The sequence below is a fragment of the Klebsiella sp. GN_Kp190 genome (genome assembly GCF_040061795.1).
GTDB classification, from domain to species: domain Bacteria; phylum Pseudomonadota; class Gammaproteobacteria; order Enterobacterales; family Enterobacteriaceae; genus Klebsiella; species Klebsiella michiganensis.
This window is the reverse complement of sequence record NZ_JBEAFN010000034.1, coordinates 1-55,919: the sequence shown is the minus strand read 5'-3', so window position 1 is coordinate 55,919 and position 55,919 is coordinate 1. Positions and strand designations below refer to the sequence as shown.

The following is a 55,919-nucleotide window of genomic DNA, read 5'->3' as shown; positions in this document are numbered from 1 at the left end:
GTTTATTACCCACCGTATGCCGCTGGATCAAATCAACGAAGCGTTTGATCTGATGCATGAAGGTAAATCCATTCGTACCGTCATTCATTTCGGCGAGAATTGATTTTCCTGGTGAAAAATAACCCGGGCATGCCCGGGTTATCGTTTAAGAGGGATTACTCCCGCCGCAGGTTTTCATAACCATTCTGCCATCGCCGCTGTTCCCGCCGCTCCCGTTCACGCTGAATATCCGATTTCTCATCTTCCCAGACCGCGCAGTGCGGGCCGCTGAACACCTCGCAGGGCTGTGGGCTGGCGGTGAGCGGAGACGCCGCTTTCTCTTCCCAAATCGTCGGATCGCGCAGGTCCACTTCCGGGGCTTTTAACGCCTGAGCCGAGGCGGCGGCTAACATGAAGGTGCCTGCGAGCAGGCGGCAGGGTGAACTTTTCATCCATTATCCTTGTTCAGTTGTTATTATTGATAACCATTCGCAATAGTAACATAGCTGAATGAAAATGGCTTGCTTAGGGGGCTGAAGATGATTTTGCTTTCACGCCAGCCGCCACCGGGCGGTTCCCGGGCCGCAAAAAGGGCCCCGTTTGGGGCCCTGGTGGTTACTTCTGCTGCGGAAGCGCGTAGGCGATAATATAATCGCCGCGGTCCGGCGACTGGCGAGCGCCGCCCGCGTTGATGATGATGTACTGCTTGCCGGTTTTCGGCGATACGTAGGTCATCGGGCCGGACTGGCTGCCGACCGGCAGACGCGATTTCCAGATCTCTTTCCCGTTGGCGGTATCAAACGCGCGCAGGTAGAAGTCCTGGGTGCCCGCGAAGAACAGCAGGCCGGACTGGGTTGATAACGAGGCGCCCAGCGTCGGCATACCGATAGGGATTGGCATATGCATGCGGATCCCCAGCGGGCCGGTGTCCTCAACGGTGCCCACCGGAACCTGCCACACCAGTTTGCCGGTTTTCAGATCGACCGCTGACATAGTGCCGAACGGTGGTTTCTGGCACGGAATGCCCAGCGGCGACAGAAAGCGTTCGCGCATGGCGCCGAACGGCGTGCCCTCCATCGGCACAATCCCCATTTCGATACCGCTGGCGTCCTTAGCCACTTTGGCGCGCGGCACCATATAGTTGGCGAGGCCAAGGCGCATATCATTGACGAACATCAGGCTGTTGTTCGGGTCAACCGACACGCTGCCCCAGTTCATCCCGCCCAGCGAGCCGGGATACTGCAGCGAACGATCCTCGCCCGGCGGGGTGAAGACGCCCTGGTGACGCATCTCTTTAAACTGGATGCGGCACAGCAGCAGGTCGACAGGCGTCGCGCCCCACATATCCGACTCGGTCAGCGTCTCGTTGCCGATCATTGGCATGCCGACGGAGTAGGGCTGGGTCGGCGAGTAGCGCTCGCCCTTGACGTTGCCCGCCGGGACTGGACGTTCCTCAACCTTGGCGACCGGTTCACCGGTGGCGCGGTTCAGCATAAAGATCATGCCCTGCTTGCTGGTTTGCACCAGCACCGGCGTGGTGCCGCCTTTACCGTCAGGCAGATCGTACAGCAGCGGCTGGGAAGGCAGGTCGAAATCCCAGAGATCGTGATGGGTGGTCTGATAATGCCAGCGTACCTGGCCGGTCGTGGCGTCAACGGCCACGATGGAGGAACTGTATTTATCGTCCAGCGCGGTACGTTCGCCGCCAAAGAAGTCCGGCGTCGCGTTACCGGTCGGCAGATAAATCAGATTCAGCTTCGCGTCATAGGACATGGCCGACCAGACGTTCGGCGTACCGCGGGTGTAGGTCTGTCCGGCCGGCGGTTCGCCGGTCAGGTTCGGGTTGCCCGGATCCCATGCCCACGCCAGTTTGCCGGTATGAACATCATAGGCGCGAACGACGCCCGGGGGCTCGCCGGTGGAGAAGTTATCCGCCACGCGACCGCCAACCACGACCACGTTACCCGCCACCAGCGGCGTGGAGGTCTGCTGGTAGTAACCCGCTTTGATTTCCCCCATGCCAACGCTCAGGTCCACAATACCGTGGTCGCCGAAGGCGTCGCACAGTTTACCGTTATCGGCATCAATAGCGATCAGACGGGCGTCGGTGGTTGGCAGGAACAGGCGGCGGGAGCAGGCGGCCGGCTGCGCGTCGACGGCAGGGGAAACCTGGGCCTGGCTCTCTTCGTAATAGCCTAAGCCGCGGCAGCGCTGCCAGTTCGGCGCGGTGGCTTTTGAATCATAGCGCCATTTCTCTTTACCGCTATCGACATCCAGCGCCAGCACCTTGCTGTAGGGCGTACAGACGTAAAGCGTATCGCCAATTTGCAGCGGCGTATTCTGGTCTTCCGCGCCGGAGCCGTTGCTCTGCGGGATATCCCCGGTGTGGGCGACCCAGGCAACCTGCAGCTGGTCAACGTTCTGTTTGTTAATCTGGTCGAGGGCGGCGAAACGGTCGCCGTGGGTGGTGTTGCCCCAGTGCGCCCAGTTTTTCTGCTGCTCGCCCGCGGCGACCGGTTTAACCGGCACCGCCTCGCTGGCGCTGACCAGCGGCTGGGATTTAAACATCCAGCCGAAACTAACCAACAGTACCACCGCCAGCACCGCTGCCAGGCCAAACGCCGGCCCTTTTTTCGCCGGCTGCCGGGACAGATACGGCCAGACCAGCGCGGCAAGGAAGGCCAGTACGCCGAGCGCGAACAGGCGCGAGAACAGCGGCCAGTAGGTCCAGCCGGCATCGCTAATGGCCCAGACGATCGAGGCGATAAACGCTATCGCGTACAGTATGATACCGCCGCGACGGCTGCGGAAAATGAGCACCGCGGCGATAACCATCACCAGGCCCATAATCGCAAAATAGAAGGTCCCGCCAACGGAGGCGAGCTTTGCACCAAGAATACCTATAGCCAGGCCGATGATCAGCATCAGCCCGGCGAGAAGCCACTGCAGGACCCGGGGGAATCCTCGCGACGCGTTGCCAGTTGCCATTTTTTCTCCTTAACCACCCCTGAACAGGCGTGAACCAGATGAATCAATTTCTCAAGTGAAGGCTTTTGAATGAAGCGATATTGACCTTCATAAAAGCAGGTTTTTTACTGTTATTGATTTCGAGTGAACCATTTGGTGAAATCGTGGCTATGATAGATCTGTTAAAGAAATTTACGCAATTGTTAATGAATGATTTCGCACTAATTGATTATTGTGGTGAATATGGTGGGTGCGAAAAGGAAATCAGGCGGTCAGATCTCCCCGACGCGGATAACGGTCGGGGAGAGGGCGATCAGACGGGCATCGATTTACGAATGGCGCTCAGCAGGGTTTGTGTTCCCGCGGTGAGCGTGGCGTCCACCCGGGTGAGAATACCTATCGGTTCGCCCGCGCCCTGGGTGGGCACCGGCAGCGCGGCCAGCAGCCCACGGCGCAGGTCGTCTTTGACCGCACCGGAGGGGACAAACCAGACGTAGTCGTAATCGACGGTGAGCTGGCGCGACAGGGAAGCCGACAGCGTCTCGATGCAGCCAGACGGAATTTTGCAGCCCTGGCTTTGCAGCAGGGTTTCGGCGTTCTGTCGCGGCAGCGTACCTTTGGGCGAAACCACCACCGGCCACTCCATGACCCGACTCAGCGTAACCGTTTCCTGCAGCAGCGGATGCCCCGGACGAACCACCAGCTTCAGGGATTCGAGAAACAGCAGTTCATAGTTCAACCCGCTCATCAACTCCGGATCGGACATCCGTCCGATACCGATATCGATTTCTCCCGATTTTAGTCCGGCCAGCAGCATGGTGTTATTCATGGTCGCCACCTGCAGGGTGATATCTTTTTGCTGCTGATGGAACTGGCCGATCACCGAGGGCAGGATCCCCAGTGCGGCGGTGGGGAGCGCCCCGATGCGCACGATATCGCTGTTGAGGCCTTCTTTACGGTTTAGCGCCTGTCCCGCGGTATTGAGCGCGTCAAGCACTTTAACCGCGTGGGTGAGAAACTGTTCGCCGACCAGCGTGAGCTGCGCGCCGAGGCGTCCACGCTCAAACAGCCGGGTACCGGTCAGCTGCTCCAGTTCGTTTAGCGTTTTGGATAAGGCCGGTTGACTCAGATTTAAGGTTTCAGCCGCGCGCCCAAGAGTTCCCTGTTGAGCGACGGCCACGAAAGTATGTAGATGGCGCAAGCGAATGCGCTGACTGAAAAGACCATTTTTTTGCATAATCAATGTTAAAAACAGAGGCGTCCCAGTGACAAGTAAGGGCGATTAAAATTGTTAACTTCATAGCAAAATATTATTAACATTTTATATTATTATTTTACAAGTTGATTTTATTGAGTTTGCCATATAGCGTCGCCCCTGACCGGCAGGGGCGGAAAAAGGAAGAAAAAACTCAGATATCGAAGAAGACGGTTTCGTTTTCGCCCTGCAGGTGAATATCGAAGCGATACACGATCTCCGCGCCGCGAACCTCGCGCTGCGCGATGAGGGTCTGGCGACGCACTTCCCACTCAATCAGATTCAGCACCGGGTCGACCTGGTTGGCATCCTGCTCGTCGGAAAAGTACATCCGCGTGTTGAGGCCAATATTAATCCCGCGGGCGACCACCCACAGATTGACGTGCGGCGCCATGGTGCGCCCGTCGCGACCTACCACGGCCCCGGGTTTAATGGTTTCGAAGCGCCAGACGCCGCTGGTGAAGTCCGAGCAGCTGCGTCCCCAGCCGCGAAACGCCGCATCCAGCTTCTTGCCCTGCTGTCGGTCGTCGGGATGGTTATAGCGCCCGGCGGCGTTGGCCTGCCAGATTTCCAGCAGCACATCGCGCACCGGCGTGCCGGAGCCGTCGATGACTCTGCCTTCGATAGTAATACGTTCGCCCTCGGTGTCTGCCGTTGTCAGCGTCGGGCCAAAATTTTTCTCAAAGATATGGAAACCGGCGGCGTCCGGCGCGAGGCCGATATGCACATAAGGGCCGGCGGTTTGTGACGCGGTTTCAGGTAAATAATCTTTCATCGGGCGGCCCCCTGCGTGCGGTTTTCAAACAGCGTTGCGCGATGGCCGCGCAGCACGAGATCAAAACGGTAAGCCAGAGAGTCCAGCGGTACGGCGGCATGGGTATCCAGCTCGGCGATTAATGTCCTGATGGCATCATCGTTATTGATGGTTTTGACAATAGGACACTGTTTAATCAGCGGATCGCCTTCGAAATACATCTGCGTGATCAGGCGCTGTGCCCAGGCGTCGCCGGAGAGCGAAAAGTGAATATGCGCCGGACGCCAGTCGCTTACCTGGTTGCGCCACGGATAGGGGCCGGGCTTGATGGTGCGGAAACAATAGTAGCCGTTTTCGTCGGTCAGCACCCGTCCGCAGCCGCCAAAGTTCGGGTCGATAGGCGCCAGGTATTGATCTTTCTTATGCCGGTAGCGTCCGCCCGCGTTGGCCTGCCAGACTTCGACCAGCGTATTTTTCATTGGTCGGCCAAATCCATCGCGAACGTAGCCGTGGACGATTATCCTTTCGCCAATCGGCAGGCCGTCTTTGGCGTAGTTGAGGATCAGGTCGTTATCGAGCGCGCCGAGATCGTCGCTGCTGAACACCGGTCCGGTTATTTCTGATAGGGAATTCTGCAGGGAAATGAGCGCATTGCGCGGCGAGCGCAGCACGCTGGTTTTATAGCCCGGGGCGTAAGCGGGAGGATGGCTGCTGTAGTCGCGGTGCAGGACCTCGCGCGGTGACCATTTTTCGTTCATGAGGGTACTCCATATTATCGGTAGAGAGGCATGTTGTTGTAATGTCGCCACTCGCAGTGTGTGTAAATGTTTTGTTAATTTAAAGTGAAATTAAAGGGTGTTTAACATAACTGGCGGTTATGAAGTGAGCGGGTGAAAATAAACCGGCCAGCTACCGGCATCACAGTTTGTAAATTCTTCCCGCCGTCTGCAGAGAGCTTTCCTACACTCCAGGGAGAATTCACTGGAGGTAAGACATCATGGCGAACACCATCACGGCTGATGAGATTCGGGAAAGCTTTTCGCAGGCGATGTCGGCGATGTACCAGCAGGAAGTTCCGCAGTACGGGACGCTACTGGAGCTGGTGGCCGACGTTAACCTGGCCATACTGGAGAATAACCCGACGCTGCACGAACAACTGGCCAACGCCGATGAACTGGCGCGGCTGAACGTTGAACGCCACGGCGCGATCCGCGTCGGTACGGCGGAGGAACTGGCGACCTTGCGTCGCATGTTTGCCATTATGGGAATGTATCCCGTCAGCTATTACGATCTGTCGCAGGCCGGCGTACCGGTTCACTCCACCGCGTTTCGCCCCATTGATGACGCCGCGCTGGCGCGCAATCCGTTTCGCGTTTTTACCTCGCTTCTGCGACTTGAACTTATCGCCAATGAAGCTTTGCGTCAGCGGGCGGCGGATATCCTTTCCCGACGGGATATCTTCACGCCGCGCTGTCGTGAACTGATCGCGTTACATGAACAGAAAGGGGAGTTTACCGCCGCAGAGGCGCGCGAGTTTGTGCAACAGGCGCTGGAAACCTTTCGCTGGCATCGACACGCCACCGTCGATGAGGAAACCTATCACGCGCTGCATGAAGAGCACCGGCTGATTGCCGATGTGGTCTGTTTCCCCGGCTGCCACATTAATCATCTGACGCCGCGCACCCTGGATATTGACCGGGTGCAGGCGTTAATGCCCGAGTGCGGTATCGCGCCAAAAGCGTTGATAGAAGGGCCGCCGCGCCGCGATGTGCCCATTTTACTGCGCCAGACCAGCTTTAAGGCCCTTGAGGAGCCGGTGATGTTTGCCGGAGAGCATAGAGGCACGCATACGGCTCGCTTTGGCGAAATCGAGCAGCGCGGTATCGCCTTAACGCCGAAGGGCCGCGCCCTGTACGACCGACTGCTTGGCGAGGCGGGGGTGGGCAAAGATAATCTCACCCATCAGCGTCATCTGCAGGAGGTGTTTAGCCCGTTCCCGGACAGCGAATTCCTGCTGCGTCAGCAGGGGCTGGCGTACTTTCGCTATCGCCTGACGCCCGCCGGCGAAGCGCACCGTCAGGCGTTTCGTCCGGGTGACGATCCGCAGCCGCTGATTGAACGCGGCTGGGTCATCGCACAACCGATTATTTATGAAGACTTTTTGCCGGTCAGCGCCGCCGGGATTTTTCAGTCTAACCTGGGCAACGAGATACAGACCCGCAGCCACGGCAACGCCAGCCGCCAGGCCTTTGAGGAGGCGCTGGGCTGTCCGGTCTATGATGAGTTTGCCCTTTATCAACAGGCGGAAGAGCGCAGTAAACGACGTTGCGGTCTGCTGTAAAATCAGTACTCTGCTGGCATGAGTCGTTAAAGGAAGCAGGTCATGCAGAATCCGTCTACCCCGCTGGTGAAAACCCGGCAGGGCACCCTATCCGGCACCGCTGAAGAGAACATGCATATCTGGCGCGGTATACCCTATGCCGCGCCGCCCGTCGGCGATCTCCGCTGGCGCGCGCCGCAGCCTGCCGCCCGCTGGCAGGGCGTGCGCAGGGCGGAGAATTTCTCGGCCTCCAGCTGGCAGGATATTGAGTACTGTCGTGAGCTCGGCGGCGGCGATCCCGGCCGCTTTTCCGAGGATTGCCTGTACCTTAACGTCTGGTCACCCGCTTCGCGCGCGCAGCCGCTGCCGGTGATGGTCTGGCTACACGGCGGCGGCTATACCATCGGCGCGGGAAGCTTACCGCCCTATGACGGTAAAGCCTTAGCGTCCCGTGACGTGGTGGTAGTCACGGTTAACTACCGGCTGGGGCATCTGGGCTTTTTTGCCCATCCGGCGCTGGAGAAAGAAGAGGGGGAGCGCATCTATAATTTCGCGCTGCTCGATCAGATCGCCGCCCTGCAGTGGGTTCAGGAGAACATTCATGCCTTCGGCGGCGATGCGGCCAACGTGACGCTGTTCGGCGAGTCCGCCGGGGCGCGCAGCGTGCTGTCGCTCATGGTTTCGCCAAAATCCAGAGGGCTGTTCCATAAGGCGATTATTCAGAGCGGCTATACCTTGCCGGATCTGCCGCGGGAAAAGGCGCTGGCCAAAGGGCAGCTCATCGCGGAGCACTTCTCTTTACCGCAGGCCAGCGCCGAACAGCTGCGGGCGATTCCGGCGGACGCGTTCTGGTCTCTGACCGCGCCGCTTACCATCGGCCCGGCGCCCATTGTTGGCGATGCCGTACTGCCGCAGCCGATGCTGGAGACTTTTTTTAGCGGGCGTCAGCACCCGCTGCCGGTGATGATCGGCTCGAACAGCGATGAGGCCAGCGTCATGGCGGTGTTTGGCGTCGATATCGCCGGGCAGATCCAGAAGCTTCGCCGCGAACGCCGTTTTGGTCTCGGTTTGATTAAGCTGCTCTATCCCGGCGTCAAGGGCGATGAGGCATTAGGGCGTGAAGTCTGCCGCGATATGGCCTTTACCACCCTGGGTTACGTGGTGATGCAGGCGCAGCAGCGGGTAGGGCAACCGTGCTGGCGCTACTGGTTTGACTACGTTGCCGAGGCGGAACACCAAACCTATCCGCACGGCGCGTGGCACGGTAATGAAGTGGCGTATGTTTTTGACAACCTCGACCTTGCCGAGCCGGTACGACAGTATGCGAACGAGCGCGACCGGACCTTTGCCGCCCGGGTTGCCGACTATTGGGCTAGCTTTGCCCGTGTAGCGGGTAACGGCTGCCACGAGCTCTCCGGACCGGTGCGCTGGCCCGCCAGCGTGCGCGGACGAGACCGTCTGTTGCGTATCGGTTTGCACAAGCGGGCCGGTTTTAAAGTGGAAAACCGTTTTATGCGCGCGCGTCTGGCGCTGTTTCGGCGGGTGATGAAGCACCATGTGACGCTGGATTAACGCTGTCCGGAAGATCTCCGTTTGCCGCGGTACGTTCTGCAAATGGAACAATGCGTCCCACTTTAGGCGGCTAATCCTCAGTCAGCGATTACACTAAGATCGGCTCTGTTAACCCTGCATCCGCAGAACCTGCGTTCTGACGGAAGATCTGACGTTAAAATGAGGAAGAAACCATGGCCAAACCGTATGTTCGTCTGGATAAAAGTGATGCCGCCGTGCTGCTGGTCGATCACCAGACCGGATTACTCTCTCTGGTACGCGATATCGATCCCGATAAATTCAAGAACAACGTCCTTGCCCTTGGCGACCTGGCGAAGTACTTCGGTCTGCCGACTATCTTAACCACCAGCTTTGAGAACGGCCCCAATGGCCCGCTGGTGCCGGAGCTGAAAGCGCAATTCCCCGATGCGCCCTATATCGCGCGCCCGGGTAATATTAACGCCTGGGATAACGAAGATTTTGTTAAGGCAGTCAAAGCGACGGGCAAAAAGCAGCTGATTATTGCCGGGGTGGTGACGGAAGTTTGCGTGGCCTTTCCGGCGCTTTCGGCCATTGAAGAGGGGTTTGAGGTGTTTGTGGTGACCGACGCTTCCGGTACCTTTAACCCGATTACCCGCGATGCCGCCTGGGATCGTATGTCGCAGGCCGGGGTACAGCTGATGTCGTGGTTTGGCGTTGCCTGCGAACTACACCGCGACTGGCGTAATGATATCGAAGGGCTGGGAACGCTGTTCTCCAACCATATTCCGGATTATCGCAACCTGATGACCAGTTTTAACCTTCTGCAGCAAAAATAATCGCCTGCGCGGCCAGCGTTCGTCTGGCCGCTTCCTGATTCAGCATGAAACGCCGCCGGTTGGCGAAATCATCGCCGCCCCCCGGATATCGGTAATTCGGTCTGGTCCGGTGGACATATTTTTTTCACGCATTTCTGCCGTCAACAATTGGATTATCAATCATTTTTGTCTAGAGTGAGCGACATTCACGACGCATGGGTTTGTTACGTCGCGTCTCAATTCACATATGAAGAAGGATGCTCTCTCAGGCATGAACCGCAGACGTTTTCTCAAATCTTCCATGGCTGTTGCCGCCGTATGCGGAACGTCAGGAGTTGCCTCTCTATTCTCGAAAGCGGCCTTCGCCGAGGACTCGGGAATTGCCGACGGCCAGACCCGTCGCTTTGACTATTCCGTACTTCAGTCGATGGCCCACGATCTTGCGCGTCAGCCCTGGGGCGGCGCGCCGCGCGATCTGCCGCCAACCCTGGCAAACCTGACCCCGCAGGCCTACAACAGCATTCAGTATGATGCTGCGCACTCCCTGTGGAGTAATATCGAAGAGCGCAAGCTGGATATTCAGTTCTTCCACGTCGGGATGGGGTTCCGCCGCCGCGTACGGATGTTCTCCCTTGATTCACAAACCCAGCAGGCGCGGGAAATTCACTTCCGTCCCGAGCTGTTTAAATATAATGACGCCGGCGTCGACACCAAACAGCTGGAAGGCCAGAGCGATCTCGGCTTTGCCGGGTTCCGCGTGTTTAAGGCGCCGGAGCTGGCGCGCCGCGATATCGTCGCCTTCCTCGGCGCGAGCTACTTCCGCGCGGTAGACAGCACTTACCAGTACGGTCTTTCCGCCCGCGGCCTGGCGATCGATACCTTTACCGATACGCCGGAAGAGTTTCCTGACTTCACCTCTTTCTGGTTTGAGACCGTTAAACCGGGGGCGACGGTCTTTACCGTCTATGCGCTGCTCGACAGCCCAAGCGTCACCGGCGCCTATAAGTTCGTGGTTAACTGTCAGGAGACGCAGGTGATTATGGATGTGGAAAACCACATCTACGCGCGTAAAGACATCAAACAGCTGGGCATCGCGCCGATGACCAGTATGTTCAGCTGCGGCAATAACGAACGGCGGATGTGCGACACTATCCATCCGCAGATCCACGACTCCGACCGCCTGTCGATGTGGCTGGGCAACGGCGAGTGGGTGTGCCGCCCGCTGAACAACCCGCAGAAGCTGCAGTTCAACGCTTTCCAGGATAAAAATCCGCGCGGTTTTGGCCTGCTGCAGCTGGATCGCGACTTCTCCCACTATCAGGACATCATGGGCTGGTACAACAAGCGCCCGAGCCTGTGGGTAGAGCCGCGCAACCAGTGGGGTAAAGGGGCCGTCAACCTGATGGAGATCCCGACGACCGGTGAAACGCTGGACAATATCGTTTGCTTCTGGCAGCCCGAGAAGCCGGTGAAAGCCGGGGATGAGCTGGACTTCCGCTATCGACTCTACTGGAGCGCGCAGCCGCCGGTCCGTTCGCCGCTGGCGCGGGTATTGGCCACGCGTACCGGAATGGGCGGTTTCCCGGAAGGCTGGGCGCCGGGTGAGCACTACCCGGATAAATGGACCCGTCGTTTTGCTATCGATTTTGTCGGCGGCGACCTGAAGGCCGCGGCGCCAAGAGGCATTGAGCCGGTGATTACCCTGTCGAGCGGCGAAGCGAAGCAGATAGAAATTCTCTACGTGGAACCGTTTGATGGCTATCGCATCCAGTTTGACTGGTACCCGACCTCGGATTCGACCGACCCGGTCGAAATGCGCATGTTCCTGCGCTGCCAGGGGGAAGCGATCAGCGAAACCTGGCTCTATCAGTACTTCCCGCCAGCGCCAGACAAGCGTAACTATGTTGACGATCGGGTAATGAAATAATTGCCCTTTATTCCGCCCGTTAAGGTAACTTAGCGGGCGTTTGTTTTTTAATCAGACTATTAATCAGAGTCCATTATGACTGACGAAAACGCGCCTGCGAGAGAAACTATCCCCGTCACCGAGTCGCTTTCTCTGCGCTCTGTGGATGAAAGCCACGTCGCTGAGCTGCATCAGCTGGTGATCAAGAACCAGCGCTGGCTCCAGCAATCGCTGAGCTGGCCCGCTGACGTCAGTCACGAAGACGAAACTCGCCGCCACGTGCAGGGCAACGTGATGCTGCATCAGCGTGGTTACGCCAAAATGTTTTTGCTCTTTCTGCGAGAAGATATCGTCGGCGTGCTGTCGTTTAACCAGATTGAGCCGATCAATAAGACCGCATACATCGGCTACTGGATTGATGAAAGCCACCAGGGGCAGGGGCTGCTTTCTCAGGCGTTGCAGGCGCTGATGGACGCTTTTGCCCGCAGCGGGACGGTTCGCCGCTTCGTGATTAAATGTCGGGTAGCAAACCAGAGAAGCAATCAGGTCGCCCTGCGTAACGGTTTCACCCTCGAAGGGTGCCTGAAGCAGGCCGAGTATCTGAACGGTTCGTACGATGACCAGAATATCTACGGGCGCATTATTGATTGTGACACCGGGCAATTCCCGGCTCGCGGCTGACTACGGGCCGCGCTGAGATGTAGCCCGGGGAACAGCGCGCAGGGGCCTGAAGCTGATAAACCACGCGGTCGGGAGCAAAGGTTATAGAAAGCCGACAATGGGCGTGCGGGTAAAAAGTTCGTCGCCGTTTATCACTTTCTCCCCTCTGATAGAAATGGCGTCGCCCGCGCTGGCTTCAATTCGCGCTCTATCGCCGATCGTCACCTGATGTTCAATCACCACATCGCCGCAAATCACCGCATGCCCTTCAATTAACACGCTATCGTCCAGCAGAATCGGCCCGCCGCGCAGGTGCGCATGCCCGCCGACCATCACCCGATGCTTCAGCAGGCAGTTGCCTTCGACCACCGCGTGCTCCGCCACCTGCGAGCTGTAGCGCAGGGTGGGGATGGCGTCCTCTTCCCGCCCGGCGATAATCCTCGCGTGGCCATAAACTCGCGCGTTATCGCAGACCCAGACGTCGTTTTCGTCGTTACCCTCCAGCCGCGCGCAATCGAAGATTTCCGCCCGATGCTCAACAAACGCGTGTTCGACAAACGCGTCGCCGTAAACTTGCGCCTGGTGAACGATGCGCGAAGCGCTGACCGTTGCCCGCTGATAAATGCGCAGGATTTTGTCGCTGTCGGCGGTCAGACCCTGGGCGGCGATAATAAGCGAGTGGGGGAGGATCTGCGCATTGTCGGCCAGGTGACAATAACCCCGAATCTGCGAATGCGAAACGGTGACGTTGTCACTTATTCGCGCGCAGTGGCTTGCCTGCACGCTGTCCAGTCGCGCGTTATCGCTGACGATGGCGCCATGGCTGATAATGCACTCGCCGGTTAAGCGGGCATTGCCCTCGATTTTCGCACCGGCAAACACCGCGCTATTCGGGTCATAAATCCAGCACTCGCCTTCGTGGCTCAGGGCTGCTTCATTGTCCAGCCAGCCGCCTTCATCGCCGCGCTTCACGTCAGCGAAATCGCGTAAGGCGACAATTTGCCGCAGATTGACGCTATGTTTGTTTCCGTCGGCGTCATAGTGAAACTGGCGAACCTTCTCGCTGAGGTAATATTTGCGCATCTGCCTTTCTCATTACGTATGGTTAACATAAACATAGCAAAAAACGCCGTAGCGCGTTTTTGAAGGTTCCTTTAGAATGCAACTTAAGATAAATTGAAAATTTAAACAAAATGAATAAAAAGCTGGGCACAAGCCGGGTGCTGAATCTCCCGGCGGGCTATTTTGGTATGGTTCTGGGCATTATCGGCATGGGCTTCGCCTGGCGCTACGCCAGCACGATCTGGCCGGTGAGCCGGATCGTCGGCGACGGTCTGGTGGTCACGGCGACGGTCATCTGGGCGCTGCTGGCGCTGGCGTTTATCAGCCGGGCGGTCCGTTTCCCGCACAGCGTACTGCAGGAGATGCGCCATCCGGTGGCCAGCAGTTTTGTCAGCCTGTTTCCGGCGACGACCATGCTGGTGGCCATCGGCTTTGTTCCCTGGCTGCGGCCGCTCTCGCTGGTGTTATTCGCGATTGGCGTAGTGCTGCAGCTAAGCTATGCGGCCTGGCAGAGCGCCGGGCTATGGCGGGGGAAGCATCCCAATGAGGCGACCACCCCGGGTCTCTATCTGCCGGCGGTGGCGAATAACTTTATCAGCGCCATGGCCTGCGGCGCGCTGGGCTTTACCGACGCCGGTCTGGTGTTTCTTGGCGCCGGCTTATTCTCCTGGCTTAGCCTTGAACCGGTGATTCTGCAGCGCCTGCGCAGCGACGGCGAACTGCCGATGGCCATGCGCACCGCCCTCGGCATTCAGCTGGCGCCGGCGCTGGTGGCGTGCAGCGCCTGGCTGAGCGTGAACGGCGGCGAGGCGGATACCTTCGCTAAGCTGCTGTTCGGCTATGGTCTGCTGCAGCTGCTGTTTATGCTGCGCCTGATGCCGTGGTACCTGCGCCAGCCGTTTAACGCCTCGTTCTGGAGCTTCTCGTTCGGCATCTCCGCGCTGGCGACCACCGGCCTGCATCTCGGTCATCAGCATCCGGACGGCTTTTTCCATACTCTCGCGCTCCCGCTGTTTCTCTTCACCAATCTGATCGTCGGGCTGCTGCTGATTCGTACCTTCCTGCTGCTGATGCGCGGTAAACTGCTGATTCGCGTTGAGCGCGACACATTATTAAAAAATAAGGATTAACCATGACGCTTCGTGACGAAAATTACTTCACCGATAAATACGGGATGACCCGCACCCACTCTGAGGTGCTGCACGCCGCCACCCTGATCGCGCCGGGCAAGGCGCTGGATCTGGGCTGCGGCAACGGGCGCAATAGCCTCTACCTCGCGGCCAACGGGTTTGATGTCACCGCGTGGGATAAAAATCCGGCCAGCATCGGAAATCTTGAGCGCATTCGTCAGGCGGAAGGGCTGGAGAATCTGCGGACGGCGATTAAGGACCTTAACGCCCTCAGCTTTGACGGCGAGTATGACTTTATTCTTTCGACCGTGGTGATGATGTTCCTCGACGCGAAGACCATCCCGGGTCTGATTGCTAACATGCAGCGCTGCACCAGACCCGGCGGCTACAATCTGATTGTTGCGGCTATGGATACCGACGATTATCCGTGCAGCGTCGGCTTCCCGTTCGCGTTTAAACCGGGAGAGCTGCGCAATAATTATGAAGGCTGGACGTTACTCAAATATAACGAAGACGTCGGTGAACTCCACCGCACCGACGCCAGCGGGAACCGGATTAAGCTGCGTTTCGCCACGATGCTGGCGCGCAAACCGGCTTAACGCGCCGCTAACAGGCAGAGCTGTAATGCGGTCTGATAAGAGGCCTCAAAGGCGCGCAGCGGCAGAAACTCAAATTTCGAGTGGAAGTTGTGCGCGCCGGTAAAGAAGTTGGGCGTTAATACGCCTTTTGCCGACAGGGCCGCGCCGTCGGTGCCGCCGCGCATCGGCGTCGGTTTCGGCGTAATGCCTAAGCTTTCCATCGCTTCGAACATCAGATCAACGGCGCGGCGGTCTTCGCCGATGGCATTGCTGATGTTGCTATAGGTATCGCTGATGTGAAATTCCACCTTTCCGGTCGGATACTGCGCGGCGATTTTCTGCGCCACCTCGCTAATTTGCTGCTTACGGCGATGAAAACTTTCGAGGTCGAAATCGCGAATGCTGGCCTGCAGCAGGGTGCTGTTCTGATCGCCCTGGATACCGTTGAACCAAACGTAGCCCTCGCGTCCGGCGGTATGCTCCGGCGTTTGCTGGCGATCGAAATGGCTCATGTAATCCGTGGCCATCAGCAGCGGGTTCACCAGCACCCCCTTTGACGACATAGGGTGAGCGGTCACGCCGGTAAAGCGAATCTCCGCCGCGGCGGCGTTAAAGTTCTCATAGACGATTTCGCCGAGCTCGCAGCAGTCGATGGTCCAGGCAAAATCGACGGCAAAGCGCGCGAGATCCAGCGCCTTCGCGCCGCGCAGGCCCACTTCTTCATCCGGCACAAACGCGACCACGATGTCGCCGTGGCGGTGTTCCGCCGTCAGGTTTTCCAGCACCGTCATCACCACCGTAACGGCGGACTTGTTATCCGCCCCGAGCACGCTGGTGCCGTCGCTGAAAATAATCTCTTCATTGGGATAAGCGAGGATTTCCGGATGTTCCGCAACGCGCAGCCAGATATCTTTATCCCTGTTCAAACAGAGATCTTCACCAGTAAAACGCAGAATTTGTGGATGAATATCCGGCGACAAACCGACGTCAACGGTATCGATGTGGGTAATAAAGCCAATCCGCGGCGCGCCTGCGACGTTGCCCTTTTTCACCGCCGTGACGGTGGCGCGCTCGTCAATCACAATCTCATCCAGCCCCAGCAGGCGTAGCTCATCCGCAAGGGCCTGCGCCATCGCGTGTTGCCCGGCGGTGGTAGGCAGCGTCGTGGCTCGCGGGTCGCTTTGGCTGGTTATCGCCAGGTAGCGAAAGAAGCGTTGGGTTAATTGACTGGCCAGGGCTGATGACATAGTGATTCCTTCTTTATTCGAGTTTTCAGGTGTTTGCAATCAGGCTTTAGTGTTATGTATGGAAGGGAAAACAACAAGCTATTCATTAGCTGACAAATGAAAAAGGAAAACCTATGCAACGCAGATTCACGACGCTTGCTCTGGCGTTAGCGGCCCTGACGGCCAGCTCGGCCATTAGCGCAAAAACGCTGGTCTACTGCTCAGAAGGATCGCCGGAAAACTTTAACCCGCAACTCTACACCTCCGGGACCAGCGTGGACGCCAGCGCGGTGCCGGTCTATAACCGACTGGTCGATTTCAAAGCCGGTACCACAGAACTGGTGCCGAGCCTCGCCGAAAGCTGGGAAGTCAGCGAAGATGGGAAAGTTTATACTTTTCATTTACGCAAAGGCGTTAAATTCCAGAGTAATAAATATTTTAAACCCAGCCGCGATTTTAATGCCGACGACGTTATTTTTTCGTTTATGCGGCAAAAAGATCCTCACCATCCTTATCATAATATCTCCAGCGGCAATTACTCCAATTTTGAAAGCCTGGAATTTGGCCAGTTAATTACCGCGATTGATAAGCCTGATGAATATACGGTGCGTTTCACGCTGGCCCATCCCGAAGCGCCCTTTGTGGCCGATCTTGCCTGGTATTTCGCTTCTATTTTATCGGCGGAATATGCCGATGCGATGCTAAAAGCCGGCACGCCAGAGCGCGTGGATATGGACCCGATTGGTACCGGACCTTTCAAACTCGCGCAATATCAAAAAGATTCCCGAATTCTTTTCACCGCGTTCCCGGAATACTGGCAGGGGAAGGCGCATATCGATCGTCTCATTTTTAGTATCACGCCGGACGCCTCGGTGCGCTACGCCAAGCTGGAGAAAAACGAGTGTCAGGTGATGCCGTTCCCCAATCCGGCCGACCTGCCGCGAATGAAAGAGAACAACGCGATCAACCTGATGAGCAAAGCGGGCCTTAACACCGGTTTCCTGGCGTTTAACACCCAAAAAGCGCCGCTGGACAACGTTAAGGTGCGTCAGGCCCTGGCGATGGCGATCAATAAACCGGCGATCATTGAAGCGGTGTTCCACGGTACCGGTACGGCGGCGAAAAACCTGCTGCCGCCGGGCGTATGGAGCGCGGATAGCCAGCTGAAGGATTATGACTACGACCCGCAGAAAGCCAAAGCGCTGCTGGCGGAATCGGGCGTTGCGGGGCCAATTACCATCGATCTGTGGGCGATGCCGGTGCAGCGACCCTATAACCCGAACGCCAAACGCATGGCCGAAATGATCCAGGCCGACTGGGCGAAAATTGGCGTGCAAACGAAAATCACAACCTATGAGTGGGGTGAATACTTAAAGCGGGTGAAGGATGGCGAACATCAGGCGGCGCTGATGGGCTGGACGACCGCGACCGGCGATCCGGATAACTTCTTCGGCCCACTCTTTACCTGCCAGTCGGCGAACGGCGGGTCAAACTCGGCAAAATGGTGCTATCAGCCGTTTGATAAAATTATCGCCGAGGCAAAATCGATAACCGATCGCCAAAAACGCGAAGCGCTCTATCGCCAGGCGCAGCAGATGATGCATGACCAGATGCCGGCAGTCATGATTGCCCACTCGACAATATTTGAACCGGTGCGTAAAAACGTGTCAGGCTACGAAATAGACCCCTTCGGCAAGCATATTTTTTATCAGGTTGATATCAGATAAACAGCCAATCACGGCCCGCCGGTAACGGCGGGTTTATTTTTTCCAGCTACTTGACGTAGCACCGCTTTTGCCACAAAACTTACCCCTGTTATTTGCTATAACTCTTGCCGATAAATGGTATTCACAGGGATTAACCTATATGCGTACTCCGTTATTTTTTAAAGTCGCCGCGCTTGCTGGCCTGTTAGCATTGGCCGGCTGCTCATCCAAAATCGCTCAGCCGGAACAATATTCGGGATTTTTAAAAGATTACTCTAACTTAAAAGAAACCACCTCGGCGTCCGGCAAACCGGAACTGCGCTGGATTTCGCCGGATTACAATCCGAGCAACTATGACAATATCGTCTATAACCCGATCACCTATTACCCGGTACCAAAACCCACCACCCAGGTGGGCGAGAAGGCGCTCAGGGATATCCTGAATTACACCAATAAAGAGATGAAACAGGCTATTTCCGAGCGTAAACCGCTGGCAACCACCCCGGGCAAGCGCAGCCTGATCTTCCGCGGCGCCATCACCGGCGTGGATTCCAGCAAAGAAGGGCTGCAGTTCTACGAAGTGATTCCGGTGGCGATGATTATCGCCGGTACGCAGGCGGCAACGGGCCACCGTACCATGGACACCAACCTGTTTTTTGAAGGGGAGCTGATTGATGCGGCGACCAAAAAGCCGGTTATCAAAGTGGTCCGTAAGGGCGAAGGTAAAAACCTGTCCAACGAAAATACGCCGCTCACCGTCGAGACCCTGAAGCAGGTCATTGATGATATGGCGATTGACGCGGTGAAATTCGACCCCAATAACCGTTAATCAGGCGTATCCGTGAATAAAGGCGCTAGTGGTTGATAGCGCCTTTTTCATTTCTCCTCGACGGCAGCGCGAGCGTCAGCAGCGATCCGAGCGAACCCAGGCCAGCCTGCGCCGCAGCAGCCACTGCTCCGGGCGAGCGAACATCACCAGATTTCCGACCAGGATCAGCGCCAGTCCTGCCACGGCGCTACTGTGCCAGACGTAACCTTCATAAAAAGTCGAAATGGTCAGCGCGACGAGTGGAAACAGCAGGGTGCTGTATGCCGCTTTACCCGCGCCGATTCGCCCCACCAGCGTAAAATAGGCGCCAAAAGCAATCACCGAGCCAAACACGGCGAGATACAGTAGCGCGCCCATATAGCTGAGGGTCCACTGCGGCGCGAAATTATCACCGCGAACCAGCGCGATCGCGCCCATGACCAGGGTGCCGTAAAGCATGGCCCAGCTGTTGGTGGTCAACGTCTCCAGACCGCGGCGCTGGTGGCGGATGCTGAGCATATTGCCGAGCGAAAACCCATAGGTGCCCAATGCGCTGAGGGCAATACCCAGCAGGAGCGAGGCGTTCAGGCCGCTGGCCCATAAATCATCCCAGAATAGCGTCACGATCCCCGCCAGCCCCAGCGCGGCGGCCAGCCAGAATCGGCCCGGAGGCTGCTGGCGATAGAAGAGAAAGCTATTGATGGCGTTAAACAACACCGCCATGGAGAAGATCACCGACTCCAGCCCGGTATTGATATACGCGGCGGCGGTATAGAAACACCAGAAATTAAAGCAGAAAACGCAGCAGCCCTGTAGCAGGCAAAAGAGATGGTCGCGCGCGGCCAGCGGGCGCAGGCGGCGGGTAACCAGCAGAATGGTCAACATCGCGACGCTGGCGACGGCGAAGCGCCAGAAAATAGACACCGGCGCGGCAACCGGCCCCTGCTGCAAAAAGATAGCAATCCAGGTGGTGCCCCAGATAACCACGACCAACCCGTAGAGTAATGCGTTCAAAATGTCTCTCCTGTGAGTGTTGTACCGGTCATTTTGCGGCCCGGGCGAATTCGGCGCTGTCATCAGCTTGTCGCCGACTTGCAAATTCTTGCGCTTATTTTTCATTAGCGGCGGGGGAATGCTGGTATCTGCCGGCGACTCTTCTTAGACTAGCGATCTGCGGAATCTGAACTGTGAAGGCTATGGCTTACGGGACTTTCGAAACATTGCGTCAAAAAAATGCCGTGCTGCGGGGGACGGTGAACCTCAACTCCGGTATTCAACTGGCGGCGTGGTATAACAATCTTGATACCATCACGGTACAAAGTGACCACCATACCCTGAGCCTCTATATTGCCGATGGCTACGAAAGCTACCAAAAAACGCCCCACGGCTGGAAAAACGGCGGCGGGCCGGATCGTTTTTGCCTGATGCCGAAAGGCGATGAGAGCACCTGGGATATCCGCGGCGATCTCTCTTTTGTGCATCTTTACTGCACCGATGAGCACCTGCGCCGGGTAGGCGAGCAGATTTGGGACCGCAGCCCGGCCTCGTTCACGCTGCAGGAGAAAACGTTTTCCAGCGATGACAAAATCACCGCCGTCTACCGCCAGTTTCTCCTCGACAACGACTGGCAGCAGCAGGCGAATCAGCTAACGTTGAGTTCGGCCAGCACGCTGCTGCTCACCCACCTGATTCAGCACTATTCGAACGTTCAGTGGCGTTTACCGACGGTGACCGGCGGGCTGGCGCCGCACGTCTTGCGCAATCTGCTGGCATGGATTGAGGAGAACCTCGACCAGCCGCTCACTCTTGCCGAACTGGCGCAGGAAGCTGCGTTAAGCGAATACCATTTTGCGCGGATGTTTCGCCAGTCGATGAAGATGGCGCCGCATCAGTACGTTATGCAGCGCCGGATGGTTAAAGCGCAGGCGCTGATTAGCCAGAGTCGGCTGCCGTTAACCGATATCGCCATGGCCTGCGGTTTTAGCAGCGCCAGCCACTTCAGCAACCGGGTGAAAAGCGCCACCGGCCTGACGCCCTCGCAGCTACGCGCGGCGCAGCGTTGACAGCAAAACGTAGCTGACGCCGCCGAGAACCAGCCCCCAAAACGCTGAGCCGATACCGGCCAGCGTCACGCCGCTGGCGGTGACCAGAAACGTTACTACCGCCGCATCGCGCTCACTCTCATGATTCAATGCCTGAAACAGGCTGCCGCCGATGGTACCGAGCAGCGCCAGACCGGCAAGCATCTGGACCCATGCTATCGGCAGCGCCGACATCAACGAGGTGATTGAGCCGCCAAATATCCCCGCCAGCAGATAAAAAACGCCCGCCGCCGCCGCCGCGAGCCAGCGTTTTTGCGGGTCCGGATGGGCTTCCGGGCTCTGGCAAATCGCGGCCGTAATGGCGGCGATGCAGATCGAGTAGACCCCGAAAGGCGACAGCAGCAGCGCCAGGCCGCCGGTGACGACAATAAGCGTTGAAGCGGGGACCCGATAGCCTGAGGCCTGGAGGGTGGCGAAGCCGGGGGCGTTTTGCGACGCCATGGTGACGAGGAAAAACGGTATACCGACGCTGATCAACAGCGCCGGCGTGAATTCAGGGGCGATCCAGGAAGGGGCGACAATGCTGAAACTTATTTGTGACATTGTCACTTCTCCGCTCAATCCGGCCACCGCGCTTCCTGTCAGCAGAGCGGCGACAACCGCGAAGCGGGGAAGCCAGGCTTTGCACAGTAACCATACGGTTAACATACTGCCGCATAACAGCAGATTAGCCTGCAGGCTGGCGAAAGCCTGCATGCCAAAGCGCAGCAATATGCCGGCCAGCATCGCCGCCGCCAGCGAATGGGGAATAATCTTCATGAGCCGGGCAAATATGCCGGTGATGCCGCAAAGCACGATTAAGGCGTTGGCAAAAATAAAGACGCCAACCGCCTGGGAGAGCGTGACCCCCTGCAGGCCGCTGACCAGCAGCGCCGCGCCGGGCGTTGACCAGGCCGTCAGGATGGGCACCTTTCGCCAGACGGTGAGGGCCAGGGTGCTGATGCCCATTCCCAGACCTAAGGCGGTCATCCAGCCAGCGATTTGCGCAGCATCGGCGCCTGCCGCCGCCGCTGCCTGCCAGATAATGGCGGCAGAGCTGGCATAGCCGACCAGCACGGCGACGAAGCCGGCGAGTAGACTCGGAAAAGGGAGAGTGAAAGAGCGCATGGGGTGCCTTGTGCGTTATAACGGTCGGTATAATGTAGCATTGTGCGTTATAACGCACAACTGGCTTTTCGGCAACGCCAGACCTGGATAGCGGAGCCCGGGTGAGCGCTATACGTCAATTCCCTGTAGAATCAGGTGAATGTGCGTATAATTCCTTCAGATATTATTGGGAGGTTGAATGGATATTGCGCAACACCTGTCGGCAACGTTAAAAACGCTGCGCCAGCAGCGCGGCTGGAGCCTGTCGCGCCTGGCGGAAGAGACCGGCGTGTCGAAGGCCATGCTGGGCCAGATTGAACGCAACGAATCCAGCCCGACGGTAGCGACGTTATGGAAAATCGCCACCGGGCTTAACGTGCCGTTTTCCGCCTTTATCGTTGCCGATGAGGCCGGTGAACCGACGGCATTTGATCCCCAGCAGCAGGCCATGGTGGTCACGCCGCTATTCCCTTGGGACCCGGTGCTGCGCTTCGATCACTTCTCCATCACCCTGGCCCCGGGCGCGCTGAGTGAGTCAACGCCGCATGAGCAAGGGGTTATCGAACATGTGGTGGTGATTAGCGGCGTGCTGGATCTTTGCCTGCAGGACAGCTGGCAATCGCTGCAGCCAGGGGAAGGGCGGCGTTTCGCCGGCGATTTAGCGCACGCCTATCGCAATAGCGGTGGGCAGACTGCCCATTTTCATTCGCTGATCCACTACCCGAAATAAAAAAGCCGCGAGTAAACTCGCGGCCAGGCAAATGACTGAGACAACAAATCACAACGTGACGAGGAAAATCCGGAATACGTGATGACTCTATCCTTAGGCACTTTTTCTGGGAAATATCTTTTCCTTCAATGCTTTGCTAAAAACTGAAAATTCCTTCCGCGGCGGCGATGGAAAATGTTTTGGTCTGCGCCAGGTTCTGACTACAATAGCCGCCATTTCGACCCCCTATAATGGATAACGACGAGCGTATGCGCCTGCAAAACCATCATCTTGAACTACTGAGTCCTGCCCGCGATGCCGGGATCGCCCGTGAAGCGATTTTACACGGCGCGGATGCGGTCTACATCGGCGGGCCGGGCTTTGGCGCGCGCCACAACGCCAGCAACAGCCTGAGCGATATCGCCGGTCTGGTACCGTTTGCCCATCGCTACGGCGCGAAAGTGTTCGTGACCCTGAACACCATTCTTCATGATGATGAGCTGGAGCCGGCGCAGCGCCTGATAACCGACCTGTATGAAACCGGCGTGGACGCGCTGATTGTCCAGGATATGGGGGTCATGGAGCTGGATATTCCGCCGATTGAGCTGCACGCCAGCACCCAGTGCGATATCCGCAGCGTTGAGAAAGCAAAATTTCTCTCCGACGTCGGCTTCAGCCAAATCGTGCTCGCCCGCGAGCTGAATCTTCAGCAGATCAAAGCGATTTACGATAACACCGACGCGACCATTGAGTTCTTCATCCACGGCGCGCTGTGCGTGGCCTATTCCGGCCAGTGCAATATTTCCCATGCTCAGACCGGGCGGAGCGCCAACCGCGGCGACTGCTCGCAGGCCTGCCGTCTGCCCTATACCCTGAAAGATGACCAGGGCCGCGTGGTGGCGTATGAAAAGCACCTGCTGTCGATGAAAGACAACGATCAGACCGCCAACCTGGCCGCGCTGATCGATGCCGGGGTACGTTCCTTCAAAATTGAAGGCCGCTACAAAGATATGAGCTATGTGAAGAACATCACCGCGCACTATCGCCAGATGCTCGACGCCATTATTGACGATCGCGGCGACCTGGCCCGCGCCTCGGCGGGGCGTACCGAACACTTCTTTGTTCCGTCAACGGATAAGACCTTCCATCGCGGCAGCACCGACTATTTTGTCAACGCGCGCAAAGGCGATATTGGCGCGTTTGACTCGCCAAAGTTTATTGGTCTGCCGGTGGGGGAAGTCCTGAAAGTCGGTAAAGATTTTCTCGACGTTGAGGTGAGCGAAACGCTGACCAACGGCGACGGCCTGAACGTGATGATCAAACGTGAAATCGTCGGCTTTCGCGCCAACACGGTGGAGAAAACCGGCGAAAACCGCTATCGCGTATGGCCGAACGAGATGCCCGCGGATTTACACAAAGTGCGTCCGCATCAGCCGTTAAACCGCAACCTCGATCATAACTGGCAGCAGGCGCTGCTGAAAACCTCCAGCGAGCGCCGCATCGCCGTCGATATCGAACTGAGCGGCTGGCAGGAGCAGCTGGTCCTGACGATGACCAGCGAAGAGGGCGTGAGCGTCACCCACACGCTGGACGGCGAGTTTGCCGAGGCGACCCAGGCGGAGAAAGCGCTGGCGAACCTGCGCGATGGCGTGGCGAAGCTCGGCCAGACCCTTTACTATTCGCGCAACGTTGAGATTAACCTGCCCGGCGCGCTGTTCGTGCCAAACAGTCTGCTGAACCAGCTGCGCCGTGAAACGGCGGAAATGCTTGATGATGCGCGTCTGAAGGCCGTGGTGCGCGGCAGCCGCAAGCCGGTTTCGGTGCCGCCGCCGGTCTATCCGGAAACGCATCTGTCGTTTCTGGCTAACGTCTACAACCACAAAGCGCGCGAGTTTTATCAACGTTACGGCGTCCAGCTGATCGACGCCGCCTATGAAGCTCATGAAGAGAAGGGCGACGTGCCGGTCATGATTACCAAGCACTGCCTGCGCTTTGCCTTCAACCTGTGTCCGAAACAGGCCAAAGGTTCGATTAAAAGCTGGAAAGCGACGCCAATGCAGCTGATCCACGGCGATGAAGTGCTGACGCTGAAGTTTGACTGCCGCCCATGCGAAATGCACGTGGTCGGTAAGATAAAAAACCATATCCTGAAAATGCCGCTGCCGGGCAGCATCGTGGCGTCCGTGAGTCCCGATGAGCTGATGAAAACCCTGCCGAAACGCAAGGGCGCCTGATAACGAAATCGCTACTGGTAGTGATGCATTTTTGGTTTCCGCGCATTCTGCCAGTGGTGCTGCTCGCGCAGATCGGAGGCGGCGTCTTCCGCCTGGCTGCGCAGCTCGTCGCTATCGGCTTCGTGCTGTAACTGCTGTTCGAGACTCTGTACCGGGAAGAAATCGTGTCCGTGCTGGCGGGCCAGCACGTGCCCGGAAAACAGGGCGCACGCCAGCAGTAATGTTGAAACGCTTCTTCTGAACATCTCTTTTTCCATGCTTTCGGCGAATGAGGCTACTATGCCAGGGGCTGGGTGAGCTTATTACGTCGGTTGTCAAAGAAGAGAAAAGGCTTTGTCAGCATCGCCTGACGGATGGCGAAAAAAAGCCCGATGGTGTCGCCATCGGGCCGAATAACATAACGTGACGGGCGGATCAGTCCTTCAGCCCGGCGGCCGTCATCAGCAGCCGAAATCCCATGCTTACCGCCGCCAGCGCCAGTACGCTGCCTCCCCACAGGACCACCATCCATAACGTGCGCTTAAGCCATACTCGTTGCATCAGTGATACCCCTCGCCGTGTTGAACTTTGCCGCGAAAAACGTAGTAGCTCCAGAAGGTGTAGCCGAGGATCACCGGCAGAATAAGCAGCGCGCCAACCAGCATAAAGCCCTGGCTTTGCGGCGGCGCGGCGGCCTGCCAGAGGGTGATGCCCGGTGGAATAATATACGGCCAGATACTGATCCCCAGCCCGCTAAAGCCGAGAAAGATCAGCCCCAGCGTGAGGACAAACGGCAGCAGGTGGCTGGCGCTGTTGCGCAGCGCTCGCCACAGCCAGGCGCTTATCGCCGCGACCAGCAGCGGTACCGGCAGCAGGAAGAAGAGATTTGGCAAGCTAAACCAGCGCTCGGCGATGGCCGTCTGCGCCAGCGGGGTCCAGATGCTGATGGCGACAATTACCGCCAGCAGCGCCAGCAGCAAACCGCGCGCGGTCACGCGCATATTGCGGTGGAGCGCATTCTCGCTCTTCATCACCAGCCAGCTGGCGCCCAGCAGCGCATACGCAATGCACAGTCCCAGGCCGCAGAACAGGGTAAACGGCGTAAACCAGTCAAACATCCCGCCGCTGAAGCTGCGGCCGCTGACCGCGAAGCCGTTGATCACCGCGCCGACGACCATCCCCTGGGTGAAGGTGGCCAGAATCGAACCGCCCATAAAGGCGCGATCCCAGAACGGGCGGTGCGATGGCGTCGCGTTAAAGCGGAATTCAAAAGCGACGCCGCGGAAAATAAGCCCGATCAGCATCAGGGTAAGGGGGATCGCCAGCGCGTCGATAATTACCGCATAGGCCAGCGGAAAAGCGCCAAACAGGCCCGCGCCGCCGAGTACCAGCCAGGTCTCATTGCCATCCCAGACCGGCGCGACGCTGTTCACCATGACGTCGCGATCCGCCGCGTCCCGCGTGGTACTGAATAAAATGCCAATGCCCAGGTCGAAGCCGTCCATCACGATATACATCAGGGTGGCGAAGACGATGATGACAAACCAAATAACCGATAAATCGATACCCATTACCAGGACTCCTTCTGCTGTACATGGTCCGTTGCGGCGGAAAGCGGGCGGGCAGGCGTACCGGAGCCAGGCGGCTGAGCGTCCTGCGGCCCTTTGCGAATCAGACGCAGCATATAGCTATAACCGACGCCGAATACCGAAGCGTAGACGACGATAAACGTCAGCAGACTGATGGACATATGCAGGTCGCCGTGAGCGGAGACGGCATCTGCGGTACGCTGTACGCCGTAGACGACCCACGGCTGGCGGCCCACCTCGGTGGTCACCCAGCCCGCGAGGATAGCGATAAGCCCCGATGGCCCCATCCATAGCGCAAAGCGTAAAAAGGGTCGGGAGTGATAGAGGCGACCGCGATAGCGCAGCCACAGGGCCAGCGCGCCGAGCAGGATCATCAGCATGCCGAGGCCGGCCATCAGACGGAAGGACCAGAACACGATGGTGGCGTTAGGGCGATCTTCCGCCGCGAACTCTTTCAGCGCGGGAACCTGTTTATCCAGGCTGTGGGTGAGGATCAGGCTGCCGAGGGCCGGGATTTCCAGACCATAGCGCGTCCGTTCCTGCTGCATATCCGGCCAGCCGAACAGCAGCAGCGGGGTGGGTTCTCCGGGGATATTCTCCCAGTGACCCTCGATAGCGGCGATTTTCGCCGGCTGGTGCTTGAGCGTATTCAGCCCGTGCATATCGCCAATCATGGCCTGAACCGGGGCGACAATCAGCGTCATCCACAGCGCCATGGAGAACATCGCGCGAACGGCGGGCGTGTTGTTGCCGCGCAGCAGGTGCCAGGCTGCCGATGCGCCGACGAACAGCGCGCTGCTGAGAAAGGCCGCCACCGACATATGCAGCAGACGGTAGGGAAACGACGGGTTAAAGATAACCGCGAACCAGTCCACCGGCACCACCTGGCCATTGACGATCTCAAACCCCTGCGGCGTTTGCATCCAGCTATTGGACGCGAGGATCCAGAAGGTGGAGATTATCGTCCCCAGCGCCACCATGCAGGTGGCGAAGAAGTGCAGGCCCGGCCCGACGCGGTTCCAGCCGAACAGCATGACGCCGAGGAATCCGGCTTCAAGGAAGAAGGCGGTCAGAACTTCGTAGGTCAGCAGCGGGCCGGTTATGCTCCCGGCAAACTCGGAGAATCCGCTCCAGTTGGTACCAAACTGGTAGGCCATGACCAGACCTGAGACCACTCCCATGCCGAAGTTGACGGCGAAGATTTTCGACCAGAAGTGGTAGAGCGAGCGCCAGGTCGGGTTTTTCGTTTTTAACCATAAGCCTTCGAGAACCGCCAGGTAGCTGGCTAACCCGATGGTGATGGCGGGGAAGATGATATGAAATGACACGGTGAAGGCGAACTGGATCCGCGCCAGGTGGAATGCATCAAGACCGAACATGCAGAACTCCGCAATAAAATTGATTCAGCGCAATTCTAGGCCTCCGCTATGGCGGATAGCAGGAACAGAAACCCTGTTTTTATCTATAACAGTTATGGATTTGAGTTTCGGTTATCTTGTGATAAATCCTTTTTTTCTAAAATCAAGCTATTTCACACCCGCGGATAGTATGTTATTTTAATTAGACGTTAGCGCTGCAAGTCAGCATTTAAACGTTCCTTTGGGTAAGCAATATTTATATATCTATTATAAATATAGATGTGCTGAATAATTCATAAATTGTGTATCAATCCTACAATAAAATAATTGATTGTTTTTACTGCACGCACGTATGCCTTCATTAACGCTGGTTTCGTATGCTGTGGGTTTTAATCTGGGATTTTAACTCAGCCTGATTTGAGCGCTGAGTTAAGGATATGTTTAATACATACCCGTAATTTTATGGGTTGTTATTGGATAGTGTATTTATTGATTATATTTTACAGAGGATGTGATTGTGTCGACTAATGGACTTCGTAGCTTATGTACTGTTTTGTTAATTATGACTTTTTTCTGGATACTGGTTGTTAGTGGGATGGTTATGCTATTTTAAATAATAGCTTATCGTTTAATCACCTGAGTTTATTCTGCATCAGATGAATATATGAGCAATAAACGAATGGCTTAGCTGTAAGTAATTCGTGCTATCGCCAATGCCAATCTTTGTAAATAGGTCAGTATATAAATACTGGCCTATTTTATAAACTGATATACAATTGTGCTGACATTTTCTTGCGGATTGTTATATGAAAAAGTACCAGCAGCTGGCGCAGCAGATTACCGAACAGATTGGCCTTGGGGTGTGGTTACCCGGCGACCGGCTGCCCTCACTGCGGGAACAGGTGGTCAGCAGCGGGATGAGTTTCATGACCGTCAGCCACGCCTACCAGCTGCTGGAAAGCCAGGGCCGGATCATTGCCCGCCCGCAGTCCGGCTATTATGTCGCGCCGCAGCCGATCAAACAGCGTCAGCCTGAGCCGCCCGCCCAGGTGACGCGCGATGAGTCCGTTGATATCAATACCTACATCTTCGAGGTGCTGCAGGCCAGCCGTCAGGCGTCCATGCTGCCCTTTGCCTCCGCTTTTCCCGATCCGCGCCTGTTTCCGCTGCCGCAGCTTAACCGCTCTCTGGCGCAGGTCAGCAAAACCGCCACCGCCATGAGCGTGATTGAAAACCTGCCGCCGGGGAATGATGAACTCCGCCATGCCATTGCCCGCCGCTACGCGCTGCAGGGAATGAATATCTCGCCGGATGAAATCGTCATCACCGCCGGAGCGCTGGAGGCGTTGAACCTTAGCCTGCAGGCCGTTACTGAACCGGGCGATTGGGTCGTTGTGGAAAACCCCTGCTTCTACGGGGCGCTGCAGGCGCTGGAGAGGCTGCGCCTGAAGGCGCTGTCGGTGGCGACCGATGTCAAAGAGGGCATTGACCTCGACGCGCTGGAGCAGGCGTTGCAGAATTACCCGGTTAAAGCCTGCTGGCTGATGACCAACGGGCAAAATCCGCTCGGCTTTACCCTCAGCGCGGAGAAAAAAACGCAGCTGGTCGCGCTGCTGGCGCGCTACAAGGTGATGCTGATTGAAGATGATGTCTACAGCGAGCTCTATTTCGGCCGCGAGAAACCGCTGCCGGCAAAGTACTGGGATCGCGACGATATGACGCTGCACTGCAGCTCTTTTTCCAAGTGCCTGGTGCCCGGGTTCCGCATTGGTTGGGTGGCGGCGGGCAGGCACGCCCGACGCATTCAGCAGCTACAGCTGATGAGCACGCTCTCAACCAGTTCACCCATGCAGCTGGCGCTGGTGGATTACCTCTCGACCAAGCGCTATGACGCCCATTTGCGGCGTTTGCGCCGCCAGCTTGCCGAGCGCAAGCAGCTGGCCTGGCAGGCGCTGCTGCGCCATCTGCCCGCTGAGGTGAAAATCCATCATAGCGACAGCGGCTATTTTCTCTGGCTTGAGCTCCCCGCCGGGAGCGACGCGGGGGAGCTGAGCGCCCGCGCGCTGGCGTATAATATCAGCATTGCGCCGGGGAAAATGTTTTCCACCTCCGCCAGCTGGACCGCATTTTTTCGCTTTAATACCGCGTGGGGCTGGGGCGAAAGAGAGGAGCAGGGGGTTAAGCGGCTGGGCGAACTGATTCGCGAGATGCTGGCGTAGCTGGGATGGCGGTCCGCTTGCCCGGGCAGGGGAAGTTTATTGGCGCCCGGGCAAGCGCAGAATATCCCTGACCGGTCCGGCCGCCACCCGGCAAAAAACCGCGGCGGCAGAGAAAACGGTTTTTTCATTTATCCGGGGTTTTGTTTATATCCAGCGGTTATCACTTTCCTTAAAAATATGCCGCTGACGCAGGCTGAATATCATGCCCGTTATTATTGTTTCGCGGTAAACCATATGAAATTTGCATAGTCATATTAACTCGCTAACCGCTTGTCTATAATCCGCAAAGTCAGCCCGTGTCGCACGTTTTGTGCGTAATGCGCCCCTTGTCACAACCTGAATAAATTTCCCCGGGAGGCCATAGCGCGCCGTCTACTGTTATTAAGGGAGATATTTTTACGGCATGGCTGCCGCTCATTTTCTTGTGACAGGAGTAAGACCCGATGAGCAAAAAAATTGCCCGTGGCAGCCTTTGCGTGCTGGGTATGGTTTGCCTGACGGCGCAGGCCGCCGAGCCGCCGACATCTCTCGATAAAGGCGAAGGCCGTCTCGATATTATCGCCTGGCCGGGATATATCGAACGGGGACAGACCGATAAAAGCTACGACTGGGTAACCCAGTTTGAAAAAGAATCCGGCTGTCAGGTCAACGTCAAAACCGCCGCCACGTCCGACGAGATGGTCAGCCTGATGGCGAAAGGCGGTTATGACCTGGTCACCGCGTCCGGCGACGCCTCGCTGCGCCTGATTATGGGCAAGCGCGTGCAGCCGATTGACACCGCGCTGATCGCTAACTGGAAGTCCCTCGACCCGCGCGTGGAAAAAGGCGCGTGGTTCAACGTCAACGGTAAGGTTTACGGCACTCCCTACCAGTGGGGGCCGAACCTGCTAATGTACAACACGAAAACCTTCCCGACGCCGCCGGACAGCTGGAGCGTGGTGTTCGTCAAACAAAACCTGCCGGACGGTAAAACCAACCTGGGCCGCGTGCAGGCCTATGACGGGCCGATTTATATTGCCGATGCCGCGCTGTTCGTCAAAGCCACCCAGCCGCAGCTGGGCATCAGTGATCCCTATCAGCTTACCGAAGCGCAATATCAGGCGGTACTCAAGGTGCTGCGCGATCAGCACGCCCTGATTCATCGCTACTGGCACGATACCACCGTACAGATGAGCGATTTTAAAAACGAAGGCGTCGTGGCCTCCAGCGCCTGGCCCTATCAGGCCAACGGTCTGAAGGCGGAAGGTCAGCCGATTGCGACCGTTTTCCCGAAAGAGGGCGTCACCGGCTGGGCGGATACCACTATGCTGCATAGCGACGCGAAACACCCGGTCTGCGCCTATAAATGGATGAACTGGTCGCTGACGCCGAAAGTGCAGGGGGATGTCGCGGCCTGGTTTGGTTCGCTACCGGTGGTACCCGAGGGGTGCAAAGCCAGCGCGCTGCTGGGGGGCAAAGGCTGCGAGACCAATGGTTACAACGAATTTGCCAAAATCGCGTTCTGGAAAACGCCGGTAGCGGAAGGCGGGAAATTTGTTCCCTATAGCCGCTGGACCCAGGATTACATTGCGATTATGGGCGGTCGTTAAGTCGCCGGAGGCGAAGAACATGCACGCGGTAGAGTTCGATAATGTTTCGCGGCTGTACGGCGACGTGCGGGCGGTGGACGGCGTCAGCATCGCCATTCGCGATGGCGAATTTTTCTCCATGCTGGGGCCCTCCGGCTCCGGCAAAACCACCTGCCTGCGCCTGATTGCCGGGTTTGAACAGCTTTCGGGCGGCGCCATTCGCATTTTTGGTAAAGCGGCCAGCGAACTGCCGCCGTGGCAGCGCGACGTGAATACGGTGTTCCAGGATTACGCGCTGTTTCCTCATATGTCGGTCCTCGATAACGTCGCCTACGGGCTGATGGTCAAAGGCGTCGGTAAGAAAGCGCGGCATGCCCGCGCGCTGGAGGCGCTGGAGAAGGTCGCGCTCGCGTTTGTCCACGCGCGCAGGCCATCGCAGCTTTCCGGCGGCCAGCGCCAGCGGGTGGCGATCGCCCGCGCGCTGGTGAATCAGCCGCGCGTCCTGCTGCTGGATGAGCCGCTCGGGGCGCTGGATTTAAAACTGCGTGAACAGATGCAGCTGGAGCTAAAGAAACTGCAGCAGGCGCTGGGCATTACCTTTATTTTTGTGACCCACGATCAGGGCGAAGCCCTGTCGATGTCCGATCGCGTGGCGGTGTTTAATAATGGGCGAATCGAACAGGTTGATGCGCCCCAGGACCTCTATTTGCGGCCTAAAACGGCGTTTGTGGCCGGCTTTGTCGGCACCGCCAACGTATTCAGCAGCGAGCAGGCGCACAAGCTGTGCGCGATGGCGGGAACGTGGTCGCTGCGCCCGGAACATATCCGGCTGAACGTTGCCGGGGAGATCCAGACGGAGGGCGTTGTGCAGGCGGTGCAGTATCAGGGGGCCGCGACCCGCGTCGAACTCAAGCTGGCGAATGGCGAGAAGCTGTTGGTGAGCCAGGCGAATAGTGATGGTCATGCCGCGCTAAACGCGCCGCCGGTAGGGCAAACGGTGCTGGCTTCGTGGTCGCGAGCGGCGATGGTGCCGCTGGAGAGCGGAGGCTGATATGACGATGGCGATTCCGTCCGCCACCACCGGGCGCGTATCCGCGCTGTTCTGGCGTAAACCCTCGCTGGCCCTGTTTTTGCTTCTGCTTGGCCCGCTCATGTGGTTTGGCATTGTCTATCTGGGATCGTTGCTGACTCTGCTATGGCAAAGCTTTTACACCTTCGACGATTTCACCATGTCGGTCACTCACGACCTGACGCTGGCCAATCTGCAGGCGCTGTTTAACCCGGCGAACTACGACATCATTATCCGTACCCTGACGATGGCGCTGTCGGTGACCGTCGCCAGCGCGATTCTGGCCTTGCCTATGGCCTGGTACATGGCCCGCTATACCCGGGGCAAGATGAAGGCGTTTTTCTACATCGCCGTGATGCTGCCGATGTGGGCAAGCTATATCGTCAAAGCCTATGCATGGACGCTGCTGTTGGCGAAAGATGGCGTTGCGCAGTGGTTCCTGCGCCATCTTGGCCTGGAAAGCGTACTGAGCATGGTGCTGACGATTCCGGCGGTCGGCGGCAATACGTTATCGACGTCCGGACTGGGTCGCTTCCTGGTGTTCGTCTATATCTGGCTGCCGTTTATGATCCTGCCGGTGCAGGCCGCGCTGGAACGCCTGCCGCCATCATTGCTTCAGGCCTCCGCCGATCTGGGCGCTCGTCCGCGCCAGACCTTCCGCTACGTGGTGCTGCCGCTGGCGATTCCCGGCATTGCCGCAGGTTCGATTTTTACCTTCTCCCTGACGCTCGGCGATTTTATCGTACCGCAGCTGGTGGGGCCGCCGGGGTTCTTTATCGGCAATATGGTCTATTCCCAGCAGGGGGCGATTGGCAATATGCCCATGGCGGCGGCGTTTACCCTGGTGCCTATCGTGCTGATTGCCCTTTATCTGGCGTTTGTGAAACGTCTGGGAGCGTTTGATGCACTCTGAACGCGCACCGCTGCTCCTGAAAGTGGCAACCTGGGGAGGGGTGATCTTTCTCCATTTCCCGCTGCTGATTATCGCGCTCTATGCGTTTAATACCGAAGACGCCGCCTTCAGCTTTCCGCCACAGGGGTTGACGCTGCGCTGGTTTAGCGAGGCGGCGGGGCGCGGGGATATTATCGATTCCGTGACGTTGTCACTTAAAATTGCCGCGCTCTCCACCGCTATCGCTCTGCTACTTGGCACGCTGGCTGCAGGTGCGCTATGGCGCAGCACGTTTTTTGGCAAGAACGCCGTCTCGCTACTGCTGCTGTTGCCGATAGCACTGCCCGGCATCATCACCGGACTGGCGCTGCTCACTGCCTTCAAGGCCGTCAATCTGGAACCCGGGTTACTAACGATCGTCGTGGGGCATGCGACGTTCTGCGTCGTTGTGGTGTTTAACAACGTCATTGCCCGCTTTCGCCGGACCTCCTGGAGCCTGGTAGAGGCGTCGATGGACTTAGGCGCTACGGGCTGGCAAACCTTTCGCTATGTGGTGTTGCCCAATTTGGGCTCGGCGCTGCTGGCGGGAGGCATGCTGGCGTTTGCCCTGTCGTTTGATGAAATTATCGTCACCACGTTCACCGCCGGGCACGAGCGCACGCTGCCGCTCTGGCTGCTCAATCAGCTCGGACGCCCGCGCGATGTCCCGGTGACCAACGTGGTTGCGCTGCTGGTGATGCTGGTGACGATGATGCCGATTCTGGGGGCCTGGTGGCTCACCCGTGACGGCGACGTCAGCGCTGAAAACGGAAAGTAAAATATCGATACAGGATAATGCTATGCAAAATAACCTTTTAATTAACGGTAAGTTAGTGGCTGGAGAAGGCGAGACCGTGCCGGTGTTTAATCCCGCCACCGGTGAAGAGATCCTGTCGATTGCTGAGGCCACGGCGGCGCAGGTAGACGCTGCGGTTGAGGCCGCGGATCGGGCTTTTGTTAGCTGGAGTCAGACCACGCCGAAGTTCCGCGCCGAATGTCTGTTGTCGCTGGCGGACGTGATTACTGAACATGCGCAGGCGCTGGCTGAGCTTGAATCGCTCAACTGCGGTAAGCCGCTGCACTGCGTGGTCAACGATGAGCTACCGGCGGTCGCCGATGTCTTCCGCTTCTTTGCCGGCGCGGCCCGCTGTCTGCCGGGCATGGCGGCGGGTGAGTATCTCGAAGGCCACACCTCCATGATTCGCCGCGACCCGGTTGGCGTGGTGGCCTCCATCGCGCCCTGGAACTACCCGCTGATGATGGCGGCATGGAAGCTGGCCCCGGCGCTGGCGGCAGGCAACTGCGTGGTGATCAAACCCTCGGAGATCACCCCTTTAACGGCACTCAAGCTGGGTGAGCTGGCAAAAGACGTTTTCCCGGCCGGGGTGCTTAACGTGCTGTTTGGCCGCGGTGCAACGGTCGGCGATCCGCTGACCGCTCACGCGAAGGTCCGCATGGTGTCGTTGACCGGTTCGATCGCCACCGGCGCGCATATCATCGGCCATACCGCATCGTCGATTAAACGTACGCATATGGAACTGGGCGGGAAAGCGCCGGTTATCGTCTTTGATGACGCGGATATCGACGCGGTGGTGGAGGGCGTACGGACCTTTGGTTTCTATAACGCAGGCCAGGACTGTACCGCCGCCTGCCGGATTTACGCCCAGGCCGGAATTTATGACCAGCTGGTGGAAAAACTCGGCGCCGCGGTCGCCAGCCTGAAGATGGGCCCGCCGGAAGACGAAACGACCGAGCTGGGGCCGCTGAGCTCGCAGGCGCATCTGGACAGAGTCTGCGCCGCCGTCGATGCCGCCCGCGCGCTAGCGCATATTCAGGTGGTCACCGGCGGCAGCAAAGCGCCAGGCAACGGTTACTACTATCAGCCGACGCTGCTGGCGGGAGCGAAGCAGGAAGATGCGATTGTCCAGCGCGAGGTCTTCGGCCCGGTGGTCAGTATTACCTCATTTCATGACGAAGAGCAGGCGCTGAGCTGGGCCAACGATTCGCAGTATGGTCTGGCTTCGTCGGTCTGGACCAGGGACGTCGGCAGGGCGCATCGCCTGAGCGCGCGTCTGCAGTATGGCTGCACCTGGGTTAACACCCATTTCATGCTGGTGAGCGAAATGCCGCACGGCGGGCAGAAGCTTTCGGGCTACGGCAAGGATATGTCGATGTACGGTCTGGAGGATTACACCACGATCCGGCACGTCATGATTAAGCACGGATAGGACGCGTCGGTGATAATCGCCAAGCGGACAGATTACCCTGCTAATAGTTAGTCATAGCAAAAAAAGCTAAAACGGAAGCGCTGGTTTATGAGAATATTCTCATGCCCCTTCAAGAGCTAAGCCATAATGAGTGCCGGAGATAAGCGCCGGATGGGGCTGGTATCCCCCAGGGTGCAGGATGCACCCTTAACGGGACACTGCAACGATTGATAATGATTCGTAAGCCCCTGCATGATATGCAGGGGCTTTTTGTTGTACGGTCGCTGCGGGTTTGTTACTGCGAGTGCGCCTGATATCGTAGCGTCATCAATTTATTACGTATCAGGTCATCTGGTTTTTCGAAAATGATTATCAGACTAACGTTTTGTTTTTTTGCTCGGTAAATTCGCCTGGCGACGTTCGCGAACATAGGAAAAAAGATTATAAATTGCAGCAATGAGTAAAATAAGCGCCACAATGAGAAGGGCGATTCCTGACATGTACCACCTCAAAAATAAATGAGTAAAAAACAAGCTTCACATAACTTGTGATTATGAATGTATGATTTTGTGCTAAATAACGCAAATGATATTTCTTATCATTTAAAACCTGGTGGGGATGTCTTGCTGTTTGCTTTCTTTGTAATCTATTGATATATAGATTATTTCTAATTATAGATTCATTCTACTGCAATCCTAGCTGCCCTGGAACCTGCTAATAATGATGATCGCATACCGGCATCGCGTCCAGGCGAGTATAAAGAACAGTAAACAATTCCCCACCGGTATGAAAAGCGCCTTTGTTTTTAACTGTACCATTAAGCGCTGATGGTCGTGCCGGGATGATATTGAGACCCGGCATTAACCCTATTAATAATCATGTTATTGATCGCGGCAGATGAAATTATTATGCCTGCGACCGGCAATATAAATCCGGTGATATTTATTCGCGCGCGATAATCTTTAGATTCTGCGTGATTGTAATATTTATGTTAAATATTACGCATATCCAGGATGTGGATAAGAGAAAGGACGCAGGTTTGACTTTCTATAGCCGCTCATGCGAACATTCGGCGCAATTTGTTGCTTCGAAGTTGATATTGTTTTGAAAAAAATAGCGTGTTTCCTTTTTGTGGCCTGCGCCACGGCGATGCTTTACGGGAATTTTCCGGCCAAACAGATTATGGGCTGTGAAGAGCAGGGCGTCGCGGAACCGGTCTGCATGGCGGCCGCATGGGATAGTGAAAAAGTCGATCTTTTGCCGGCCTGGAATCCCGACGTCCAGAAGCTGATTACCGCGCAAAAGACCCTGTCTGCTGCGGAACCGGGGTCTTTCAAATCGTAAAAAAGCAGCCTTCACGGGCTGCTTTTTTAGGTTTCATTGCTGAGTAAAATCGCTAAAACCAACCAAAACGAACGGATAACAGGCCGATAAGCGCAAGTGCCGCGCCGACATTTATCAGAAGGACGGTTTTGCTGGAAACATCCATAACGCCACCTTTATAAATAAGCCTCTACATTTATAGTACGAGCTCAAAGTTTGCGCTATCGGACAAAGACGAATCGGGCGTTTTTCTGAAATTAACCCTGTTACCTGTTTTAAAATACCATAATCTCTGACGCACTCTGGGGGTGCGAAAAGGCATCGCGGTCGGCGAAAATGCCAGTCAGGGAAGGAAGAAGAAAAATGACGTTATACCAGAAAATGCTGATTTTTTACGGAGTTATGGGCTTCATCTGCGCGGTAATCAGCTGGTTCTTAACGAAAGAGAGCCGCTGGATCCGCCTGCTGGCGGCGCTGTTGATTGGTGCGACATGGCCGTTCAGTTTTCCCATGGCGCTGCTGGTCTCCCTGTTTTGAAGGAAAAATCGATGGCTCACTCTTGGTTATGACTGTATAAAAAAACAGTCATCACTCACGGAGCCTTTTCGATGCTTAGTTTTTACTCTTCACAGGCTGGCGCTATAGTGCGCTGGCTCGACCTGCCCGGTCGCGGCGACCCTGTTGTTTTTATCCACGGCCTGGGCTGCGCCTCGACCTATGACTATCCGCGCGTTGCCGCCGACCCGGCGCTGGCCGGGCGGCGAATGATTCTTGTCGATTTACCCGGTTTCGGCTACAGCGATAAACCCGAGTCCTTCGGCTACCGTATTGGCGATCAGGCCGGGGTGGTGGTTGAGCTGCTGGACCGCTTAGGGCTTGAGCGCTGCTATCTTTATGGCCACAGCATGGGGGGCAGCGTCGCGATTGAAGCGGCCGAGCGGCTCGCCGGACGGGTGCGGGCGCTGCTGGTGGCCGAGCTTAATCTCTATCCCGGGGGCGGCATGTACAGCAGACGTATCGCCGAACAAACTGAAGAACGCTTTATTGCTCGCGGCTACGCCGACATGCTGTCCGCCGACGCTTCGCCCTGGGCCGGCTGTCTGCAAAACAGCGCCCCCTGGGCGGTATGGCGCGGCGCGACCAGCCTGGTGAAGGGCGTTAATCCCTCCTGGTTTAGCCGCTTTATCCACTTATCCTGTCCTAAGGCTCTGATATACGGTGAAGATTCGCTACCGGCCCGGGAAGCGACGGATAGCGAAGCCGCCGGGATCCCGCTGCTGGTGATACCCCAGGCCGGGCACTCAATGGCGTGGGAAAACCCATCGGCGCTGGCCCGTACGCTGGCCGATTTTTACTCCACCATAGAGGCAGAAGCCTGATTCGTGATCGCCGCATATAAAAAGAAACTATATTTCATTTATTTTGATATATGGTTTCTTTTATTCATGGCGAGCGTGAAATGCGAAAAATCACTATCCTGGGTATCTCGGCTTTACTCTTTACACCGCTGCTTCTGCAAGGGTGCGCGACGCAAACTCCGCGCGGGACGACCTCCCGTCCGCAGCTTACTGCGGCAGAAGCGGCAACCTTCACCATTGAGCGCTATTTTGCGCAAGGCGGCGCGTTAAGTGCCCCCGATGGCCCCTGGTCGCCATCGCCAGTTCACCTCCCGCAAACCGAGAGTGCGTGGCGCGTGGCGCCGTCGGGAGCGCCGTTCACCCGCATTCAGCAGGCGGTTAACGCGGCAATAGACCAGCATGGGGCGCAGGAGGCGCGCATCTATATCCGCATCGAACCGGGCATCTATCGGGAGACGGTCTATATCCCTGAAGGCGCGCCGCCGATAACCCTCTACGGCGCCGGAGATAGTCCTGAAGAGGTGAGAATTGAGCTGGCAATAGACTCGCAGCTCTCGGTAGCGCGCTATCGCCAGCGGGTAAATAGCCAACAGCAATACCGCGAAGGCGATCCGGCATGGTATCAGTATGCGCTGTGCGCCGGGCGAACCAGCAAGACGATAGGCACCAACTGCGCGGCGGTGGTCTGGTCGCAAAGTGCGGATTTTCAGCTGCTGAATCTCAGCGTAGCCAATAGCCTGCTGGATACCGTCGACGGTGGGACGCATCAGGGCGTGGCGCTGCGGACGGACGGCGATCGCGTGCAGCTGGAGAACGTCCGCCTGCTCGGACGTCAGGACACGCTCTACGTAAATACCAGCAATCGGCGCAATGAGGCGGTAACCGACCGTATCAGCCGGGTATACGTGAAAGACAGCTACGTCGAAGGGGATGTGGACTACGTCTTTGGCCGGGCGAACGCCGTTTTTGATAACGTCCATTTTCACACCGTCTCAACGCGCCGCTCGCCCGAGGCATACGTGCTTGCGCCGAATACGTTGCCGGATAATCCATACGGCTTTCTGGTGAAGAATAGCCGCTTTACCGGTGACGGCGGCTATCAGGGCAACTTCAAGGCGAAGCTGGGCCGCGCCTGGGATCAGGGGGCGGGGAAGACCGGTTATTTAGCGGGTAAAACCGCTAACGGGCAGGTGCTTATTGCCAACAGTACTATCGATCAAAGCTACGATCGGCTTTCCCCCTGGGGCGCTGCGGCCACCACCGCCCGGCCGTTCCGCGGCAACACTTCCGCAGAACGGCAGCTTGATGATCTTGCCTTCAATCGCCTGTGGGAATTCAATAACCGCTGGCAGCCCTGAGGCTTAAAACGGGAGCTCGCGCGGGACCGTTTGCAGCGTTATCCAGCGTAGCTCGGTAAACTCGGCAATTCCCGCGCGTCCGCCAAAGCGGCCGTAGCCTGACGATTTGCAGCCGCCAAACGGCATTTGCGCTTCGTCGTGTACGGTGGGGCCGTTGATGTGGCAAATGCCGGTTTGCAGATTTTGCGCCAGGTTCCACGCCCTGGCGCTGTCCCGGCTGTATATCGCCGACGAGAGGCCATATTCGCTTTCATTGGCGACGGCCAGCGCTTCGGCTTCGTCCTTAACGCGAATAATCGATTTCACCGGACCGAACGACTCTTCATGCCAGATGCGCATTTCCCGGGTGACGCCATCAAGCAGGGTGGCGCGCATTTGCGTCGAATCGGATAGGCCGCCGGCCAGCAGGCGCGCCCCCTTCGCCAGCGCGTCCTCTATCAAGGCATTGCAGCGGGTGACGGTCTTCATGTCCACCACCGGGCCGAGCAGGCTGGCGGGCAGGGCGGCGGCGCGTCTGGCCAGCTGCGCCACAAACGCTTCCGCGACGGTCGCGTCAACGATGATGCGCTCGGTGGACATGCAGATTTGTCCGGCGTTGGCGAATGCGCCAAAAATTGCGCCTGCGGCGGCCTGTTCGAGATCGGCGTCATCCAGCACCAGCAGCGGCGCTTTGCCGCCGAGTTCCAGCACCGCGGGTTTCAGATGTTCGCCGCAGGTGCGGGCGATTATCCGTCCCACCGGCGTGGAGCCGGTGAAATTGATGCGGCGTACGGCGGGGTGGGCAATCAGTAACTCCACCAGCGCAGGCGCGTCGGCGGGGGCGCAGGTCAGATAATTGACCACGCCCGCGGGAAAGCCTGCCGCCGCCAGGGCATCGATAATCAGCCCCTGGGTCGCCGGTGAAAGCTCCGCGCCTTTGAGGATAACCGTATTTCCGCAGGCCAGCGGCGTGGCGATAGCGCGGGTCGCGAGGATTAATGGCGCGTTCCACGGCGCCATGCCAAGCACCACGCCTGCACCCTGGCGGATGCCCAACGCCAGGTTTCCCGGCACGTTGGAAGGGATCACCTGGCCCTCAATTTGCGTGGTCAGGGCGGCGGCTTCGCGCAGGATATCGGCGGCCAGATGAACGTTAAAACCGGCCCAGTGCGCGGTGGCTCCCGTTTCCGCCGCCATCGCGGCGATAAATTTCGCCTCACGGCGCAGCATCTCTTCCGCGGCCTCCAGCAGGAGGCGTCGGCGCTCGGCGGGTACGGTATCGCGCCACTGCGGGAACGCCGCGCCGGCGGCAGCGGCGCAGCGGCGGGCATCCGCCAGGCTGGCGGCGCTGGCAACGGAGGCGCGTTCGTGCGTGAGCGGATTATCGCGGGTAAAGGTGGCATGACCTTCAGCATCATGCCACTGGCCGTTGGTGTACAGATTGCAGGTTATTGTCATTATTGGCTTCTCCTGGCGTTACGATTTGCCGAGTGTATCGGGTTGCGCCGCCGCGCGGTGGCGGTCGGGCGGTTATCGCCCGCTTTTTTCGTAACTTTGCGCAGGGTTCACATTTATGAAGAAGTTCGATGACGCCAATTGAGAGGATGTTGAATTTATCGTCGAAAACGCGGTTTTTAGCATAACCTGATAGCAATTGATTATTTGCCGGTTGAATTCTCCTGTGCTGTTATTAAAGGACTTATAACAAATTCATAAGGCTTATAACCATGTCTACAGGGAAAACGTTTCTTGCGCTGGCGTTGAGCGCGCTACTGCCGGCGGCAGGCGCCTGGGCGGCGGGCAACGATACGCTGGTCTATTGTTCCGAAGCTTCGCCGGAATCTTTCAACCCGCAGATTGCCAGCTCGGGCCCATCTTTCGTCGCCAGTTCCCAGGTGCTTTATAACCGCCTGATAAACTTTGACCCGGTCAAAAATACGCCGATTCCCTCGCTGGCCACCGAATGGCGCGTCTCCCCGGACGGTAAAACCTGGACTTTCACCCTGCGTAAGGGCGTGCAGTTCAACAGCAACAAATACTTCAAGCCGACCCGTGATTTCAACGCCGATGACGTGCTGTTCTCGGTGCTGCGGCAGAAAGATGCCAACCATCCGTACCATAATGTTTCCCAGGGACATTACGAATACTTCCACGACGTTGGGCTGGATAAGCTGATCAAAGACGTCAAAAAAATCGATGATTATCACGTGCAGTTTGTGCTGAACGAGCCGAACGCGGCGTTCCTCGCCGACTGGGGAATGGATTTTGCGTCGATTCTGTCTGCCGAATATGCCGATGCGATGCTGAAAAAAGGCACCCCGGAGTATGTCGATACCTGGCCTATTGGTACCGGACCCTACGCGCTGCAGCAATATAAAGCGGATTCGCTGATCCGCTATGTCGCCAACCCGCACTACTGGGACGGTGACGTGCCGACCAAACACCTGATTTTCTCGATCACACCGAACGTTGAGACGCGGCTTGCGAAGCTGCAAACCAATGAATGCCAGATTATCCCCGCGCCGTCGCCGGTACAGTTCCCGGTGATTAAGGGCAATAAAGATCTGGCGCTGCATGCGGTTGAGGCGCTCAACGTTGGCTATCTGGCCTTTAATACCGAGAAAAAGCCGTTTGATAACGTACTGGTGCGCCAGGCGCTGAACTACGCTACCGACAAGCAGGCAATCGTGAAAGCGGTCTTCCTGGACTCCGGCAGCGTCGCGAAATCGCCGATCCCCGCCAATATGCTGGGCTATAAGAAAGATCTGCCTGATTACGACTACGATCCGCAAAAAGCGAAAGATCTCCTTAAGCAGGCCGGGCTGGAAAAAGGGGCCGAGGTCACCCTGTGGTCGATGCCGGTGCAGCGCCCGTATAACCCCAATTCCCGGCGTATTGCCGAGATGATTCAAAATGACTGGAGCAAGGTTGGGATCAAAGCCAAAATCGTTACTTATGAATGGGGTGAATACCTCGCCGGCATGCGCAAAGGCGAGCACGACAGCGCGCTGTTTGGCTGGATGTCTGATAATGGCGATCCGGATAACTTCGCCGGCACCCTGTTAAGCTGCGATAACATTAAAACCGGCTCTAACGTTGCCCGCTGGTGCGATAAATCCTACGATGCGCTGGTGAAAAAGGCTATCCTGGTCAGCGACCCGCAGGCGCGCGCCGGACTCTACGCTCAGGCGCAGGAGATTTTTCAGCAGCAGGCCCCCTGGATCACCCTGGCGACCGGTAACACCTTCTACGCGACGCGCAGCAACGTGAGCGGCTACAGCGTGAGCCTGATGGGCAGCGATTTTTCCAAAGTTAAACTCAATTAAGCCGGAAGGAGAGAAGCATGTCGCATCTGGATGAGGTCGTCGCGCGCGTGGACGCCGCGATTGCCGAAAGCGTTATTAGCCATATGAATGAACTGCTGATCGCGCTGAGCGATGACGCGGGGCTGGGGCGGGAAGAGCGCTACGTTCAGCAGCAGCGTTTGCGTAACGCCATCGCCCACCACGGCCGCCAGCAGCACGAGGAGCAGGAAGCTCGCCGGGAGCAGCTGACCCGCGGCGGCGAGATTCACTAGTTACGCCACTAGAACTGGCGCCTGGCCACCAGCCAGGCGCCGATAACCAGCATCACCGCCCCGCAGAGCGGGCCAACCAGCGCGCGTAGCGGGACGTGGTGCGCGCGAATCAGATCTATCACTAAGCCCCCAACCAGCTGGCTGGCAATCAATACCGCAATCGTGGTTGCCGCCCCGACGTTCTGATAGCCGCTGATGCTGGCAAAGACAAAGAACGAGCCCAGCAGACCGGGAATGAGCGTCCACCACTTTACGCTGACCGCCAGCTCCTGAAACCCCGCCGCGCCGTGCTTAAGCAGCAGTATTGTCACAAAAATCACGATGCCGACCAGCGAGTTAAGCAGCATGGCGATCAGGATGGTCGATGCGGACTGGGTAATGCGCACCATCAGCGTGTTTTGCAGCACCAGCCCGACGCCAGCGGCGATTAAACAGGCCAGGGTCAGCGTTTGATTCATGCGCTGCCGTCCGGATCGCGGCGATCGTCAAGCTGCAGCTGCATAAAGGTCAGATCCAGCCAGCGGCCAAATTTCGTGCCGACCTGCGGCATCTGCCCGGTGGTGATAAAGCCCAGCGTTTCATGCAGATGCAATGAAGCCTCGTTTTGCGCTTCAATGCCGGCGACCATGACGTGTTTATTCAGCCGTTTCGCCTCGGCGATAAGGGCGACGAGCAGGCTGCGGCCCAGCCCTTTCCCCTGATGATCGGGGTGGACATAGACGGAATGTTCGACGGTGTGGCGAAAGCCGTCAAAGGCGCGCCAGTCGCCGAAGGAGGAGTAACCGGTAATCACCCCGTTTTCTTCGCTCACCAGCACGGGATAACCGGCTATCTGCCGGGCTTCGAACCAGGCAATACGGTTGTCGGTATCGACGGTTTTGTCGTTCCAGATGGCGGCAGTATGGACGACCGCATGGTTGTAGATTTCAGCGATTGCCGCGCAATCGTCTTTGCTGGCATGGCGGATGCTCATGGTAACCCTCAGGCTTGTACACTATAGTAGTACGATATTATTACAATAATGTACGCAAGGCTGTCATCTGTTTTAGCCATAAATTTTTCCTCTGGCCGGCCGGGTCCGTTGTGTGCGATGACTGCGCGACCCTGGCTTGCCTTCGCAGAAACATCATTCGTATTTATATTTCATGATTGGAGGATTTATTAAATATATTACTGTTAATCTGCCGTCATATTTTACATTTTTATTTACCGGATTTGGATTTTCCTGACATGCAGAAAAGAAATTACTTTTATCATAACTCCTTGATTATATTGGTGATGATGTAAATCATTGTGATGGCAGTCCGCTTTTTATTTTCACCCAATAGAACTAGTCTAACCCCTGAAGATATATTTCGGTTAAGCAGAGTGCATGTCGAGAAGTTATTCAATGTGGCTCTGTTGGATTTTATATAACGATATTCTGTTTACACTATTATGCGTATTTATACGCAGGGAATGATTTTGCTAACAAGGGTGAAGCAATGGCGCGTACACAAAATATGAAGAAATTAATGCCGTCAATATTGGCAATGGCCATGGGGGCTATATTGGGCAATTCCGCTATGGCGGCTGAAACCACCGCGCTACAGGCAGCACCGGCTTATACCGCGACGCAGACTAAAGGGGAGACGCTGTGGAGCAATGACGATACGGCAATTGGTATTTTAGGATCCGTACGTTTAATGGCCAAAACGGACTCTAATCATACTCAGGAACATAATATACAGAATAATGACTCGCGGCTGGGGGTTGCCGTGCGGCATAATTTTGACCTGAACGGCCTGAGTAATTATGCCGTCGGTTATTATGAGACCGGCGTTCATGGTTTAGATTCCGCCACCGATGACCAGGGCAATGATGTTTATACCCGGCAGGCTTATGCCGGTATTGGCAATGACCGCTATGGCGTGGTGACCTTCGGCAAACAGTATGCTCCCACGGACTGGGGGCTGGGTATTGATACGACTTATGCCTGGGGCGGTAAAGCGAAACATGATACCGCCGGAATGTCGACGGATATTATTAATTCCGCGGCAATCTATTATTACAATGATAAAAATATGACGATTGGCGTCATGGGGCAAGGCAATGACAACGTCGACAGCATCGGCTTTGCGGCCTACGGCGATGGGCCGAACCTGCATGATGCTTACCGCGATGGTTCAGCCACCGTTCACGGCGGCGCCGCGGTTGCCGCGCAGTACCGTTGGGATAACGGCTTCTCCGTCTCCAGCGCGGTGGCGTATAACAATTACACGGTAAATAGCGGGTCAGTCAGCGGCTGCCAGAATTTTGGCCCGAATGGCCACTGTTTTAATTACACCGATAATAACGGCGATGCCTATGACGGCAATACTTATAGCATGGGCATGAACGCGAAATATACGACAAGCGTTGGCGATCATGCCTGGTATAACGGCGCGGAAGTGACTTATTACCTCAATAAAGTGAATGATGTTACAGCGGCGACCAGCGGCCATTACGAACATAATAACCAGCAGGGGGATGACCAGGAAACGGTTCTCGGTCTGGAATATGACTCGCAATTTAAAATCACCCCGGCCTGGAGCGTCTACGTTGATTTTAACTGGTCGCAGGGCGGCGATGCGATGGAGGGACAGCACTTCCAGTCGACGGTATTGGGTACCGATTACTGGCTGGGGAAAAACGCGGTGACTTATCTTGAATACGGCTACGAAAAAGCCTGGGGCAACGATAATGAAGCGTGGAATATTGACGACAATCTCGGCGCAGTGGGGCTGCGCGTCTTTATCTGACGGGCATTTTCTTTTCATTTATGGTCTTGAGGGTGCTTTAGTTTACGGATTGCATCCTTTTCTGCCTTGCCCGGCGGTGTATTACGCCGGGCCTTTTCACGATAATCGCCGCTATCGGCGTCTGGTTGTAGAAACAGTAGGGCTACACTATAGTGTCACGTTATGAATACTATAGAAGACAACCTCAACCAGCGCATCAGCGCACGCATCCGAATCGAGCGGGAATCCCGCGGCTGGTCGCTCAGCGAACTCGCCGAGCGGGCTGGGGCGTCGCGGGCGATGATCCACAAGATCGAGCGCGGCGAAAGCAGCCCGACGGCGTCGATGCTTGGACGACTTTCCGGCGCCTTCGGCATTAGCATGTCGACGCTGATCGCCAGGGCGGAGATGCAGGAAGGCAAGCTGCTGCGTTTTGCTCATCAGCCGGTGTGGCACGATCCGCAGAGCCACTATCTTCGGCGTCACGTTTCCCCGCGTAGCGACCTGCCTATCGATCTGGTGCAGGTGGAACTTCCGGCTGGCAGCGACGTTCCTATGCCCGCGTCATCCTATGCGCTGGCCCGGCAGCTCATCTGGCTACAGCAGGGCGAACTGGTCTTTCTCGAAGGCAACGCGCGCCACGAAATGCAGGCGGGGGATTGCCTGGAGCTCGGGCCGCCGAACGACTGCCGCTTTATTAATGAAACCACGCAGCCCTGCATCTATCTGGTGGTCCGGCTCAATCAATCTGCCTCATAATGTCAATGCGCGTTGCCGGGAAAGCAGCTAGCCTCAATACAGACTTGTCAAAAGAGGAGTTTGTTATGGCTTTCAATCCGCAACGCCACCGCCGCTGGCTGCTGGCATCCCGTCCGCACGGCGAGCCGACCGGGGAAAACTTCCGCCTGGAAGAGGGTGAGGTCGCTTCTCCCGGGCCGGGACAGCTACTGCTGCGCACCGTCTTTCTGTCTTTAGATCCCTATATGCGCGGGCGGATGAGCGACGCGCCTTCCTATTCGCCGCCGGTCGCCGTTGGCGCGGTGATGGTGGGCGGCACCGTGAGCCGCGTCGTGACATCGAACCATGATGATTATCAGCCCGGCGACTGGGTGCTGGGCTACGGCGGCTGGCAGGATTATGAACTCTCCGACGGCAGCGGGCTGGTGAAGTTAGGCGAGAGCCCGGAACACCCTTCCTGGGCGTTGGGGATCCTCGGCATGCCGGGCTTTACGGCCTATATGGGGCTGCTGGATATTGGTCAGCCGAAAGCGGGCGAAACGCTGGTGGTCGCCGCCGCCACCGGGCCGGTTGGCGCAACGGTCGGACAGATTGCGAAGCTGAAAGGCTGCCGTACGGTGGGCATCGCGGGCGGCAGCGAGAAGTGCCGCTATGCGGTAGAAACCCTCGGCTTCGACGCCTGCATCGATCACCGCGCGCCCGATTTCGCCGTCAAACTGCTTGAAGCCTGCCCGCAGGGGATCGATATCTACTATGAGAACGTCGGTGGGAAAGTGTTTGATGAAGTACTGCCGCTGCTGAACACCTCGGCCCGCGTGCCGGTTTGCGGCCTGGTCAGCGGCTACAATGCCACCGCGCTGCCCGACGGCCCGGATCGTTTACCGCTGCTGATGGCGACAATCCTCAAAAAACGCATCCGTATGCAGGGCTTTATTATCGGCCAGGATTACGGGCACCGGATTGCCGAGTTCCAGCAGGAGATGGGGCGCTGGGTGCAGGCAGGGAAAATCAAATACCGCGAGCAGGTGGTTGACGGCCTGGAGAACGCGCCGCAGGCGCTCATCGGTCTGCTGAAGGGCGAGAACTTCGGTAAAGTGGTGGTTCGCGTCTCTCCTGACGAGTAGCTTTTTCCCGGCAGGCATCGCGCCTGCCGTTTTTATGATGATTTACGCGTAAAACGCCAGCCGCTCCGCCAGCAGGTCAACAAACGCCTGGCGATCGACATCGAGCATCACCGTTGCGTTCGGCTTCCTGCCGGTCAGATTGTAGAAATCGACCACGGTCATTCCCTGGGTATATTTCCCCTGCGTTTCCACGCCGACCCAGCGTTCAACGGTGGTAAACATCTCCGGCTTCAGCAGCCAGGCAATGGTGCACGGGTCGTGCAGCGGCGCGCCGACAAAGCCCCATTTCTCATCCTTATGGTACTCAAGGAAGAAGTCGAGCAGTTCGGCGACGATGGTGGATATCGGGTTGCCAATGCGGCGGAAGCGCTCAATATCCTCAACGTGAATTTGCGCTTTATGGGTGACGTCTAACCCGGCCATCACCACCGGAATGCCGGACTGGAAAACGATCTCCGCCGCTTCCGGGTCGACGTAGATATTAAACTCGACCGCCGGCTGCCAGTTACCCAGCACCATCGCACCGCCCATTATCACGATGCGGGCAATTTTGGCATGCAGTTCAGGGTGGCTGTTGAGCAGCAGGGCGACGTTGGTTTGCGGGCCGGTTGCGACGATGGTGACCGGCTCGGCGCTGTCGCGCAGGGTTTTGGCCATCAGCTCGACGGCGGTGCACGTCTGGGCGGCAAAGCCCGGTTCCGGCAGCGCCGGACCGTCAAGACCGCTCTCGCCATGCACGTTATCGGCGATAATCAGCTCCCGCATCAACGGCTTGAGCGCGCCGCCGGCTACCGGAATATCCGGGCGCTTAAGCAGGGTGAGCATCCGCAGGACGTTGCGCAGGGTTTTGTCCGGGGTCTGATTTCCCGCGGAAGAGGTGACGGCTTTAACATTGAGTTCGGGTGAGGCGAGGGCAAGAACGAGGGCAATCGCGTCATCATGACCCGGATCGCAATCGATAATCACTGGCAGTGCCATAGCAGCTCCTTGTTGGCGTTATTTTGTGACAAGGGTAACGCCGTAAAGCGGTATAGACGAGGCTTAGCGCAGGATAGTGTGATGACGTGCACGATTGAGCGCCGATATCGCGCGACGCCTTGCCAATCTATCTGCCTGATCCTTGCGCAATCAGGGGGTAGCCATGCGGTGGCGCAAAAAGTCGCTTCTCGCGGAGGCCTATAATGATAAAACGACTCAACCATACAAATATTCATGGTTTGCTTTCCGCCAACGGATTCTTATTCTAAAGAAAACTTCAAGAGGTAACCGCAATGAAAGATGTTGTAGATAAATGCAGTACCAAAGGCTGCGCCATTGACGTGGGCTCGATTATTGATAATGAGGACTGCGTCTGGCGGGTAGAGAAAAGCTTCGCCAGCCGCGAAGAGGCCGAGTCCACCATCGCGGCCGTCCGCGAACGTGCCCTGGCCGCCGCGCCCGCCAGCGAGCCGCCGCAGGTCGACTATACCATCGTGGCCGCCGGCGATGAGGCAAAGCTTGAGGCTTCGATTGCCTTCTCCTGCCAGGCGGAAAAGATCATTTTCGAATTGTCGTTAAGAAACGTGATTTAACGCCATCGAGCATCCACGGCTAACCCTCAACAGGATCCTGCGAGCGATCCCGTTGAGGTCCCGCAATTAAGCGTTACTCAAACCGCCATGCCAGATTTAGACCGATACCGTAATTACGGCCCGGCGCCGGTTCGTAGTAGCGGCCGTTGGATTCGTTAACGATAACCGAGCCCGCGTAGCTGCGGTCGAACAGGTTATCGACGCGGCCAAACAGATCCATATCCATTTTGCCGTAGCTCCATTTATAGCCGGTCGTCAGGCCGACCACCGTCCAGGATGGGGCTTTGGCGGTATTCTCATCGTTAGCCATAATATCGCTCATATAGCGAATATCGCTGCCCGCGTACCAGCCTTTTTCGGGCTGGTAGCCAAAGGAGGCATAGCCCATGTTGCGGGCGATCCCCGGAATGCGATTGCCTTTACAGCTGGCATCATCACAGACGTTGGTACGATAGGTCGCATCCAGCCAGGTCCAGGCCGCTTTTAAACGCCAGCTCTCGCCGAACTGCTGATCCAGCCCCAGCTCCATCCCCTGGCGACGGGTTTTCCCGGCGTTTTTGTAGCTGGTACGCCCGCCGCTGCTGGCGTCGACGACAATCTCATTGTCGGTGTCGGTCTGGAACAGCGCGGCGGTCAACAGGCCGTTGCCGATACGCGCCTTGCTGCCAATTTCAACGGTTTCGTTGGCGGACGGCTGCAGGCCAAAGTTCAGCCCGCCCTGGTCGCCGGAGCGATAGGAAAGCTCATTAATGGTCGGCGTTTCGAAACCGCGGCCGGCGGAGACGTAGACGTTCCACGCGTCGGTTACCGCATATTTTAGCGATCCTGCCGGCAGCCATTTATGATAGCTGGCCTCGCCGCTGTCATCGCCGTTGCCCGGCGTAATGTAATAATCGTTGGAATCGAACCAAACCGAGCTGTAGCGCACGCCCGCGTCCAGAGAGAGTTTCTCGGTGAGCTGCCACTGGGTTTGCAGATAGGGATCGACGTTCCACATCAGGTTACGCTCGTTGCGGCGCAGGTCTCCCTTTTCACCGTACTGCGGCGCGCCGTTGCTCATAACAAAGTTTTCGTAACCTTTGCGGCGCTCGCTCATGGTTTCGTAATCAAGACCGGTGGTAAAGGTGACCGGCACCAGCAGCTCGCCGCGGTGGGTCCAGCGGGTATCAATCCCCTGGTAGTGACGCGTCAGGTCGATAACGCCGCCAGCATGGGTGGGTTTGAGCTGCGGCGCGCGAGGAATCGATTGATACTGGGTGGTCTCACGTTCGCCGGCGTACATCATCACGCTCAGATCGTCCTGCTCGCTCAGCTGTCGCTCGTAGCGTAAACCGGCCTGGGTCTGTTTGATGGTTTTGCGGGTATTGTACTCATCGCCTCTTGGCGACTGGCGCGGATTATTTTGCCATTCGTCGTAGCTCAGGCCGCCCGCGTCATTAGCTTTAATATCCACGCTGTTAAACAGCAGGGTCAGCTTACTGACGTCATTGATGCGCACGCCGAGCTTCGCGTTGGCGAGATTCTTACGCGCGCCGCTATGGTCGCGGGAGCCGTGGGTAGTGAAGCGGTTGGTGGAAACCACGTAGTCGACGTCGCCCGCGTGGCTGCCGTCGCCCACCGCGCCGGTCGCTTTCATACCGTAATGCCAGGTGCCAAAGCTGCCGTAGTAGCTGCTGGCTTCGATAGTGGGCGGCTGGCTTCCGGTCTGGCTGGTGGCGTTGATCACCCCGCCGGAGGAGTTACCGTACAGGGCGGAAAAAGGTCCGCGCAGCACCTCGAGCGAATCGAGGCTGCCAATATCAATATTCGAGGTTTGCCCCTGGCCATCGGGCATGGTGGCCGGGATACCGTCGACGTAAATACGCAGCCCGCGCACGCCGTAGGTGGAGCGGGACCCGAAGCCGCGAATCGAAAGCTGCAGATCCTGCGCGTAGTTCTGGCGGTTTTGCACCTGCAGTCCCGGTACCGCGCCCAGCGACTCGGAGAGGTTTACCCGCGGCGCGGCCTGGCGCATCTCATCGCCGTTAACCACGCTAACGGCGGCGGGGGTATCGAGTTCAGAAACCGCCGACGGCGCGGCGGTAACCACCATGGTCTGTTCAGCGGCGAGAGCGGTTGGCCCTGCGGATACCAGCGGCAAAAGCAGAGCGGGGAGCGCGGCGGCGCGCACGGAAAGGATTTTCATCAAAGTTACTCACAAAACGAACCAAACGGAACATATGTATATATGTTAGCTCTTTTGTAAATTTTTTGAAAAGACTTAACGGAATTTGAGTTAACAAATAGCAAGAATTGCGTGATGCCGAGAGCGCTACGGGTAATTAACGCTCCACATTGCGATAAATAATGATTACTATTCGCATTCCAAAGAAGAGCGCAAAGCGATGATTTTGCGCCCCGGAAGCACTGTCGAGCAGGCATATATTTGTTTTATCAAAGGGAGTCGTCATGTCATTACGTCATCTGTCCGCGCCGCGTCTGCGCCGTTCACTGTTGTTAACTTCGTTACTGCTGGCGGGGAGCTTTAGCGCCCACGCGGCGGAAGAAATGCTGCGCAAAGCCGTCGGCAAGGGCGCATACGAAATGGCCTATAGCCAGCAGGAGAATGCGCTGTGGGTGGCCACCTCGCAAAGCCGTTCGCTGGATAAAGGCGGTATCGTTTACCGTCTCGATCCGACGACTCTCGAAGTCACGCAGATTATTCATAACGATCTGAAACCCTTCGGCGCGACGATCGATAACGCCACTCAGACCCTGTGGTTTGGCAACACCACCGACAGCACCGTCACCGCCATTGATGCTAAAACCGGGAAAGTGAAAGGGCGTCTGGTGCTTGACGCCCGCCAGCGCAGCGAAACCGTACGTCCGCTGGCCCCGCGCGAGCTGGCGGTCAACGAGAAAACCAACACCGTCTACATCACCGGGCTGGGTAAAGAGAGCGTGATTTGGGTGGTGGATGGCGACAAGCTAACGCTGAAAGACACCATCGCCAATACTGGCGCAATGGCGACCGGTCTGGCGCTGGACGCGGAAGCGAACCGTATCTATACCACCAATGCCGATGGGGAACTGGTGACTATCGACAGCACCAGCAACAAAATCCTGTCGCGTAAAAAGCTGCAGGATGATGGCAAAGAGCACTTCTATCTCAACCTGAGCCTGGATACCGCCGGACATCGCGCCTTTATCACCGACGGTAAACAGCCGGAAGTGCTGGTGGTCGATATTCGCGATGGCAAAGTGCTGGAGAAGATCGCCGCGCCGGAGTCCCTGGCCGTGCTGTTTAACCCGACGCGCAATGAAGCCTACGTGACGCACCGTAAAGCCGGCGAAGTGAGCGTGATCGATGGTAAGACCTACAAAGTGGTCAAGACCTTCAAAACGCCGACTCATCCGAACAGCCTGACGCTCTCCGCCGATGGTAAAACGCTGTACGTCAGCGTGAAGCAGGAGTCGACGCGTCAGAAAGAGGCGACTCAGCCGGATGACGTTATCCGCATCGCGCTGTGATCCTGACGGGAGGGGGCAACCTCTCCCGCCATCAGTGTGCTCGCACTGCAGCCGGGTGGCGGCTTACGCCTCACCCGGCCTACAAAATGCACTGTTTTCTGTCTGCCCGAAAACCGCACCCATCCAGATATCACCCTCTGTTACAAACACTTATTAGCCTGATAAATGTAATGGCTATAAACTTACGGCTTTCCTGCGCAAGCGGGACGGTGGCATTAATCCTGGAGAAAAGATGAAAAAATCATTAATGGTTGTTTGCGCCGGCGCGATGCTGGCTCTTCTGGCGGGCTGTAGCTCAAACTATGTCATGACGACAAAAAGCGGGCAGACTATCGTAACGCAGGGCAAGCCGAAGCTGGATAAAGATACCGGAATGACCAGCTATACTGATGAGTCGGGCAATAAGCGCCAGATTAACAGCAGCGATGTGGCCCAGCTGGTGGAAGATAATTAAGTTGTGCGGTTGCGGTTTGCCCGGTGAGGCAAACCGCAAAGTGATTTATTGCTGTTTTTCAATATTCGGCGCGGTGCTATGAATGTCATGCACGCGCTTGCGCACGCCAAACCAGCCGGCGACCAGCAAAACGGCAATCAGCGGAAGCGAACCGATGGTATAAGTCCCATTCGGATAATCGAAAGCCATTAATACCAGCACGCTAAGCAGGAACAGCAGGGTCAGCCAGGAGGTAAAAGGCGCCCCCGGCATCTTGAAGCTAACGTCCGCCGCTTTGCCTTCCTTGATCGCCTTACGCAGGCGCATCTGGCACACCACAATAAAGCCCCACGAGGCGATAATCCCCAGCGACGCGACGTTAAGGACAATTTCAAATACCTGCGAAGGCACCAGGTAGTTGAGGAATACCCCAACGACATACACCGCCAGCGTCGCCAGAATCCCGGCGTAGGGCACGTGGTGGCGGCTCATTTTCGACATAAACTTCGGCGCCGAACCGCCCATCGACATGGAGCGCAGAATACGCCCGGTGCAGTAGAGGCCGGAGTTGAGGCTGGAGAGCGCGGCGGTTAACACCACGATATTCATCACGCTGCCGATATACGGCACGCCCAGCTTCGAGAAGAAGGTGACGAACGGGCTCTGCCCGGCCTGATAGGCATTCCACGGCAGCAGCAGCACCAGCAGCAGCACGGAGCCAACGTAGAACAGACCAATACGCCAGATAACGCTGTTAATGGCGCGCGGCACCATGGTCTGCGGATCTTTACACTCGCCAGCGGCGGTACCCACCAGTTCGATAGAGGCGAAGGCGAACACCACCCCCTGTACCAGCACCAGCGCCGGCAGCAGGCCGTGCGGGAACAGGCCGCCGTTATCGGTAATCAGGTGGAAACCGGTGGCATTGCCATCCAGCGGCTTTCCGCTGCCAAGAAAAATAGTCCCGACCACCAGAAACGCGACGATCGCCAGAACTTTCACCAGCGCGAACCAGAACTCCATCTCGGCGAACCATTTCACGCCGATCATGTTCATGGTGCCGACAATCGCCAGCGCGCCGAGAGCGAAGACCCACTGTGGAACGTCGCCAAACGCGCCCCAGTAGTGCATATACAGCGCGACGGCGGTGATATCGACGATCCCGGTCATCGCCCAGTTGATAAAGTACATCCAGCCCGCAACGTAAGCCGCTTTTTCGCCGAGGAACTCGCGGGCGTAGGAGACGAAGCTGCCGCTGGAGGGGCGATGAAGCACCAGCTCGCCCAGCGCGCGTAAGATAAAGAACGAGAAGAGGCCGCAGACCAGATAAACCAGCGCCAGGGCCGGTCCGGCCATCTGCAGGCGCGCGCCCGCGCCGAGGAACAGGCCGGTACCAATCGCGCCGCCGATGGCAATCATCTGCACCTGACGGTTGCCCATCGCCTTGTGGTAGCCCGACTCCTGCGAGTTCAGCCAGTGGCGTTTGGCAGCGTGCTGCTCCGCCACGCTAGAGTGTTTTGTATTCATTGATGTCGCTATTTTCCTGTCAATGTCCATGAAGTGGTTCGTGCTGCTGGCTCTCTCATCATTCTGAGGAATGAGATAAGCGAGCATGGCGGAGAATCCTACACGTATCGGAAAATGGACGCACGCAAAAGATTTGCGGACAGCACTTGCTTAAATATCAATGAGATCGGGAGCTTTTCGGCGTTCGCGCATGATGGGGAAATTTTGCTCATCGTTTTAACGTTATTGCGCTATTATTCTCCGCCCGCGTTTTGCCCGAGAGACCACGATGAAAATCAACGTAGTAGGGACCAGCGGCGTCGGCAAATCCACCCTCGCGCGTCGGCTGGCTCAGGAACTGTCACTGCCTTATATTGAAATGGATGTGCTCTACTGGCTGCCCGAGTGGCAAGGGACGCCGGACGATGAGTTCTACGCCAAACTCACCGCCGCGCTCGCCACGCCCGGCTGGGTGCTGGACGGCAACTATAACCGCAGCCGCCCGGTAAAATGGCGCGATGTGGATCTGGTGGTATGGGTGGACTACAGCTTCTGGCGCACGATCCGCCAGGCGGTCCGTCGCGCGGCTTCACGCGCAAGCCGACGGCAGGAGCTGTGGCCCGGCACCGGCAATTGCGAAACCTTCCGCCGCTCTTTCTTTAGCCGGGACTCTATTATTCTCTGGACGCTGAAAACCTGGCGCAACAATCGCCGGCGTTACCTGGCGGATATGCAGGACCCGCAGTATCAACACATTCGCTTTGTTCGTTTACGCAACCAGCAGCAGACCGAGGCGCTGGTGCGCGAGCTTCGGCAGAATAGCCGATAATCCCCCGGCTCGCGCTGCGCGTAGCCGGGCTACCGGACCGCAGATTGTCGGTAACCCGTAGCCCGGGTAAGGCGTTTACGCCGCAACCCGGGGAATATGCCGTG

At 57.2% G+C, this 55,919-nt stretch carries 53 protein-coding genes (1 of these 53 running past the window's edge); 32 read left to right on the top strand and 21 right to left on the bottom strand.

The features are described 5' to 3' along the window. Window positions 1-103, top strand: the 3' portion of a protein-coding gene (locus ABLU67_RS21100) for an S-(hydroxymethyl)glutathione dehydrogenase/class III alcohol dehydrogenase (RefSeq protein ID WP_014229209.1). 1,016 nt of this gene lie to the left of the window's left edge; only the last 103 of its 1,119 coding nucleotides appear in the window; its start codon lies beyond the left edge, outside the window; it ends in the stop codon at window positions 101-103. Between the two features lie 52 nt (window positions 104-155). On the opposite strand, the gene ABLU67_RS21095 is transcribed toward ABLU67_RS21100, so the two are convergent. The 5 genes from ABLU67_RS21095 to pcaH all read right to left on the bottom strand — a co-directional run bounded on the left by ABLU67_RS21095 (window position 156) and on the right by pcaH (window position 5,713). Further along, window positions 156-431: a hypothetical protein gene (locus ABLU67_RS21095; RefSeq protein WP_025107907.1), complete on the bottom strand. Its 276-nt coding sequence runs from the start codon at window positions 429-431 to the stop codon at window positions 156-158. Between the two features lie 163 nt (window positions 432-594). Further along, window positions 595-2,967 carry a membrane-bound PQQ-dependent dehydrogenase, glucose/quinate/shikimate family gene (locus tag ABLU67_RS21090; protein WP_348852522.1) on the bottom strand — a complete coding sequence of 791 codons (2,373 nt, stop codon included), beginning with the start codon at window positions 2,965-2,967 and terminating at the stop codon, window positions 595-597. Between the two features lie 292 nt (window positions 2,968-3,259). Further along, the gene (locus ABLU67_RS21085) at window positions 3,260-4,183 is read right to left on the bottom strand and encodes a LysR substrate-binding domain-containing protein (protein WP_004850547.1); all 924 of its coding nucleotides are present in this window, start codon (window positions 4,181-4,183) and stop codon (window positions 3,260-3,262) included. 172 nt (window positions 4,184-4,355) lie between these two features. After that, entirely contained in the window at window positions 4,356-4,976 is a 621-nt protein-coding gene (pcaG, locus tag ABLU67_RS21080; protein ID WP_004850549.1) for a protocatechuate 3,4-dioxygenase subunit alpha, read from the bottom strand. Then, window positions 4,973-5,713, bottom strand: a complete 741-nt coding sequence (gene pcaH, locus ABLU67_RS21075) for a protocatechuate 3,4-dioxygenase subunit beta (protein ID WP_032749246.1) — start codon at window positions 5,711-5,713, stop codon at window positions 4,973-4,975. Before pcaH ends, pcaG begins: the two co-directional genes overlap by 4 nt. A 239-nt stretch (window positions 5,714-5,952) precedes the next feature. Here pcaH and ABLU67_RS21070 point away from each other — a divergent pair, with 239 nt between their 5' ends. The 5 genes from ABLU67_RS21070 to rimL all read left to right on the top strand — a co-directional run bounded on the left by ABLU67_RS21070 (window position 5,953) and on the right by rimL (window position 12,210). Further along, window positions 5,953-7,296, top strand: a complete 1,344-nt coding sequence (locus tag ABLU67_RS21070) for a VOC family protein (protein WP_004850554.1) — start codon at window positions 5,953-5,955, stop codon at window positions 7,294-7,296. Window positions 7,297-7,338: 42 nt separating this feature from the next. Then, a complete protein-coding gene (locus ABLU67_RS21065; RefSeq protein ID WP_048263587.1) occupies window positions 7,339-8,847 on the top strand; it encodes a carboxylesterase/lipase family protein in 1,509 nt (502 codons plus the stop codon). Between the two features lie 173 nt (window positions 8,848-9,020). After that, window positions 9,021-9,644 carry an isochorismate family cysteine hydrolase YcaC gene (gene ycaC, locus ABLU67_RS21060; protein ID WP_004850558.1) on the top strand — a complete coding sequence of 208 codons (624 nt, stop codon included), beginning with the start codon at window positions 9,021-9,023 and terminating at the stop codon, window positions 9,642-9,644. Window positions 9,645-9,894: 250 nt separating this feature from the next. Further along, entirely contained in the window at window positions 9,895-11,550 is a 1,656-nt protein-coding gene (locus tag ABLU67_RS21055) for a glucan biosynthesis protein (protein WP_004850560.1), read from the top strand. 75 nt (window positions 11,551-11,625) lie between these two features. Further along, entirely contained in the window at window positions 11,626-12,210 is a 585-nt protein-coding gene (gene rimL / locus ABLU67_RS21050) for a 50S ribosomal protein L7/L12-serine acetyltransferase (RefSeq protein WP_219675022.1), read from the top strand. A gap of 81 nt (window positions 12,211-12,291) precedes the next feature. Here rimL and ydcK read toward each other — a convergent pair whose 3' ends face one another. After that, the gene (gene ydcK / locus ABLU67_RS21045; RefSeq protein WP_025107903.1) at window positions 12,292-13,272 is read right to left on the bottom strand and encodes a YdcK family protein; all 981 of its coding nucleotides are present in this window, start codon (window positions 13,270-13,272) and stop codon (window positions 12,292-12,294) included. 110 nt (window positions 13,273-13,382) lie between these two features. Here ydcK and tehA point away from each other — a divergent pair, with 110 nt between their 5' ends. Further along, window positions 13,383-14,381, top strand: a complete 999-nt coding sequence (gene tehA / locus ABLU67_RS21040; protein ID WP_025107902.1) for a dicarboxylate transporter/tellurite-resistance protein TehA — start codon at window positions 13,383-13,385, stop codon at window positions 14,379-14,381. A gap of 2 nt (window positions 14,382-14,383) precedes the next feature. Further along, window positions 14,384-14,980, top strand: a complete 597-nt coding sequence (gene tehB / locus ABLU67_RS21035) for a tellurite resistance methyltransferase TehB (RefSeq protein WP_014229216.1) — start codon at window positions 14,384-14,386, stop codon at window positions 14,978-14,980. Here the strand turns inward: tehB and pepT are convergent. Continuing rightward, on the bottom strand, window positions 14,977-16,206 hold the full coding sequence (pepT, locus tag ABLU67_RS21030; protein WP_025107901.1) for a peptidase T: 1,230 nt from the start codon (window positions 16,204-16,206) through the stop codon (window positions 14,977-14,979). The two genes, tehB and pepT, sit on opposite strands and share 4 nt — an antisense overlap. A 113-nt stretch (window positions 16,207-16,319) precedes the next feature. Between pepT and ABLU67_RS21025 the strand changes: the two genes are divergently transcribed. Both ABLU67_RS21025 and ABLU67_RS21020 read left to right on the top strand, forming a co-directional pair. Beyond that, window positions 16,320-17,912, top strand: a complete 1,593-nt coding sequence (locus ABLU67_RS21025; protein ID WP_025107900.1) for an ABC transporter substrate-binding protein — start codon at window positions 16,320-16,322, stop codon at window positions 17,910-17,912. Window positions 17,913-18,051: 139 nt separating this feature from the next. Next, window positions 18,052-18,720, top strand: a complete 669-nt coding sequence (locus tag ABLU67_RS21020; RefSeq protein WP_025107899.1) for a DUF3313 domain-containing protein — start codon at window positions 18,052-18,054, stop codon at window positions 18,718-18,720. Window positions 18,721-18,795: 75 nt separating this feature from the next. Here the strand turns inward: ABLU67_RS21020 and ABLU67_RS21015 are convergent, their stop codons facing one another. After that, complete coding sequence (locus ABLU67_RS21015; RefSeq protein ID WP_014838374.1) at window positions 18,796-19,713, bottom strand: EamA family transporter; 918 nt, start codon at window positions 19,711-19,713, stop codon at window positions 18,796-18,798. Window positions 19,714-19,895: 182 nt separating this feature from the next. Here ABLU67_RS21015 and ABLU67_RS21010 point away from each other — a divergent pair, with 182 nt between their 5' ends. Continuing rightward, on the top strand, window positions 19,896-20,762 hold the full coding sequence (locus ABLU67_RS21010; protein WP_025107898.1) for an AraC family transcriptional regulator: 867 nt from the start codon (window positions 19,896-19,898) through the stop codon (window positions 20,760-20,762). Here ABLU67_RS21010 and ABLU67_RS21005 read toward each other — a convergent pair. Continuing rightward, on the bottom strand, window positions 20,742-21,908 hold the full coding sequence (locus ABLU67_RS21005; protein WP_154905568.1) for a benzoate/H(+) symporter BenE family transporter: 1,167 nt from the start codon (window positions 21,906-21,908) through the stop codon (window positions 20,742-20,744). The two genes, ABLU67_RS21010 and ABLU67_RS21005, sit on opposite strands and share 21 nt — an antisense overlap. A gap of 178 nt (window positions 21,909-22,086) precedes the next feature. On the opposite strand from ABLU67_RS21005, the gene ABLU67_RS21000 reads away from it, so the two are divergent. After that, window positions 22,087-22,617: an XRE family transcriptional regulator gene (locus ABLU67_RS21000; RefSeq protein ID WP_014229223.1), complete on the top strand. Its 531-nt coding sequence runs from the start codon at window positions 22,087-22,089 to the stop codon at window positions 22,615-22,617. Between the two features lie 248 nt (window positions 22,618-22,865). Next, entirely contained in the window at window positions 22,866-24,830 is a 1,965-nt protein-coding gene (locus ABLU67_RS20995; RefSeq protein WP_032693487.1) for a U32 family peptidase, read from the top strand. 11 nt (window positions 24,831-24,841) lie between these two features. Here ABLU67_RS20995 and ABLU67_RS20990 read toward each other — a convergent pair whose 3' ends face one another. The 4 genes from ABLU67_RS20990 to ABLU67_RS20975 form a co-directional block, all read right to left on the bottom strand. Then, entirely contained in the window at window positions 24,842-25,075 is a 234-nt protein-coding gene (locus tag ABLU67_RS20990; protein WP_004850586.1) for a DUF2554 family protein, read from the bottom strand. A 169-nt stretch (window positions 25,076-25,244) separates the two neighbouring features. Next, window positions 25,245-25,370, bottom strand: a complete 126-nt coding sequence (locus ABLU67_RS20985) for a DUF2474 domain-containing protein (protein WP_064572360.1) — start codon at window positions 25,368-25,370, stop codon at window positions 25,245-25,247. After that, window positions 25,370-26,380, bottom strand: a complete 1,011-nt coding sequence (cydB, locus tag ABLU67_RS20980; protein WP_004850589.1) for a cytochrome d ubiquinol oxidase subunit II — start codon at window positions 26,378-26,380, stop codon at window positions 25,370-25,372. The genes ABLU67_RS20985 and cydB overlap by 1 nt, the downstream gene beginning before the upstream one ends. After that, window positions 26,380-27,777: a cytochrome ubiquinol oxidase subunit I gene (locus ABLU67_RS20975; RefSeq protein ID WP_181250960.1), complete on the bottom strand. Its 1,398-nt coding sequence runs from the start codon at window positions 27,775-27,777 to the stop codon at window positions 26,380-26,382. Before ABLU67_RS20975 ends, cydB begins: the two co-directional genes overlap by 1 nt. Window positions 27,778-28,562: 785 nt before the next feature. Between ABLU67_RS20975 and ABLU67_RS20970 the strand changes: the two genes are divergently transcribed. From ABLU67_RS20970 to patD, 6 genes are all read left to right on the top strand, one after another. Further along, window positions 28,563-29,975: a PLP-dependent aminotransferase family protein gene (locus ABLU67_RS20970; RefSeq protein ID WP_004850592.1), complete on the top strand. Its 1,413-nt coding sequence runs from the start codon at window positions 28,563-28,565 to the stop codon at window positions 29,973-29,975. 443 nt (window positions 29,976-30,418) lie between these two features. Then, on the top strand, window positions 30,419-31,564 hold the full coding sequence (gene ydcS / locus ABLU67_RS20965; protein ID WP_201994061.1) for a putative ABC transporter substrate-binding protein YdcS: 1,146 nt from the start codon (window positions 30,419-30,421) through the stop codon (window positions 31,562-31,564). Window positions 31,565-31,583: 19 nt separating this feature from the next. Beyond that, window positions 31,584-32,594: an ABC transporter ATP-binding protein gene (locus ABLU67_RS20960; protein WP_014229231.1), complete on the top strand. Its 1,011-nt coding sequence runs from the start codon at window positions 31,584-31,586 to the stop codon at window positions 32,592-32,594. A 1-nt stretch (window position 32,595) separates the two neighbouring features. Beyond that, window positions 32,596-33,525: an ABC transporter permease gene (locus ABLU67_RS20955; protein ID WP_042945096.1), complete on the top strand. Its 930-nt coding sequence runs from the start codon at window positions 32,596-32,598 to the stop codon at window positions 33,523-33,525. Next, window positions 33,515-34,321, top strand: coding sequence for an ABC transporter permease (locus ABLU67_RS20950; protein ID WP_014229233.1), 807 nt, complete (start codon window positions 33,515-33,517; stop codon window positions 34,319-34,321). The genes ABLU67_RS20955 and ABLU67_RS20950 overlap by 11 nt, the downstream gene beginning before the upstream one ends. Before the next feature lie 22 nt (window positions 34,322-34,343). Further along, entirely contained in the window at window positions 34,344-35,771 is a 1,428-nt protein-coding gene (gene patD / locus ABLU67_RS20945) for an aminobutyraldehyde dehydrogenase (protein ID WP_154905565.1), read from the top strand. 356 nt (window positions 35,772-36,127) lie between these two features. On the opposite strand, the gene ABLU67_RS20940 is transcribed toward patD, so the two are convergent. Next, entirely contained in the window at window positions 36,128-36,250 is a 123-nt protein-coding gene (locus ABLU67_RS20940) for a small membrane protein (RefSeq protein WP_014229235.1), read from the bottom strand. Between the two features lie 559 nt (window positions 36,251-36,809). Here ABLU67_RS20940 and ABLU67_RS20935 point away from each other — a divergent pair. Continuing rightward, window positions 36,810-37,094, top strand: coding sequence for a hypothetical protein (locus tag ABLU67_RS20935; RefSeq protein WP_014229236.1), 285 nt, complete (start codon window positions 36,810-36,812; stop codon window positions 37,092-37,094). 52 nt (window positions 37,095-37,146) lie between these two features. Here the strand turns inward: ABLU67_RS20935 and yncL are convergent, their stop codons facing one another. Then, on the bottom strand, window positions 37,147-37,239 hold the full coding sequence (yncL, locus tag ABLU67_RS20930; RefSeq protein ID WP_004101822.1) for a stress response membrane protein YncL: 93 nt from the start codon (window positions 37,237-37,239) through the stop codon (window positions 37,147-37,149). A 197-nt stretch (window positions 37,240-37,436) separates the two neighbouring features. Here yncL and ABLU67_RS20925 point away from each other — a divergent pair, with 197 nt between their 5' ends. The 3 genes from ABLU67_RS20925 to ABLU67_RS20915 all read left to right on the top strand — a co-directional run bounded on the left by ABLU67_RS20925 (window position 37,437) and on the right by ABLU67_RS20915 (window position 39,789). Beyond that, window positions 37,437-37,610 (top strand): GhoT/OrtT family toxin, encoded by a 174-nt coding sequence (locus tag ABLU67_RS20925; protein WP_004850604.1) that lies wholly within the window; start codon window positions 37,437-37,439, stop codon window positions 37,608-37,610. A 71-nt stretch (window positions 37,611-37,681) separates the two neighbouring features. Then, the gene (locus ABLU67_RS20920) at window positions 37,682-38,452 is read left to right on the top strand and encodes an alpha/beta hydrolase (RefSeq protein WP_224237071.1); all 771 of its coding nucleotides are present in this window, start codon (window positions 37,682-37,684) and stop codon (window positions 38,450-38,452) included. An 80-nt stretch (window positions 38,453-38,532) separates the two neighbouring features. Beyond that, window positions 38,533-39,789 (top strand): putative acyl-CoA thioester hydrolase, encoded by a 1,257-nt coding sequence (locus ABLU67_RS20915; RefSeq protein WP_348852521.1) that lies wholly within the window; start codon window positions 38,533-38,535, stop codon window positions 39,787-39,789. Window positions 39,790-39,792: 3 nt separating this feature from the next. On the opposite strand, the gene ABLU67_RS20910 is transcribed toward ABLU67_RS20915, so the two are convergent. Then, window positions 39,793-41,226, bottom strand: coding sequence for an aldehyde dehydrogenase (locus tag ABLU67_RS20910; protein ID WP_025107888.1), 1,434 nt, complete (start codon window positions 41,224-41,226; stop codon window positions 39,793-39,795). A 269-nt stretch (window positions 41,227-41,495) separates the two neighbouring features. On the opposite strand from ABLU67_RS20910, the gene ABLU67_RS20905 reads away from it, so the two are divergent. Both ABLU67_RS20905 and ABLU67_RS20900 read left to right on the top strand, forming a co-directional pair. Then, window positions 41,496-43,094 carry an ABC transporter substrate-binding protein gene (locus tag ABLU67_RS20905; protein ID WP_032749210.1) on the top strand — a complete coding sequence of 533 codons (1,599 nt, stop codon included), beginning with the start codon at window positions 41,496-41,498 and terminating at the stop codon, window positions 43,092-43,094. A 17-nt stretch (window positions 43,095-43,111) separates the two neighbouring features. After that, a complete protein-coding gene (locus tag ABLU67_RS20900; protein ID WP_014229241.1) occupies window positions 43,112-43,345 on the top strand; it encodes a DUF2526 family protein in 234 nt (77 codons plus the stop codon). A gap of 8 nt (window positions 43,346-43,353) precedes the next feature. On the opposite strand, the gene ABLU67_RS20895 is transcribed toward ABLU67_RS20900, so the two are convergent. Both ABLU67_RS20895 and ABLU67_RS20890 read right to left on the bottom strand, forming a co-directional pair. After that, window positions 43,354-43,803: a DMT family transporter gene (locus tag ABLU67_RS20895; RefSeq protein WP_025107886.1), complete on the bottom strand. Its 450-nt coding sequence runs from the start codon at window positions 43,801-43,803 to the stop codon at window positions 43,354-43,356. Next, the gene (locus tag ABLU67_RS20890; RefSeq protein ID WP_014838395.1) at window positions 43,800-44,318 is read right to left on the bottom strand and encodes a GNAT family N-acetyltransferase; all 519 of its coding nucleotides are present in this window, start codon (window positions 44,316-44,318) and stop codon (window positions 43,800-43,802) included. Before ABLU67_RS20890 ends, ABLU67_RS20895 begins: the two co-directional genes overlap by 4 nt. Window positions 44,319-44,829: 511 nt before the next feature. On the opposite strand from ABLU67_RS20890, the gene ABLU67_RS20885 reads away from it, so the two are divergent. From ABLU67_RS20885 to ABLU67_RS20875, 3 genes are all read left to right on the top strand, one after another. Next, on the top strand, window positions 44,830-46,125 hold the full coding sequence (locus ABLU67_RS20885) for a porin (protein ID WP_025107884.1): 1,296 nt from the start codon (window positions 44,830-44,832) through the stop codon (window positions 46,123-46,125). A 162-nt stretch (window positions 46,126-46,287) separates the two neighbouring features. Continuing rightward, window positions 46,288-46,863 carry an XRE family transcriptional regulator gene (locus ABLU67_RS20880; RefSeq protein WP_025107883.1) on the top strand — a complete coding sequence of 192 codons (576 nt, stop codon included), beginning with the start codon at window positions 46,288-46,290 and terminating at the stop codon, window positions 46,861-46,863. Between the two features lie 65 nt (window positions 46,864-46,928). After that, a complete protein-coding gene (locus ABLU67_RS20875; RefSeq protein WP_025107882.1) occupies window positions 46,929-47,966 on the top strand; it encodes an NADP-dependent oxidoreductase in 1,038 nt (345 codons plus the stop codon). Window positions 47,967-48,008: 42 nt separating this feature from the next. On the opposite strand, the gene rihA is transcribed toward ABLU67_RS20875, so the two are convergent. Further along, window positions 48,009-48,944: a pyrimidine-specific ribonucleoside hydrolase RihA gene (gene rihA, locus ABLU67_RS20870; protein WP_025107881.1), complete on the bottom strand. Its 936-nt coding sequence runs from the start codon at window positions 48,942-48,944 to the stop codon at window positions 48,009-48,011. 293 nt (window positions 48,945-49,237) lie between these two features. Here rihA and ABLU67_RS20865 point away from each other — a divergent pair, with 293 nt between their 5' ends. After that, on the top strand, window positions 49,238-49,537 hold the full coding sequence (locus ABLU67_RS20865) for a DUF406 domain-containing protein (protein WP_348852520.1): 300 nt from the start codon (window positions 49,238-49,240) through the stop codon (window positions 49,535-49,537). Between the two features lie 73 nt (window positions 49,538-49,610). Here ABLU67_RS20865 and pqqU read toward each other — a convergent pair whose 3' ends face one another. Beyond that, complete coding sequence (gene pqqU / locus ABLU67_RS20860; RefSeq protein ID WP_348852519.1) at window positions 49,611-51,722, bottom strand: TonB-dependent receptor PqqU; 2,112 nt, start codon at window positions 51,720-51,722, stop codon at window positions 49,611-49,613. A gap of 263 nt (window positions 51,723-51,985) precedes the next feature. On the opposite strand from pqqU, the gene ABLU67_RS20855 reads away from it, so the two are divergent. Together ABLU67_RS20855 and ABLU67_RS20850 are read left to right on the top strand one after the other, a co-directional pair. Then, window positions 51,986-53,047, top strand: coding sequence for a YncE family protein (locus ABLU67_RS20855; RefSeq protein ID WP_014229249.1), 1,062 nt, complete (start codon window positions 51,986-51,988; stop codon window positions 53,045-53,047). A gap of 232 nt (window positions 53,048-53,279) precedes the next feature. Further along, window positions 53,280-53,501: a YgdI/YgdR family lipoprotein gene (locus tag ABLU67_RS20850; RefSeq protein WP_009652277.1), complete on the top strand. Its 222-nt coding sequence runs from the start codon at window positions 53,280-53,282 to the stop codon at window positions 53,499-53,501. 45 nt (window positions 53,502-53,546) lie between these two features. Here ABLU67_RS20850 and ansP read toward each other — a convergent pair whose 3' ends face one another. After that, a complete protein-coding gene (ansP, locus tag ABLU67_RS20845) occupies window positions 53,547-55,007 on the bottom strand; it encodes an L-asparagine permease (RefSeq protein ID WP_025107878.1) in 1,461 nt (486 codons plus the stop codon). Window positions 55,008-55,275: 268 nt separating this feature from the next. On the opposite strand from ansP, the gene ABLU67_RS20840 reads away from it, so the two are divergent. Continuing rightward, complete coding sequence (locus tag ABLU67_RS20840; RefSeq protein WP_049104068.1) at window positions 55,276-55,815, top strand: AAA family ATPase; 540 nt, start codon at window positions 55,276-55,278, stop codon at window positions 55,813-55,815. The last annotated feature ends 104 nt before the right edge of the window (window positions 55,816-55,919 follow it).

What these genes read in the sequence shown, in the direction of transcription:
- rihA (WP_025107881.1), bottom strand. Translation starts at nt 48,944, where the DNA reads ATGGCACTGCCAGTGATTATCGATTGCGATCCGGGTCATGATGACGCG.
- ABLU67_RS20950 (WP_014229233.1), top strand. Translation starts at nt 33,515, where the DNA reads ATGCACTCTGAACGCGCACCGCTGCTCCTGAAAGTGGCAACCTGGGGA.
- ABLU67_RS20900 (WP_014229241.1), top strand. Translation starts at nt 43,112, where the DNA reads ATGTCGCATCTGGATGAGGTCGTCGCGCGCGTGGACGCCGCGATTGCC.
- ABLU67_RS21095 (WP_025107907.1), bottom strand. Translation starts at nt 431, where the DNA reads ATGAAAAGTTCACCCTGCCGCCTGCTCGCAGGCACCTTCATGTTAGCC.
- ABLU67_RS20990 (WP_004850586.1), bottom strand. Translation starts at nt 25,075, where the DNA reads ATGTTCAGAAGAAGCGTTTCAACATTACTGCTGGCGTGCGCCCTGTTT.
- tehA (WP_025107902.1), top strand. Translation starts at nt 13,383, where the DNA reads ATGAATAAAAAGCTGGGCACAAGCCGGGTGCTGAATCTCCCGGCGGGC.
- pepT (WP_025107901.1), bottom strand. Translation starts at nt 16,206, where the DNA reads ATGTCATCAGCCCTGGCCAGTCAATTAACCCAACGCTTCTTTCGCTAC.
- ABLU67_RS20880 (WP_025107883.1), top strand. Translation starts at nt 46,288, where the DNA reads ATGAATACTATAGAAGACAACCTCAACCAGCGCATCAGCGCACGCATC.
- ABLU67_RS21000 (WP_014229223.1), top strand. Translation starts at nt 22,087, where the DNA reads ATGGATATTGCGCAACACCTGTCGGCAACGTTAAAAACGCTGCGCCAG.
- pcaH (WP_032749246.1), bottom strand. Translation starts at nt 5,713, where the DNA reads ATGAACGAAAAATGGTCACCGCGCGAGGTCCTGCACCGCGACTACAGC.
- ABLU67_RS20865 (WP_348852520.1), top strand. Translation starts at nt 49,238, where the DNA reads ATGAAAGATGTTGTAGATAAATGCAGTACCAAAGGCTGCGCCATTGAC.
- ABLU67_RS20895 (WP_025107886.1), bottom strand. Translation starts at nt 43,803, where the DNA reads ATGAATCAAACGCTGACCCTGGCCTGTTTAATCGCCGCTGGCGTCGGG.
- patD (WP_154905565.1), top strand. Translation starts at nt 34,344, where the DNA reads ATGCAAAATAACCTTTTAATTAACGGTAAGTTAGTGGCTGGAGAAGGC.
- ydcS (WP_201994061.1), top strand. Translation starts at nt 30,419, where the DNA reads ATGAGCAAAAAAATTGCCCGTGGCAGCCTTTGCGTGCTGGGTATGGTT.
- ABLU67_RS21005 (WP_154905568.1), bottom strand. Translation starts at nt 21,908, where the DNA reads ATGCGCTCTTTCACTCTCCCTTTTCCGAGTCTACTCGCCGGCTTCGTC.
- ABLU67_RS21020 (WP_025107899.1), top strand. Translation starts at nt 18,052, where the DNA reads ATGCGTACTCCGTTATTTTTTAAAGTCGCCGCGCTTGCTGGCCTGTTA.
- ABLU67_RS20910 (WP_025107888.1), bottom strand. Translation starts at nt 41,226, where the DNA reads ATGACAATAACCTGCAATCTGTACACCAACGGCCAGTGGCATGATGCT.
- ABLU67_RS21085 (WP_004850547.1), bottom strand. Translation starts at nt 4,183, where the DNA reads ATGCAAAAAAATGGTCTTTTCAGTCAGCGCATTCGCTTGCGCCATCTA.
- ABLU67_RS20955 (WP_042945096.1), top strand. Translation starts at nt 32,596, where the DNA reads ATGACGATGGCGATTCCGTCCGCCACCACCGGGCGCGTATCCGCGCTG.
- ABLU67_RS21090 (WP_348852522.1), bottom strand. Translation starts at nt 2,967, where the DNA reads ATGGCAACTGGCAACGCGTCGCGAGGATTCCCCCGGGTCCTGCAGTGG.
- ABLU67_RS20925 (WP_004850604.1), top strand. Translation starts at nt 37,437, where the DNA reads ATGACGTTATACCAGAAAATGCTGATTTTTTACGGAGTTATGGGCTTC.
- ydcK (WP_025107903.1), bottom strand. Translation starts at nt 13,272, where the DNA reads ATGCGCAAATATTACCTCAGCGAGAAGGTTCGCCAGTTTCACTATGAC.
- ABLU67_RS20970 (WP_004850592.1), top strand. Translation starts at nt 28,563, where the DNA reads ATGAAAAAGTACCAGCAGCTGGCGCAGCAGATTACCGAACAGATTGGC.
- tehB (WP_014229216.1), top strand. Translation starts at nt 14,384, where the DNA reads ATGACGCTTCGTGACGAAAATTACTTCACCGATAAATACGGGATGACC.
- pqqU (WP_348852519.1), bottom strand. Translation starts at nt 51,722, where the DNA reads ATGAAAATCCTTTCCGTGCGCGCCGCCGCGCTCCCCGCTCTGCTTTTG.
- ABLU67_RS21055 (WP_004850560.1), top strand. Translation starts at nt 9,895, where the DNA reads ATGAACCGCAGACGTTTTCTCAAATCTTCCATGGCTGTTGCCGCCGTA.
- ansP (WP_025107878.1), bottom strand. Translation starts at nt 55,007, where the DNA reads ATGAATACAAAACACTCTAGCGTGGCGGAGCAGCACGCTGCCAAACGC.
- ABLU67_RS20920 (WP_224237071.1), top strand. Translation starts at nt 37,682, where the DNA reads ATGCTTAGTTTTTACTCTTCACAGGCTGGCGCTATAGTGCGCTGGCTC.
- ABLU67_RS20935 (WP_014229236.1), top strand. Translation starts at nt 36,810, where the DNA reads ATGCGAACATTCGGCGCAATTTGTTGCTTCGAAGTTGATATTGTTTTG.
- ABLU67_RS20840 (WP_049104068.1), top strand. Translation starts at nt 55,276, where the DNA reads ATGAAAATCAACGTAGTAGGGACCAGCGGCGTCGGCAAATCCACCCTC.
- ABLU67_RS21010 (WP_025107898.1), top strand. Translation starts at nt 19,896, where the DNA reads ATGGCTTACGGGACTTTCGAAACATTGCGTCAAAAAAATGCCGTGCTG.
- ABLU67_RS20960 (WP_014229231.1), top strand. Translation starts at nt 31,584, where the DNA reads ATGCACGCGGTAGAGTTCGATAATGTTTCGCGGCTGTACGGCGACGTG.
- rimL (WP_219675022.1), top strand. Translation starts at nt 11,626, where the DNA reads ATGACTGACGAAAACGCGCCTGCGAGAGAAACTATCCCCGTCACCGAG.
- ABLU67_RS20855 (WP_014229249.1), top strand. Translation starts at nt 51,986, where the DNA reads ATGTCATTACGTCATCTGTCCGCGCCGCGTCTGCGCCGTTCACTGTTG.
- ABLU67_RS20985 (WP_064572360.1), bottom strand. Translation starts at nt 25,370, where the DNA reads ATGCAACGAGTATGGCTTAAGCGCACGTTATGGATGGTGGTCCTGTGG.
- ABLU67_RS21065 (WP_048263587.1), top strand. Translation starts at nt 7,339, where the DNA reads ATGCAGAATCCGTCTACCCCGCTGGTGAAAACCCGGCAGGGCACCCTA.
- ABLU67_RS20885 (WP_025107884.1), top strand. Translation starts at nt 44,830, where the DNA reads ATGGCGCGTACACAAAATATGAAGAAATTAATGCCGTCAATATTGGCA.
- ABLU67_RS20915 (WP_348852521.1), top strand. Translation starts at nt 38,533, where the DNA reads ATGCGAAAAATCACTATCCTGGGTATCTCGGCTTTACTCTTTACACCG.
- ABLU67_RS20905 (WP_032749210.1), top strand. Translation starts at nt 41,496, where the DNA reads ATGTCTACAGGGAAAACGTTTCTTGCGCTGGCGTTGAGCGCGCTACTG.
- cydB (WP_004850589.1), bottom strand. Translation starts at nt 26,380, where the DNA reads ATGGGTATCGATTTATCGGTTATTTGGTTTGTCATCATCGTCTTCGCC.
- ABLU67_RS20850 (WP_009652277.1), top strand. Translation starts at nt 53,280, where the DNA reads ATGAAAAAATCATTAATGGTTGTTTGCGCCGGCGCGATGCTGGCTCTT.
- ABLU67_RS20940 (WP_014229235.1), bottom strand. Translation starts at nt 36,250, where the DNA reads ATGTCAGGAATCGCCCTTCTCATTGTGGCGCTTATTTTACTCATTGCT.
- ABLU67_RS21070 (WP_004850554.1), top strand. Translation starts at nt 5,953, where the DNA reads ATGGCGAACACCATCACGGCTGATGAGATTCGGGAAAGCTTTTCGCAG.
- ABLU67_RS20890 (WP_014838395.1), bottom strand. Translation starts at nt 44,318, where the DNA reads ATGAGCATCCGCCATGCCAGCAAAGACGATTGCGCGGCAATCGCTGAA.
- ABLU67_RS20875 (WP_025107882.1), top strand. Translation starts at nt 46,929, where the DNA reads ATGGCTTTCAATCCGCAACGCCACCGCCGCTGGCTGCTGGCATCCCGT.
- pcaG (WP_004850549.1), bottom strand. Translation starts at nt 4,976, where the DNA reads ATGAAAGATTATTTACCTGAAACCGCGTCACAAACCGCCGGCCCTTAT.
- ABLU67_RS20995 (WP_032693487.1), top strand. Translation starts at nt 22,866, where the DNA reads ATGCGCCTGCAAAACCATCATCTTGAACTACTGAGTCCTGCCCGCGAT.
- ABLU67_RS20975 (WP_181250960.1), bottom strand. Translation starts at nt 27,777, where the DNA reads ATGTTCGGTCTTGATGCATTCCACCTGGCGCGGATCCAGTTCGCCTTC.
- yncL (WP_004101822.1), bottom strand. Translation starts at nt 37,239, where the DNA reads ATGGATGTTTCCAGCAAAACCGTCCTTCTGATAAATGTCGGCGCGGCA.
- ycaC (WP_004850558.1), top strand. Translation starts at nt 9,021, where the DNA reads ATGGCCAAACCGTATGTTCGTCTGGATAAAAGTGATGCCGCCGTGCTG.
- ABLU67_RS21025 (WP_025107900.1), top strand. Translation starts at nt 16,320, where the DNA reads ATGCAACGCAGATTCACGACGCTTGCTCTGGCGTTAGCGGCCCTGACG.